This is a genomic window from Pseudoxanthomonas sp. LjRoot206 (assembly GCF_056175725.1).
Genome location: NZ_JBGFFI010000003.1, coordinates 223,711 through 279,554 on the forward strand (window position 1 = coordinate 223,711; position 55,844 = coordinate 279,554).

The following is a 55,844-nucleotide window of genomic DNA, read 5'->3' on the forward strand; positions in this document are numbered from 1 at the left end:
TGCATCGCGTCCTCGGAAATCCCTGCCATGGGTGCCACCAGGTTGATCCGGCATCCTCGCCACGTGGGCGGATGGTAACGGCGAATCCAACGACCTGCACGTCGCTGCCGAGCGTGCCCATCGCCCACGAAAAAGGGGCGGTCGCCCGCCCCTTCTCCTGATGACGCATGGTACGGAAGTCAGCGGACTTCCGCGATCTCCACGCCGTCCAGGCCCTGCGCCAGCGTGCGGGCGTCGCCGCCCTGGGCCAGCTTGATGCGCAGGCGCACCTCGTTCTGGGAGTCGGCGAAGCGCAGCGCGTCCTCGTAGCTGATCTCGCCGGCCTGGTACAGCTCGAACAGGGCCTGGTCGAAGGTCTTCATGCCGAGGTTGGTGGATTCCTTCATCACTTCCTTCAGCTTGTGCACCTCGCCGTCGCGGATGTAGTCCTGCACCAGCGGCGTGCCCAGCAGGATTTCCATCGCCACGCGGCGCGCCTTGCCGTCCGGCGTGGGGATAAGCTGCTGCGCCACCACGCCCTTCAGGTTCAGCGACAGGTCCATCAGCAGCTGCTGGCGGCGGTCTTCCGGGAAGAAGTTGATGATGCGGTCCATCGCCTGGTTGGCGTTGTTGGCGTGCAGCGTGCACAGCACCAGGTGGCCGGTTTCGGCGAAGGCGATGGCATGGTCCATGCCCTCGCGCGTGCGCACCTCGCCGATCATGATCACGTCCGGCGCCTGGCGCAGGGTGTTCTTCAGCGCGGCTTCCCAGCTGTCGGTGTCGATGCCGACCTCGCGCTGGGTGATGATGCAGCCCTCGTGCTTGTGCACGAACTCGATCGGGTCCTCGATCGTGATGATGTGGCCGGTCGAGTTCTGGTTGCGGTAGCCGATCATCGCCGCCAGCGACGTCGACTTGCCGGTGCCGGTGGCGCCGACGAACAGGATGATGCCGCGCTTGGTCATCGCCAGCGTCTTGATGACCGGCGGCAGGTTCAGCTCCTCGATGGTCGGGATGCGCGTCTCGATGCGACGCAGCACCATGCCCACCTGGTTGCGCTGGTAGAAGCAGCTGACGCGGAAGCGGCCCACGCCGGCGACGCCGATGGCGAAGTTGCACTCGTGCGTCTTCTCGAACTCCTCGCGCTGCGCCGGCGTCATCACATTGAGCACCAGGTCGCGCGACTGCTGCGACGTCAGCGGCGTCTGCGTGATCGGCGAGATCTTGCCGTGCACCTTGATGGACGGCGGCATGCCGGACGTGATGAACAGGTCCGACGCCTTCTGGTGCGCCATCAGCTTGAGGAAGGAGGTAAAGTCGATGGTGCTCATGGCGATGCTCCGTAAGACGGAAGAAGCCGCGGGACGGCGGCCGCCGGTGGCGGCGCCGCGCGGCCGTTACTCGAACAACCGCTTTTCCTTGGCGTATTCCTTGGCCTGCTGGCGCGTGATCAGGCTGCGCTTCACCAGGTCCTGCAGGTGCTGGTCCAGGGTCATCATTCCGTAGTTCTGGCCGGTCTGGATGGCCGAGTACATCTGCGCCACCTTGTCCTCGCGGATCAGGTTGCGGATGGCCGGGGTGCCGACCATGATTTCCCAGGCTGCGGTACGGCCGCCGCCGATCTTCTTCAGCAGCGCCTGCGAGATGACTGCGCGCAGCGATTCGGACAGCATCGAGCGGACCATAGGCTTCTCGCCGGCGGGGAACACGTCGATGATGCGGTCGATGGTCTTGGCCGCCGAGCTGGTGTGCAGGGTGGCGAACACCAGGTGGCCGGTTTCCGCGGCGGTCAGCGCCAGGCGGATGGTCTCCAGGTCGCGCAACTCGCCGACGAGGATGTAGTCGGGGTCTTCACGCAGCGCCGAGCGCAGCGCCTCGTTGAAGCCGTGCGTGTCGCGGTGCACTTCGCGCTGGTTGATCAGGCACTTCTGCGAGGTGTGCACGAACTCGATCGGATCCTCGACGCTGAGGATGTGGCCGTATTCGTTCTTGTTGATGTGGTCGATCATCGCCGCCAGCGTGGTCGACTTGCCCGAACCGGTCGGGCCGGTGACCAGGATCAGGCCCTGCGGCTGCTGGATCAGTTCGCGGAACAGCGGCGGGCAGCCGAGGTCTTCCAGCGTCAGCACTTCCGAGGGAATGGTACGGAACACCGCACCGGCGCCGCGGTTCTGGTTGAACGCGTTGACGCGGAAGCGCGCCAGCGACGGGATCTCGAACGAGAAGTCGACCTCGAGGAATTCTTCGAAGTCACGGCGCTGCTTGTCCGACATGATGTCGTAGACGAGCGAGTGCACCTGCTTGTGGTCGAGCGCCGGGATGTTGATGCGGCGCACGTCGCCGTCCACGCGGATCATCGGCGGCAGGCCGGCCGAGAGGTGGAGGTCGGATGCTTTGTTCTTTACCGAAAACGCCAAGAGCTCGGCGATATCCATGACGCTGCTTCCCCAAGTTGCTGCGAACTGGAACCTTGATTCCCCGGAGGGCAGTATAGCGCCCTCGCCGTTCCCGCCAATGGTTGGACCAACATGCTCGCCGACACCCTCAGCGAGACCCTGCAACGCCTTGAAAACGCAGCGAATGCGGCACATCGGCCACCGCCCGTGCTGCTGGCCGTCTCCAAGCTGCAAGCGGCCTCTGCCGTGGCCGAACTGGCCCGTGCCGGGCAGCGCGCCTTCGGCGAGAACTACGTGCAGGAAGCGCAGGGCAAGATCGGGGAACTGGCGGACATGGGCCTGGAATGGCATCTCATCGGCCACCTGCAATCGAACAAGGCCGAGAGCGCCGCGCAGTTGTTCGACTGGGTGCAAACGGTAGACCGTCACAAATTGATCGGCGCTCTGTCACGGTATCGCCCTTCCCATCTGCCACCGTTGAACGTGTTGATCCAGGTGAACATCGACGACGAGACCAGCAAGCATGGCTGCCAACCCGACGAGATCGACGCCCTGGCCGATGCCGTCGCTGCCGAGCCGTCGCTGCGCCTGCGCGGCCTGATGGCGATCCCGGCACCGCACGAAGACCCTGCCATGCGCGCCGCCGCGTTCACCCGCATGCAGGCATTGCAGCAGGCACTGGCCGCACGGCACGCAGGCGTGGACACCTTGTCGATGGGCATGAGCGGCGACTTCGCGCAGGCCATCGCATACGGCGCCACGATGGTCCGTATCGGCACAGCGCTGTTCGGCGCGCGACCGGCAAAGTAGACACCCCCGGAGATAGCCCGATGGACGACGTGCCAGGCCGCATCCACTTCCCCGGCAATCCGTGGCCGGAAGGCCATGCGCTGGCGGAGTTCGCATGGACGGTGCGCGTGATCGACGGCACGGTGTGGTGCGACCTGCACCTGCGCAGCGCGGACTACTACGCCGAGCGCGACATCGAGCTGGACGAGGGTGAAGACGAGGGCCACGACAGCAGCTGGGAAGCGCCCGGCGTCTGGGGCAACTACCACCGCTGCACGCTGTCGTCGACGTTCTGGGACGACGATGGTGGCTTCGCCGTCTGCCCGATCGATACGTTTACGCCCGCCTGGCTGGATGGCCGGACGTTCGAGGTCGACACGATCGCCGGCGGTACGCTGGCCGACACCGAACTGGACGATCTCGCCTTCCATGTCTACCTGCTCGGCCACGACAGCGTGGCCAACCACCGCATCGCCTTCCATCGCGTCGGCGACAGCGACCGCTTCGACATCACCTGGTCGGGCGACATCGCCCTGACCTATGCCGGCGACGACCACCTCGAGCACCGCTTCGAGGCGCGCATCGCCAATGTTCCTTTCCCGATGCTTTCTTCCTGAGGCCTGCCATGTCTCCCTCTTCTTCCCTGCTGACGCATCCACTGGCCTTCATCGGCGGCGGCAACATGGCGCGCAGCCTGATCGGCGGCCTGCTCACGCGCGGCGCCGACCCGTCGCGCATCCGCGTGGCCGAACCCGCCGACGCCCTGCGCGCCGCCCTCGCCGCCGACTTCGGCGTGCAGGTCTTCGCGGAAGCGAAGGAAGCCGCCCACGGTGCCGATACCTGGCTGTTCGCGGTGAAGCCGCAGGTGATGCGGACGGTATGCGAGTCGCTGGCGCCATTGGCGCAGACCCAGCATCCGTTGGCCGTTTCGATCGCCGCCGGCATCACCACCGCGCAGATGCAGCGCTGGCTGGGCGGCGACGTGGCCGTCGTGCGCAGCATGCCGAACACGCCCGCCCTGCTCGGTGCCGGCGTCACCGGCCTGTACGCGAGCGGCGAAGTCGACGATGCCGGTCGGCAGCGCACCGAACTGCTGCTGTCCGCCGCCGGCACCACCGTGTGGATCGACAGCGAGGCGAAGATGGATGCGGTCACCGGCGTGTCCGGCAGCGGCCCGGCCTACGTGTTCCTGCTGGCCGAGGCGATGGAAGACGCAGCGAAAGCCGAGGGCCTGTCCGACGAGGCGGCACGCACGCTGGTGCTGCAGACGGTCCTGGGCGCGGCGCGCATGCTGACCGAAAGCGGCGAGACCCCGGCGGAACTGCGCCGCCGCGTCACCTCGCCGAACGGCACCACCCAGGCCGCCATCGAGACCTTCCAGGCCGGCGGCTTCGAAGCCCTGGTGGCGAACGCCGTGCATGCGGCTACGGTGCGTGGCGGCGAACTGTCGGCGGCGAACGACTGACACGCATCCGACCCCGCCCCTCTTTCGTAACGATTCTCCCCTGCCGGTGATCCTGCCATGAGCCGCCTGCCCCTCCTCCTTGTCATCGCCGTATTGTCCGCCTGCTCCGGGGGCGAAGCGCCGCGCACGGCCGAGTTCGTCCAGGCCACGCCGGCCGAGGCCGACTTCGGCGACCTGCGCGTGCGCTACAACGCCCTACCCACGCTCTCGCTGAGCGAAGCGGTCGCCAGACAGTACGGCGTCCCGCGCGATGCCGGCACTGCGCTGGTGCTGGTCGCGCTGCGCAAGGTCGACGGCGGCGAAGAAGTCGATGCCGACGGCGATGTCGGGGTCACCGCACATGACCTGTCCGGCGCACGGCAGGCCATCACGCTGCGCAAGGTGGATGCCGGCGGCTACCTGGACCACATCGGCACCGCGCGCATCTCGCCGCGCGATTCCTACCGCTTCGAGGTCGTGGTGACGTCGGATGGACGCACGGAAACCGTGAAGTTCCAGCGGAATTTCTGAGGTGTTTGCCTTGGCATGATGTAGGAGCGACGTAAGTCGCGACCGTACGCCATCCACAGCACGAGAACCATGGCCAACCCGGCGATGGCGAACTACTTATCGCAACCGCCGACGTACAGTCCGCGGTCGCGACTTACGTCGCTCCTACAGAAGCGCCAGCCTCACGCCTGCTTTGAGGCCCACGCCTGGATGATCTCCGCGACTGTCTGCACGCCGTCGGTCAGCGCCGCCGGCCCGGGCTGCAGGATCAGTGGCGACTTGATCTCGTGCAGTTCGCCATCGCGCACGGCGGGGATGGCGTCCCAGCCGGGACGCGCGGCGACGCGGTCGGGTCGGAACTTCTTGCCGCACCAGGAACCGAGGATGATGTCGGGCGCGCGGCGCACGACCTCGCTGCCATCGGCGAGGATGCGATGCTTGGCCAGCGATTCCCTGGCCAGCTCCGGGAACACGTCGTCGCCGCCGGCGATGCTGATCAGCTCCGACACCCAGCGGATGCCGGTGATCTGCGGTTCGTCCCACTCCTCGAAGTAGACCGTCGGCCGGCGCGGCAGTTTCGCCGCCTTTGCGCGGACCTCGTCCAGTCCGCACTGGAGCGCATCGGCGTAATCATTGGCGCGCGCGGCGGCGCCCACCAGCGCACCGAGGCGACGCACGTAGTCGACGATGCCGTCCACGCTGCGGTGGTTGCTGATCCACACCTCGACGCCCTGCCGGACGAGTTCGGCGGCGATGTCGGCCTGGATGTCGGAAAAACCGATGGCCAGGTCCGGCTGCAGCTTCAGGATCTCGCCGATCCTGGCGCTGGTGAACGCGCTGACCTTCGGCTTCTCCTTGCGTGCCTGCGGCGGACGTACGGTAAAACCGCTGATGCCGACGATGCGATCCTGCTCGCCCAGCGCGTACAGCGTCTCGGTCGGCTCCTCGGTCAGGCAGACGATGCGGCGCGGCCCGGTGCTCATGCGTCCAGCACCTTGCGGAAGTACACCACGCGCTCGGTCTCCTCGAAGCCACAGGCAGCATGTGCCGCATGGCTGGCCGTGTTGTCGAGCAGGGCATCGGACGCCAGCTCAGTGCAGCCCCGCTCGCACGTCCACGCTTCCACTGCCGCGATCAGCGCGCGGCCGACGCCGCGCCCGCGATGATCGGCATCGACGTACCAGGCCTCCAGGAAGCCGACCGGCGAACCGTCGGTGCCATTGACATAGTCTCGGCGCAGGCTGGCCTCGGCCATGCCGATGGCATGGTCGCTCTCGTCGACGGCGATGAATGCGATACCGCTGCCGACGTCCCATGCCAACGCCTCAGCCCGGAGTTCGCCGGGATCGGCATCGGGCCACAGCGCCGAGCGCATCGCGGACCAGGCATCGATATCGGCGGCGGAGGCCGCCCGCACACGAACGGTCAAGGGAACAGCATCCGCTTGCTCCAGGCGCCTGCGCTATCGCACTCGTAGCGCCAGCGTTCGTGCAGGCGGAACTGCGCGCCGTACCAGAACTCGATCGCCTCCGGCGCCACGCGGTAGCCGCTCCAGCCGTCTGGACGCGGCACGTCGCCGCCGGCGAAGCGCGCCTCCACTTCGGCCATGCGCGTTTCGAACGCCTCGCGCGAATCCAGCGTCTCCGACTGGATGGATGCCCACGCACCGAGCTGGCTCTGGCGCGGACGCGAGGCGAAATAGGCATCGGCCTCGGCATCGCTGACCGGCGTCACGGCGCCCTCGACGCGCACCTGGATGCCGGCCTCGCGCAGGCTGCGCCACAGGAACAGCAGGGCGGCATGCGGGTTGTCGTGCAGTTCGCGGCCCTTCTGGCTGTGCGTATGCGTGTAGAAGACGAACCCCTCTTCGTCGTACGCCTTCAGCAGCACGGTGCGGGCGGAGGGACGCCCGGCCGCCGTGGCGGTCGCGACGGTCATCGCGTTCGGTTCGACTTCGGTGCCTGCGGCCTTCGCTTCGCCAAGCAGCGCGGCGAACGTGGACAGGGCTTCGGCATACAGGTCGGTCATGGCGTCGTCAGGGCTGCGCCCGCGCTCCGGGCATGCGCTATTGTCGCGCGATGACGCACGCAACGCATCCCGATGGTTTTCCCGACGTTCTCGTCGCCGACGCGCTGGCTGCAGCGCTCGCACTTCCGGTCCGAACGCCGGTATTCGCCATCAGCGGCCTGCAGGGAAGCGGCAAATCGACGCTGGCCGCGCAGATCGCCGCGCGGGCGGAAGCCGATGGCCTGCGCGTCGCGGTGCTGTCGCTCGATGATCTGTACCTGACCCGTGCCGAACGCCAGCGCCTGGCCCGCGACGTCCATTTACTGCTCGCCACCCGCGGCCCGCCGGGGACGCACGACGTGGCGCTCGGTTGCCGCGTGCTGGATGCCTTGAAGGCGGGCGAGGACGTCGTCGTGCCGCGCTTCGACAAGCTCGCCGACGACCGCATGGAAGACGCAGCGTGGACGCGTGTGCAGGGCCGCGTCGACCTGGTGCTGTTCGAGGGCTGGTGCGTCGGCGCGACCCCCGAGGAGGACGCCGCACTGGCCACGCCACTGAATGCGCTGGAGCGCGACGAGGATGCGGATGGCCGCTGGCGGCGCCATTGCAACGAGGCGCTGCGCCGCGACTATCCCGCGCTGTGGTCGCGCCTCGATGCGCTGTGGTTCCTGCAACCACCGGGTTTCGGGATCGTGCGCACGTGGCGCTGGCAGCAGGAGCAGGCCATGGTCGCGCGCGATCCCGCGCGCAGCGGCATGGACCGCGCGCAGCTGGACCACTTCATCCAGCACTACGAGCGCACCAGCCGCCACCTGCTGTCGACGCTGCCGGCAACGGCGGACCGGGTGATCCGGCTGGATGAGAACCGCAGGCCTGTCCAGCTCCTGTAGGAGCGACGTCAGTCGCGACCGTATGGTTTCTCATCTGCGAAAAGTACTGGTGCGCAGTCGCTTCTGTCGACGACGATTTCCTGCGCGCTGAAAGCCAGCGGTCGCGACTGACGTCGCTCCTACCGGGGATTCCAGCCTGCGCCTCACTCCACCACGAAGCTGATGCGCAGGTTGACGCGCCACTCCTGCACGTTGCCGCCGTCGTCGGTGACGACCTTGATCTCGTTGACCCAGGCGCCCTTGATGTTCTTCACCGTCTCGGAGGTCTTCTTCAGGCCGACCTTGACGGCATCCTCCATGCTGGTCTTCGACGATGCGTTGACTTCGATGATCTTGGCGACGGACATGGGACGTTCCTCCTCGATGACCCGACGGGGTGCCGGAGCGCCACCGTAGTCCCGCCGGTGTTAAGTCCGCGCCACGCGTGCGGGTGGGCGGTGCTAGCATCTCCCTCATCATGAATCCGGCCCCCAACCTGATCCTGGTCGGCCCCACCGGGGCCGGCAAGACCTCCATCGGCAAGCGCGTGGCCGAGCGCTTCGGGCTGGTATTCGTGGATGCGGACCAGGCCATCGTCGACCGCACCGGCGCCAGCATCGCCACGCTGTTCGAGCACGTCGGCGAAGCCGGTTTCCGCGAACGCGAGAAGGCCATGCTGCACGAACTGCTGGCCGGGCACGGCCAGCTGATCTCGACCGGTGGCGGCGCCGTGCTGGATGCCGGGAATCGGATACAGATGAAACAACGTGGCTACGTGGTCTACCTGCAGGTCAGCGTGGACGCGCAGCTGAAGCGCCTGGGTCGCTGCACCAATCGGCCGCTGCTGCAGCGGCCGGACCGCGAACAGGTGCTGCACGACATGGCGGTGGCGCGCGAACCGCTGTACCGCGAGGTCGCCGACCTCACCCTGGACACCGACGGCCTGACGCCGCCCGAGGCGACCGCCCGCCTGACCCAGCTGCTGGCGCACCGCTGGCAGCCCATCGAAGAGAACGCATGAGCCAGCTCCGCACCGTCGATGTCGGCGGCGAGACCCCCTATTCCATCGCCATCGGCCCCGGCCTGCTGGCCGACGGTGCCGCGCTGGCGCGGCACGTGCGCGGCCGCCACGTGCTGCTGGTCAGCGACTCCATCGTCGCGCCCCTGTACGCCGGCGTCGTGCGCGAGGCCCTGCATGCGGCGAGTCCGGACCTGGCCATCGGCACCTTCATCCTGCCCGCGGGCGAGGAATCGAAGACGCTGGCCCACTTCGGCCACGCCATCGAGGCGCTGGCGACGCTCGGTGCCACCCGCGACGCCTGCGTGATCGCGCTCGGCGGCGGCGTGGTCGGCGACCTGGCCGGCTTCGCGGCGGCATGCTGGATGCGCGGCGTGGATTGCGTGCAGGTGCCGACGACGCTGCTGTCGATGGTGGATTCGTCGGTCGGCGGCAAGACCGCGGTCGACATCCCGCAGGGCAAGAACCTGGTCGGCGCCTTCCATCCGCCGCGTGCGGTGTTCGCCGACACCGGCGCGCTGGCGACGCTGCCGCCGCGCGAACTGCGCGCCGGGCTGGCGGAGGTCATCAAGTACGGGGCGATCCGCGATGCTCGCTTCTTCCAGTGGCTGGAACAGGAGCGCGCGGCGCTGCTGGCGATGGATGGCGAAGCGCTGGCCCTGGCCATCGCCGCCAGCTGCGAGCACAAGGCCGAGATCGTCGAACGCGATCCGCTGGAGAAGGGCGAGCGTGCCCTGTTGAACTTCGGCCACACCTTCGGCCACGCCATCGAGACCGAGCAGGGCTACGGCGGCGTGGGCAACGACAACCTCAACCACGGCGAGGCGGTGGCCGTCGGCATGGTGCTGGCCGCACGCCTGTCGGCCGACCTCGGCATGGCATCCGCCGGCGATGCCGACCGCCTGGAGTCCCTGCTGTTGGCCTACGGCCTGCCGGTCCGCATTCCCGCCGGGCTCGCGCCCGAGGCCCTGCTGGCCCGCATGCGCCTGGACAAGAAGAACCTGGCCGGCCGCCTGCGCCTGGTGCTGTGGCGCGGCCTGGGCCAGGCCGAGGTGGTGCCCGATGTTGACGAGGCCCGCGTGCTGGCCGTGCTGTCCGGCTAAAATGCCGCCATGCGCGTCCTCCTCCAGCAGCGCCCCGATGCGGGCGAAGCCCCCCGCTACGTCCAGCTGACCCTGCAGCCAGACCTGTTCGGCGGCTGGGAGCTGCTGCGCGAAACCGGCCAGATCGGCGGGCGCGCGACGCTGAAGCGCGAGCAGTACCTGCTGCAGGACGAGGCCAACGCCGCGTTCGAGAAAGCCCGCGACGGCCACCTCAAGCGCGGCTTCCAGCTGATGTTCGCCCGCGGCGCCGACGCGCCCAAGTAACCCTTCCCCCGGATCAATGATGACTGCCCTGAAGAACGACCGCTTCCTGCGCGCGCTGCGCCGCGAACCCGTGGACCGCACGCCGGTGTGGCTGATGCGCCAGGCCGGCCGTTACCTGCCGGAGTACCGGGCCACGCGCAAGGAAGCCGGCAGCTTCCTCGGCATGGCGAAGAATCCCGACGTGGCCTGCGAAGTGACGCTGCAGCCGCTGCGCCGTTTCGACCTGGACGCGGCGATCCTGTTCTCCGACATCCTGACCATTCCCGACGCGATGGGCCTGGGCCTGTACTTCGTCGAGGGCGAAGGCCCGAAGTTCGAACGCACCGTGCGCAGCGCCGCCGATGCGGCGAAGCTCGGCGTGCCGGACATGGAGACCGAGCTGCGCTACGTGATGGACGCGGTGCGGGTGATCCGCCGCGAGCTGGACGGCAAGGTGCCGCTGATCGGCTTCTCCGGCAGTCCGTGGACATTGGCCTGCTACATGGTCGAAGGCGGCGGCAGCAAGGACTTCGCCCGCATCAAGGCGATGGCGCTCAACGACCCCGACACGCTGCACCGCCTGCTGTCGGTCAATACCGACGCGGTGATCGCCTACCTCGCCGCGCAGCGCGCGGCCGGCGCGCAGGCGCTGCAGGTGTTCGACACCTGGGGCGGCGTGCTGAGCCCGGCGATGTACCGCGAATTCTCTCTGCCGTACCTGCAGCGCATCGCGCGCGAACTCGACCGCGGCGATGGCACCGAGCGCACGCCGCTGATCCTGTTCGGCAAGGGCACGGCCGCGTACCTGGAAGAGCTGGCCGCGAGCGGCGCCGACGGCGTCGGCGTGGACTGGCTGGTCGAACTGGGCGAGGCCGCACGCCGCACGCAGGGCAAGGTCGCGCTGCAGGGCAACCTGGACCCGGCCACGCTGTACGGCTCGCCCGACGCGATCCGCCGCGAGGTCCGTCGTGCGCTCGACAGCTACCGTGACGGCAACGGCGGTTCGCGCGAAGGCCATGTCTTCAACCTCGGCCACGGCATGTCGCCGGACATGAACCCCGACCACGTCGCCGTGCTGGTGGACGAAGTCCACGCCTACAGCGCACGCTGACGCACCCGTTCCACCCGCCGGAGTGACGCAATGGAATGCCGCCACCTGCTTGCCCCTGCCGCTGCCGGCCTGCTGCTGGTGGCCGGCGCGCGCGTCCGTGCCGAGGAGGCCGGCGCCGCGCGCATCCTGCAGGTCGCCGGCGGCGATTTTCCTGCGCTGGTGATGGTGGTGCCCGGCGAGCACGCCGCGCACGGGCTGGATGCGACCCCCGGCTGCGACCGCATCCGCGCCCGCCGCCTGGACGAACTGGCGCCCGGTTGGCGCACGCGCGTGGCACGCGTCGAACTGGACTGCGAAGACACCCTCGCGGACGACGAACAGCAGACCCTCACGGCGGTGACCGCGCGCGCGGTGCTGCACCCCGACCGCGTGCAGCTCGCCGGCCAGCCGGTGACGGAAGTACGGCTGATGGATTCGCAGCGCTGGGGCGACCACCAGTACGTGCTGGCGGTGCCGTTCGCTGCCGCTGGCGCGGCCGTCCGGCGCTTCGTCGAAGACACCTGCCTGGCGCGGACGCTGACTGACGAAACGCCGTCCACCGCCTGCACCATGCTGGCGGCCGACGACGGTTTCTATCTTCCCAACGCCGATGCCGGCGGCATCTGGATCCATGCCGATCCCGACGACGTGACCCGTACCCTCTATGTCGAAGCCTGGGCGGACTGAACCGATGCGCCTGTTCCATCTTGCTTGCCTTCTCGTTACGGCCTCCGCGGCCCTGGCGCGCGAACCTGACTCGTTTGCAGGCGATTACGGGCACGGGGCGACCCATGACGCCGGCGAGGTCGTGTGGCGCGTGCAGGAGGCAGGCACGGGCTGGCGCCTCACCTCCACCGGCGATGGCGAGGTCGTCGCTGCGCACCGGTTGGGCAAGCAGGGACGCGCCGCGTTCTGGAGCCGCATGGGCTGGCCGGTCGACAGCAGCCACGACGCCAGCTGCCTGACCTGGGGCGAAAAACCGGCGTCGCTGGACGATCTGCTCGCGGACGCGCCGCCCACCCCTGCCCCGCCCGGCGACGACTATGGCCAGGGCGTGCTCTGCCATGTACCCCCGACGGCGCGTGCGCGCATCGACTGGCTGGCCGGCAACGCCAGCGACTGGTTCTACTACGACCCCATGGCCGGCGTGATGGAAACGCGCCGGCTGCGCTGAAGCGCGTCAACCCACGCCGGAACGCGGACTGCGCAGGCGCGGCGTGCTGCCGTCGCTGTCGGCATCGGGCAGGCGATACTCGAAACGGATCTCGCGCATCCCGTCCGGCACCGCGATGTCCATCGCCTCCGCCGACACGCAGCGGCCGCGCAGTACGTTGCGGATCGACTGCGCCTCGCCCTGCAGGCGCGCCGCCTCTTCGGTCCGCGCGATGACGGCGGGTCGCAGGCGGACCGTATCGTCGAAGATCCACATCTCGTCCTCCCGCCCGTCGTTGGTGCTCGCCAGCACATCCGCGGGACGTGCCGCGCCGGCGGGCATCGGAAGGACCTGCAGCACCTGCCGGCAACGCCCGGTGTTGAGCACGCGCACATCCGCAGCGAAGCCGGCGAGGAAGGTCTCCGCCTGTCGCTGCACGTCCTCGTCGGAGACGCCCTCGGCCTCCACGCTGTAGCGCACCTTGATGAAGTACAGGTCGCGCACGGTCATCGCGAGCGCGGAGCGGTAGCGCTTCTCGCGCATCGGCATCTCCATCACGAAGGAGCGCGCCTTCGGCGCCAGGTCGCCGAGCATGCCCTCGCCGGCGACCGGGGCGGTCGCGAACACGCGCGTCTGGCCCAGGCGGACATCGCCGGCGTCGCGCTGCCGCGCGATCTGCACGATCTCGTCCACGCCATGCTGGAACACGCCCTGGAAGGCAGGATCGAACATCGGGCCGGCCGGGTACAGGTACAGGTCCATCCAGCGGTCCGGCCTGCGGGTGTCCTGGTAGCGCACCGACACACCCAGTTCCTGCTGCTCGTAGCGCTTCTCGCCCACCGCCTCCCAGTCGCCCACGCGCAACGGATACAGCGCACGCGAGTCGGTGATGTAGTCGCCCAGCAACGGAGCGCCCGGCACGTCGGCCATCACCGGGCCGGCCGATGCCAGCGCCGCGACGACAAGCAGCCAGCGCGTGATCGTTCTCATGGTGTTTCCTCCGCTGCCGGCGATGCGCCGCGCTCGATCTGTTCCGCGATCACCGCCGCCAGCATGTCGCCGGTGACGGGCTTGCGGACGAAGTCGTCGAATCCCGCCTGCCGCGCCAGCGGCTCGGCTTCGGCATCGGTGCGTGCGGTCAGGGCGATCAATGGCGTGGTCACGCCATGCAGGCGCAGCTGCCGCGCCAGCGCCATGCCGTCGAGGCCCGGCAGGTCGAGGTCGAGGAAGGCGAGGTCGAACACCGTCGTGACCACCTCGGTCAACGCAGCCAGGCCGTGCGGCGCGTGCGTCACCCGGTGGCCGCGTGCGCGCAGCAGGCTTGCCACCACATCGGCGACCATCGCGTCATCTTCCACCAGCAGGATATCCAGCGCCCCGACCGACGGAGGCATGTGCGCGTCGCCGGACGCGGCTTCGTCGTCGGCATGCGCGACCTCCTGCAGCACCGGCAGGTCGACGGAGAACCGCGTGCCCTTGCCCGGTGCGCTGTCGACATCGATGCGTCCACCCATCGCCACGGCCAACTCCTGGCAGATCGCCAGACCCAAGCCACTGCCACCGTAACGCGCCGTCGTCTGGGCGCCTTCGGCCTGTTCGAAGCGACGGAACAACCGGGCCTGCTGCTCCGCGTTGATGCCGGGGCCGGTGTCCCCGACCACCAGCCGCACACCGTGTGGCGACAGCGGCACCGCATGCAGCGAGACATGGCCGGCCTCGGTGAACTTGATCGCGTTGCCCAGCAGGTTGAGCACGATCTGCCGCAACCGCAGCGGATCGCCGCGCACCACGCGTGGCACGCCGGCGGCGATACCGTCGTGGAAGGCGAGCCCATGCTTGCCCGCGACCGGCCCCATGAGCGCGGCGACGTCGGCCAGCAGCGCGTGCAGGTCGAAGTCGACCTGCTGCAGCTCCAGCTTGCCGGCTTCGATCTTCGCCAGGTCCAGCGCGTCGTTGACCAGGCGCAGCAGGTGCGTGCCGGCGCGCTGGATGGCATCCGCGTACCCCTGCTGGCGATCGTCCAACGGCGTGGCCTGCAGCAGTTCGGTCATGCCCAGCACGCCGGTCATCGGCGTGCGGATCTCGTGGCCGAGCGTGGCGAGGAAGCGCGTCTTCGCCAGCGAGGCCTGCTCGGCGACCTCGCGCTTGTGTTCGGCCAGCTGCCATGCGCTGCGACGGCGCACGCGCCGGCGGTACGCCGCGGCGGCGACCAGCAGCAGCACCGCGCCGGCGACGGCGAACAGGGCCAGGCCCCACACGCTGCGCCACCACGGTGGCAGCACGTGCACCGGCACGACCAGCTCGTGGGACGCGTTGCCGGCGGTATCGAAGGCCTGCACGCGCAGTTCGTAGCGTCCGGGCGTGAGTGCGGAGAACACGCGCTCGCCGCTGGCGCCCTGGTCCACCCAGCCGCTGTCGAAGCCATCGAGCAGCGAGCGGTAACGGTTGCCCATTGGATTCTCGTAGCTCAGCAGGCGGGTGCCGACCAGCAGTTCGTGGTCGTCGGGCTGCAGCACCAGCGGCTGGTCGATGCGCAGCGGCAGCACGTCGTCGCCACGGCTCACCTGCAGGATGTCCAGCACCAGGTTCGGCGTCACCGGCTTCGGGTCCGGCAGATGCGTGTCGAGCAGCGCGACCGAGCCATCCGCCGCCGTGGTCGCCAGCAGGCCGTCCGCCGTCATCAGCAGGCCGCGATCGTTGAGCTCCTGGCTCAGCAGGCCTTCGCGCACGCCGAAGTTGCGCAGCAGCGCACGCGAGCCGCGCAGATTGGGATCGATGCGGAACAGGCCGCGGCGCGTGCCCAACCACACGCGGCGCTGCGGATCCACCGCCAGGCCGGTCGACTCGACCGCCGGCAATCCTTCCGCGGCGCCGATGCGCCGCTCGCGCACCCACCGCGCACCGTCGCGCCGCCAGGCTTCGACGCCGGACATCCGGTGCAGCCACAGGCGGTCGGCATGCTCGAAGGCGAAGGCGTAGACGCGCTCCCCCCCAATGGCGCCTACCGCGACGAAGCGCGCCGCCGTCGCATCCCACACCATCATGCCGGCCGCGCCGCCCAACCAGACACGGCCATCGGGGGCGACCGCGACGCCTTCGATGTCGGGCAGGCCGCTGCCGTCTTCCTTCTTCACGATCGTGCGCAGCACGCGCCCGCTGCCCAGTTCGCGCTGTTGCACGCTGCCCATCTGCGACACCAGCCACAGGCTGTCGTCGGGCGCTTCGACCAGCCAATCGATCGAGGTGTTGTCGGGCACCGCGTCGTCGCCGTCCTGCATCCATTGCCTCAGTGCACCGGTGCGTGGATCGATCCGGATCAGCCCGCTGCGGTGGCCGATCCAGAGCTGGCCATGGCGATCCTGCCGGGTCGAGGTGAGCCGCAGTTCACCGAGCAGCGCCGCGTGGTGCGGCAACGGCACGACATCGCCACCGCGTGTGTCCAGCCGCTCCACCTTGCCGGCGCTGCTGGCCAGCCAGATACCATCGGCGCCCGCCTGCGACAGGCCACGGTAGAGGCCGCCACCCAGGCCCTGCGCCGACGAGAACGCCGCGATGCGGCGCCAGTCGGACCGCAGGTAGGCCAGCCCGCGCGTCGGTACCGGCACCCACAGGCCGCCATCGGGCAGCGCGAGCACGGTCTGCAGCACGCGGCCGATGCCGACGTTCTGCGCGTCGTAGTTGACCGGCGCGGGCGCGCGATCGCCTTCGGTGCGCCACAGGCCGCCCTGGCTGGCCAGCCAGTATTCGCCCTGGCCATCGCTGGTCATCGCGATCAGCGCATTCGGGCGCGCGAACATCGGCGACCACGGCGGCGACACCCAGCGACCGTCCGGCGACCAGCGATGCACGCCATCAGACGCCCCGACCCACACCGCTTCACGATCGGCAGTGACCGAATAGATGATCAGGCCGTCACCCGCCGGCAGCGCCAGGCGGCGCAACTGACCGCCTTCGTAACGGGCGAGCCCGCCCATGGTGCCGACCCACAGCGCGCCCCTGGCGTCGAACGCCAGCGACAGCACGTTGTCGGATGGCAGGCCGTCCTGTCCTTCCGCGGCGGCGGCGAAGCGGGTGATGCGCCCGTCCGCGGCCAGCCGGTGCAGGCCGCCGCCGAACGTGCCGAACCACACCTCGTCGCCGCGGCTGGTGATCGCGAACACATCGTCGCTGCCCATCTCCGGGTGCTGCGCCTGACGGTAGTGGCGGAAGCCGCTGCGGTCGGCCCCCATCACGCTCAGGCCTCCGTTCTCGGTGGCGACCCAGATGCGGTCGCGCGCATCGATGTGCAGCGCCTGCACGACGTTGCCGGACAGCGAGGCAGGATCGGCGGGGTCGTGTCGCCACACCTTGAAGTTGACGCCGTCGTAGCGCGCCAGGCCGTCCCAGGTCGCGATCCACAGGTGGCCGGCGCGGTCGCGCGCCAGCGCGGGAATGGTCGTGGAAGGCAGGCCATCGCCGGCACCGAGAAGGCGGAAGCGCGGGATCTCGGGCACCGTCGCGTGCGCGGGCGCGCTCAGCAGGCAGAACAGCCACAACCACCACGCGCGCATCGCCATGCCTGTCCGCCCCTCGTTCCCTGATCGACCCCGTCCGGCATCGTCGCAACGGACCGTTGCACGCGCAAGCGGGGTATCTTCATGGACCGGCCCCTAGAATCCGTCCCCATGCCCGGACCGACTGCCCACCGCCTGCTGATGCGCAGCCTCTGCCTGCTGGCGCTGCTCTCTGCGCCCGCATTCGCACGCGACCGGATCGCCGAGTACCGGCTGGATCCGGTGCATACACGGGTGATGTTCGCGATCTCGCACGCCGGCTTCTCCAACGCGCTCGGCACGGTCTCCGGCAGCACCGGCACGCTGGCGTTCGATCCCGACGACTGGACGCGCGCGCACGTCGATGTGCGCGTGCCGATCGCGCGCGCCGATCTGGGCGATGCCGACTGGAACAAGGCCACGCTGGCGAAGTCGCTGCTGGACGCTGAAGCACACCCGGAAGCGCGCTTCGTCTCCACGAGGGTGGAGCCGGTCGACACGACGCATGCGCGCGTGGTCGGCGACCTCAGCCTGCGCGGGGTGACGCGCGAAGTCGTTCTCGACGTGACGCTCAACGCCGCCAAGCGCCATCCGATGCCGCCGTTCCGCCGCACCGTCGGTTTTTCCGCCACCACGAAGCTCAGCCGCGCCGACTTCGGCATCACCGCGTGGAAATCGGTCATCGGCGACGAGGTCGAACTGCGCATCGAGGCCGAGGCCACCTACGACGGCAAGGCCGACGACGACACGACGCCTGCCAGCCCCACGCCTTCCCCTCTTCCGCCGGAGCCGACGCCATGAGCCTGAAGAACACCGACGAGCGCTGGGGCGCCGTCAGCCAGCTGTTCCATTGGGTCATCGTGGTGCTGATCCTGGTGATGGCCTACCTCGGCCTGACCATGGGCGACCTGCCCAACGGCCCGCGCAAGATCAATATCTACGCGCTACACAAGTCGATCGGCCTGACCATCCTCGGCCTGGTGGCCTTGCGCGTGTTGTGGCGCCTGTACGCCGGTGCGCCATCGCCCGTGGCCGGCACGCCGACCTGGCAACAGCGCATCGCCTCGGTGACGCATGTGCTGCTGTACGCGCTGCTGTTCGCCATCCCGCTGTCGGGCTGGGTGCTGAACTCGTCGGCGGGCTACCCGCTGCAGTGGTTCAAGCTGGTCAACCTGCCCGCCATCACCGGCCGCAACGAAGGCGTGCACGACGCCGCCGAGGGCGCGCACGAACTGCTGTTCTGGGTACTGGTGGTGCTGGTCCTCGCGCATGCCGGCGCGGCGCTGTACCACCACCTGTTCCAGGGCGACGCCACCCTGCGCCGCATGCTGCCGGGCCGCCGCACGGCCGTCGCCGCGCCGGTCGCGCCATCGCCCCTACCACCTTCCCCCGCCCCACAGGATTCCGTCGATGAAAAACCCTGACCGCATGCGCCTGGCGCTCGCCTCCCTGCTGTTCGCCGTCGCCGGCCAGGCCGCCGCCGCCGCCGATTACGTGCAGGCACCGGGCTCCACGCTCGTGTTCGCCAGCAACTACCAGGGCGAAACTTTCACCGGCAAGTTCGGCGGTTTCACCACCACGCTGAGCTTCGACCCCGCGAATCTCGCCACCGGCAAGCTCGACGTCGCCATCCAGTTGGCCGGCACGCAGACCGGCAACGGCGACCGCGACGGCACCCTGGTGTCCGCCGACTTCTTCAACGTCGCCAAGTTCGCGCAGGCGCGCTACACGGCGACCAAATTCCGTTCGCTGGGCGGCAACCAGTACGCGGCCGACGGCACGCTGTCGCTGCGCGGCGTCAGCAAGCCGGTCACGCTGACCTTCACCTGGACGCCGGGCGCGCAGCCCGTGCTCGCCGGCAAGGCGACGGTGAAGCGCCTGGACTTCGGCGTGGGTGGCGGCGACTGGGCCGACACGTCGACGATTCCGAACGACGTGGCGATCAGCACCAAGGTCGTGTTGAAACCGGCCAAGTAACCCGGGATGCGCGGGCGACGGCTGCTGCTCCGCTTCGGTGTCGCTGGCCTGCTGCTGTGCGCGGCCGGTGCCGCCGGCCTGTGGTGGCTGGGCGGCACGCTGGTCGCGCCGCGTCCCGCGGTGGTCGGTCCGCCTCCCACGGATCTCCACGTGCGCGAAGTGAGGATCGCGGTCCCGCAGGCCACACCGGTCGCGGGCTGGTGGATCGCAGGTAAGCCCGGCCGCGCCAGCGTGCTGCTGTTGCATGGCATCCGCTCCGACCGTCGCGCGATGCTGGGGCGCGCCAGGCTGTTGTCGCAACATGGATACGCGGTGCTGCTGGTCGACCTCCCGGCGCATGGTGAAAGTCCGGGGGATACGATCACGCTGGGATGGCGCGAAGCCGCGGCGGTGACGGCCGCGCGCGACTGGATGCAGCGGGAGCGTCCCGGCGAGAAGCGCGCCGTGATCGGCGTGTCGCTGGGCGGTGCGTCGGTGCTGCTGGGACCGCAGCCCAGTGGTTTCGATGCCGTGGTGCTGGAAGCCGTGTATTCGGATGCGCGCCAGGCCATCCGCAACCGCATCGCGATGCGGCTGGGCGACACCGCCGCCACGCTCTCGCCGCTGCTGGCGATGCAGGCCGGGCTGCGGCTTGGCATTCCCGTCCGGGAACTCTCGCCCATCGACCGCATCGCAGGTCTCGGTGCGCCGGTGCTGGTGGTCGCGGGCGGACAGGACCGGCATACGCTGCCGACCGAATCGCGCGCGATGTACGAGCGCGCACGCGCGCCGAAATCATTCTGGTTGCTGCCGGATGCCGCCCACGTGGACTTCCTCGCGCATGATCCCGACGGGTATGCCGACCATGTGATCGGCTTCCTGGACCGGCAGCTGGACGATCCCGCGCGTTGCCCCGGTCAGCGTGAGGACGCGACGCGCGCAGGCTCGCAGGAAGGTGCTCCTGCCGCCTGCGAGGGTATCGAAAGGCGCCCCAGTCCATAGCCGAGGGCGCCGAGGACGTCGCCCTCGCGATGGTCTTCATGGCATGACAGGCAGGCCGGGCGCGCGCGGATCGCACCCATTGCGCGTTCGCCGCGCGGCGTGGCCCGCACGATCAGTTCCGTGCCCGCCTCCAGCGCCGCCAGCGCTTCCCGCTCCCACGCCTGCAAGCTACGCGTGGAAGCGGGTGGCGCACGCAGGCCGGAATCGTCGTCCGGGTGCTGGAAGCCCATGAAGCTGGCGGCGTGGACCACCGGCGGGTCGTGTCGGGCGACACCGACCAATTCCACCTCGACCACGCAGCGCCCGTGCCCGTCCACGGCCTCGAACCTGGCGTCGCGCATGCGCGCCATCATCGGCGTGACGCGCATCCTGCCGAAGCCCCGGCTGTCCACGAAGGCATCGACGAACTCAGTGTGCATCCGGCGCAGTGCAGAATCGTCGTCGTGGACACCACCGGCGGTCGCGAGCGGCGCACAGGCGCCTGCGACCACGAGCGTCAGCCACCCTCCGCGTATCGATGCCATGGGAACCCCGCGCCTGGAGGGGCCCAGCCTAGCGCGGCCGTCCCGTGGACTGGCGCGCCGTCGTGCGTCCGTTCCGTCGGCGGACAGGTTACCGGTGCAGGAACGCCGCTACCGCACCGGCATCGAAGGGCCAATCCAGTTCCGCACCGCTGTCGCTGCGATGCAGCACCGGGACGCGGATGCCGTAACGCGCTTCCAGGTCTTCGTCGTCATCGATGAAAACGCTTTCGAACTCGGGAATGCGCGCTTGCGCAAGGATGTCGAGCGCGAGGTCGCACAGGTGGCAGTCGTCGCGCTGGTAGAGGATCAGGGGCATCGCGGTTGAGGCATGAAGGGGATGGTGCGTCTACCTGCTTAGAATAGCGGCCTTTCCGAAGTGGTTTGCAGCATGGCAGTCAGTACGTTCGACCTGTTCAAGATCGGCATCGGTCCCAGCTCCTCGCACACGGTGGGTCCGATGCGGGCGGCGGCGCGCTTCGTGGGCCGCTGGCTGGTCGATGCGGATCGCCTGCGGGACGTGGTGCGCATCCGTGCCGAGGTGTTCGGCTCGCTGGCCCTGACCGGCCGCGGCCACGGCACCGACAAGGCCGTGCTGATGGGCCTGGAAGGCCACTACCCCAACGAGATCGACCCGGACCTCATCCCGCCGGCGCTGGAGCGCATCCGCAAGGACAAGCGCATCCTGCTCGGCGGCACGCACGCGATCGCCTTCGACGAGAAGCGCGACCTGCTGATGAACAAGCGGCAGAAGCTGCCCTACCACACCAACGGCATGCGCTTCACCGCCTATGACGCCAACGACGAGGTCATCGCCACCCGCGACTACTACTCCGTCGGCGGCGGCTTCGTGGTCAACCAGGACGATGCGGCCTCGGACCGCATCGTGGCCGACGAGACCCCGCTGCCTTACCCGTTCAAGAGCGGCGACGAGCTGCTGGCCCAGTGCCAGCGCAGCGGCCTGAGCATCGCGGCGCTGATGTTCGAGAACGAGAAGGCCTGGCGCAGCGAAGACGAGATCCGCGACGGGCTGCGGGCGATCTGGAACGCGATGCAGTCGTGCATGGCCCGCGGCATCCGCGAGGAAGGCACCCTGCCGGGTGGCCTGCACGTCTCGCGCCGCGCGCCGACGCTGCACCGCGAGCTGGCCAGCAAGCCGGAAGCGGCCATGCGCGACCCGCTGACGGTGCTGGACTGGGTCAACCTCTACGCGCTGGCGGTGAACGAGGAGAACGCGGCCGGCGGCCGCGTGGTCACCGCGCCCACCAATGGCGCGGCCGGGATCATCCCGGCGGTGCTGCACTACTACGACCGGTTCTGCCCGGGCAACAGCGAGCAGCGGGTGTTCGACTTCCTGCTGACGGCGGCGGCCATCGGCATCCTCTACAAGGAGAACGCCAGCATCAGCGGCGCCGAGGTGGGTTGCCAGGGCGAAGTGGGCGTGGCCTGCTCGATGGCGGCCGGCGGCTTGGTCGCGGCGCTGGGCGGCAGCCCGAGCCAGGTGGAGAACGCGGCCGAGATCGGCATGGAGCACAACCTGGGCCTGACCTGCGACCCGATCGGCGGGCTGGTGCAGATCCCGTGCATCGAGCGCAATGCGATGGGCGCGGTGAAGGCGATCAACGCCAGCCGCATGGCGATGCGCGGCGACGGCAAGCACAAGGTCTCGCTCGACAAGGTGATCAAGACCATGCGCGACACCGGTCGCGACATGCAGGACAAGTACAAGGAAACCAGCCGCGGCGGACTGGCCGTCAACGTCATCGAGTGTTGAGCCAGTGGGCCAACTCAATCGCTCACGGGCATCACTTCGGTTCTTCGGCGAAGATCTCGTCCCAGAAGAGATCACGGCGCTGCTCGGCGCCACACCGACCGAGTCATGCCGCAAAGGCGATGACATCAGTCGCAGAGCCGGTGCCGTGCGCATCGCCAAGACGGGAAGCTGGAGATTTCACGCGACGGAACGCGCCCCCGGAGATTTGGATGCCCAGGTCTCCGAGATTCTGGATCAGCTCACTCCAGACCTTGGCGTTTGGGCATCGCTGTCTCGTTACGAGCCCGACCTGTTCTGCGGCATCTTCATGGCGAGTTCGAACGATGGTTTACCGCTTTCGGCGAAAGCATTGCTGGCGCTTGGGGAGCGGGGCATCGCACTCGATCTGGACATCTACGATTCGAGTGATTGATCCAGCGTGGCGCGGGTAGGCGAAGTGCAATGGTGGGCGTGGCAAGCCGGCTGAATCCCGGACGCGGCCTTTGGTCTTAGCAGGGCTACTCATTGGTTTGAGTCCGACGACGGCCGCGCTGCTGACCTCGTCACAGGCAACCATGTCTTGCGCGCAGGCGGCGTCCGCACGGTTGTCGCGCAGGGCCGCATCCTTGCCGACGGTCTATCCGCGTAGCCCAGGTAAGCGAAGCGCACTTGGGGGTCCGACATGTCGATGCATTCCCCGGGTGCGGCTCAGGCCCTGCCTTGGCTACTGCCTGGGGGACAGCTTGTCGAAGCACTCCCCCATCCGTTCAGTTTTCCGCGCCCTTTAGACGCCCGCGTGCGCGCCGATACGGTATAGGTAAACAGACTTACCGGAGACGAACCCTGTCCGACCTGACGGACAAGACCCGCTGCGGCCGGCCGTCATGGCGGCGCCGACTGGCGGCCTGGTGCCTGCCCCTGCTGGGCGGGATGGCGGCGCTTTGCCCGAGCGCGCACGCGCTGGACCCCTCCAAGTCCTTCCATCACTACGTCCGCAACCACTGGAGCCTGGAACAGGGCCTGCCCCAGCTCAGCGTGCTCGCCATCGCCCAGGACGAGCCGGGCTACCTCTGGTTCGGCACCCAGGCCGGCCTGAGTCGCTTCGACGGCGTGCGCTTCACCAACTTCGACCTCGACAACACCCCGGAACTGCCGAGCACCTGGATCCAGGCCCTGCATACCGACCGCGAAGGCCGCCTGTGGATCGGCACCCCGCAGGGACTGGCAGTCCGTGACGGCAACCGCATGAAGACGCTGTCGCTCGCCCCGGGCGAAGCCGCCGGGGTCGTCGACGTCCGCGCATTGACGCGCGACCTGCGCGGACGCCTGCTGGTCGCCACGCATCAGGGCGTGATGGTGGTCGTGGCCGACCGCCTGCAGACGCTGCATCCGATCGGCGACGGCGGGGCGATGGCGCTGCACGTCGACGACAAGGGCACGCTGTGGGCCGGTGGCCGCGGCAGCGTGCATGTCTTCGACGGCGCCGGCGAGCGCGTGCTGCCACTGCCGGCCGGTGCCGCGCTCGCCACGGTCACCGCATTGGCCCCCCACGACGGACGCCTGTGGGCGGGCAGCGACGCCGGTCTTTTCGTGCTCGACGGCCAACAGTGGCAACGCAACCGCGACGTGGCCCCCGCCAGTGGCGGCGTACAGGCCCTGCACGAAGACCGCGACGGCATCCTCTGGGCGAGCACCCGCGACACGGTCTACAGGTTGCAGAAGGGCCGCCTGCTGGAGCGGATCGCCGGGGACGGACCGTTGGCGGAGATCCGCGCCTTCTACGAAGACCGCGAGTCGAACCTGTGGCTGGGCAGCAACAACGAAGGCGTCAGCCGCGCCTGGAACGGCTGGACCCGGCGCTACAGCCGTGCCGAGGGACTGCAGCAACCGTTGCTGTGGTCCATCGCGCAGGCGCCGGACGGTCGCGCCTGGGTCGGCAGCGACGATGGCGTCAGCGTGTTGGAGAACGGCCGTTTCCGCACCGTGGTCGCGGGCCGCGACCTGCCCAACCCGGCCGCCTACAGCCTGCTACCAGAGACCTCGCAGACCTGGATCGGCACGCGCGACGGCGCCGCGCTGTACCGCGATGGCCGCGTACAACGCCCGCGCATGCTGGCGGCGCTGGATGCCGCGCAGGTGAACGGCATCATCCGCGACCGCCAGGGGCGGCTGTGGTTCGCCACCAGCGCCGGCCTGTACCGCTGGCGGGAAAGCGAAGACCGCCTTCACCACTACGGCGAGCGCGCCGGCCTGCGCGACGTGCGCGTGCGCGTGCTGATGGAGACGCGCGACGGACGACTGCTGGTGGGCACGCAGAGCGGCCTGTACGAATTCGTCGACGAACGCCTGGTCCCGGTGCCGCTGACCGGCACCGGCCTGGATGCGCCGCACATCGTGTCGCTGCACGAACTCGCCGGCGGCCAATGGCTGGCCGGGGCGCTGTCGGAAGAACTGATGCTGCTGTTCGACGGTCAGCGCTGGACGCGCCTGGACAAGGCGCGCGGCGTACCGGCGAATGCGCCGTTCTTCTTCGCCGAGGACGGCAGCGGCTTCCTGTGGGCGGCTGGCCTGCGCGGCATCTATCGGGTGCCCGTGTCCGACCTGCTCGATGCCGCCGACGATCCTGCGTTCCGGGTGACGGCGCGCACGCTGCTCAACGAGCGCGGCGACCGGCACGGCGGACAGAAGGGCGACTGCTGCAACGGCGCCGGCAACAGCCGCGGCTTCATGGCCGACAACGCGCTGTGGCTGCCGACCCGCGACGGTGTGGTGGTGATGGCGACCGACCAGTCGCTGGCCAACGACTACCTGCCGGAATCGGTGATCGAGCGCGTGCAGGTGCAGGGCCAGTGGCGGCCGGCGGAACGCGCGACCGAATGGACGCTGCCCAGCGCTGCGCGCGACCTGCGCTTCGAGTTCACCACGCTCAGCTTCCAGGCCTCGGACCACATCGACATCCGCTACCGGCTGAAAGGCTACGACGACGACTGGAAGCTGCTGGACGATCCCCACCAGCGCAGCGCGACCTATACCAACCTGCCGGCGGGGCGCTATGTGTTCGAGGTGCTCGGCACCAACAACAGCGGTGTGTCAGGGCGCACCGCCGCGACGCAGGCATTCGCGATCGCGCCGTACTTCTACGAAAGCCCGTGGTTCTACGTGCTGCTGGCGTTCGCGCTGGGCATCCTGGTGCTGCTGTCGAACCGGTGGGTGCTGCGCCGGCACCACAACCGCCGCGTCGCGCTGGAACGGCTGGTGGAGCAGCGCACGCGCGACCTGCAGCAGGCCAACCGGCAGCTGGAGGCGATCAGCCTGACCGACCCGCTGACCGGCCTGCACAACCGCCGCTACCTGACCCGCCAGCTGCCGGCCGACATCGCCTACTACCAGCGCATGCCCGGGTTCGCCGCCGGCGTGGACGTGCTGGCCTTCGCCCTGCTCGACATCGACCACTTCAAGTCGATCAACGACGGCCATGGCCACCAGGCCGGCGACCACGTGCTGCAGACCGTCGCGCACCGCCTGCGCACGCTGTCGCGCGACGGCGACTACGTCATCCGCTGGGGCGGCGAGGAATTCCTGATGGTGTTCCGGCCGATGCCGCGCCACGAGCTGCACGCGCTGGGACGGCGCATCTGCACGGCGATCGCGGCGGAGCCGGTCGACGTCGCCGGCGCGCAGCTGCAGGTGACCGCATCGCTGGGACTGATCGGCTATCCGCCCTTCCCCGGCGCACCCGACCTGCTGGGGTGGGAACAGCTGGTCTCGCTCGCGGACCGCGCGCTCTACGAAGTGAAGGCGCATGGCCGCAATGGCTGGGCGTTGTACGAGGCGACGCCACTGCCGCTGCCTGTCGTCGATCCCGACCAGGTACGACGCGATCCCGGCGAACTGGTGCGCAGCGGGCATCTGGCGCTGCGGGGTCCGCATCATCCGGCCACGACGTCGTCGCCATCCGCGCCACAGCATTGACGTCCACGCTACGCATCCGCGCTACGCTGACCCGCCCCGTCGCAGAGACCGCTGCATGAAGAATCCACGATCGATGCCGGCCGCGCTCGCCGTCCTGCTCGCCTCCAGCACCATCGCGCAGGCGGAACCGCTGCCCACCTACGGCGCTCGCCTGGAAGGCTTCGACTACCCGCATCCGGTGAAGACCTTCGCCTTCGATTCGCAAGCGCAACCGCTGGACATGGCCTACCTCGACATCGCGCCGGCGACGCCCAACGGCCGCACCGTCGTGCTGCTGCATGGCAAGAACTTCTGCGCCGCCACGTGGGAATCCGCGATCGCGGCGCTGGCCGGCGCCGGCTACCGCGTCGTCGTGCCGGACCAGATCGGCTTCTGCAAGTCGAGCAAACCGCAGCGCTACCAGTATTCTTTCGGCCAGCTCGCCGCCAATACGCATGCGCTGCTCGCCTCGCTCGGCATCGAGCGCGCGACGATCGTCGGCCATTCCATGGGCGGCATGCTGGCGACGCGCTATGCGCTGCAGTATCCGGCGGCGCTCGAACACCTGGTGCTGGTGAATCCGATCGGACTGGAGGACTGGAAGGCCGAAGGCGTGCCGTGGCGCAGTATCGACGCCTGGAACGCGCGCGAACAGAAGACCTCGTTCGACAGCATCCGCGACTACCAGCGCACGGTGTACTACGGCGGCGAATGGAAGCCGGACTACGAGCGCTGGGTGAGGATGCTCGGTGGCATGTACGCCGGCGAAGGACGCGAGGCGGTGGCGTGGAGCCAGGCGTTGACCTCGGACATGGTGTTCAACCAGCCGGTGGTCTACGAACTGCCGAAGATCGCCGTGCCGACCACGCTGTTCATCGGCCAGAAGGATCGCACCGCCATCGGCAAGGATCTCGCGCCGCCGGACGTCGCGAAGCGACTCGGCGACTATCCGGTGCTGGGCAAGCGTGCGACGGCGGCGATCCCGGGCGCGACGCTGGTGGAGTTCGCCGAGCTCGGCCACTCGCCGCAGGTCGAGGATCCCGCGCGCTTCAATGCCGCCCTGCTCGACGCACTGCGCTGAAGCGGCGGATGGCGGGCGCTACGCGCGCCCGCTGATCGCCAGCACGTCGTCCAGCAGTGCGGCCGCGGTCACGTCCGCGCCGGCGCCCGGTCCCTGGATGACGAGCGGCTGTTCCGGGTAGCGGTCGCTGTAGATCGCCACGCGGTTGTCGGTGCCGCCACCGCCGCATAGCGGATGATCCAGCGGCAACGCCTGCAGTCCCACGCTGGCGCGCTCCTGGTCGAAGCGGCCGAGGAAGCGCAGGCGCGCGCCGTTGCGGTAGGCATCCTTGAAGCGCGCCGCCAGCGGCGCATCCAGTTGCGTGAGCGCCGCATCGAGCGCGGGCAGCGGCAATGCAGCGAGTTCCTCCGGCACCAGCGAATCCACGCGCACATCGTCGGCCTGCAACGGCAGGCCGGCGGCACGCGCCAGGATCAGCAGCTTGCGGCGCACGTCCTCGCCGGACAGGTCCAGGCGTGGATCCGGCTCGGTGTAGCCGGCCTGGCGCGCCTGGCGGACGAAGCCGGAAAAGGCGCGCATGCCGTCGTAGTGATTGAACAGCCAGGCCAGCGAGCCGGACAGCACGCCCTCGACGCGATGGATGCGGTCGCCGCCTGCCACCAGGGCGCGCAGGCTGCGCAGCAGCGGCAGGCCGGCACCGACGGTGGCGGCATCGCCGTAGCCCGCACCGGATTCCGCACGCGCATGGCCGATCGCCTGTGCCCGCGGCAACGCACCGCCGATGCCGAGCTTGTTGGCCGTCACCACGTGCACGCCGCGCGACAGCCATTCCACGTGCCAGTCTGCCACGCTGTCGCTTGCGGTCGCGTCGACCACGATGTCGCCCGCGCGCAGCGCCTCGCCTTCCGCCCACGGCGGCACGTCGCCGTCCGACGGTGGTGCCTGATTGGCGTCGGCCAGCGCCTGTTGCGCTGCGTGCCCGCAGGCGTACAGCGCACGCGAGTTGGCCAGCCATGCCAGCACCGGCACCTGCAGGCCCAGCGCTTGCAGGCGCTGGTGGCGGGCGACGAACGCACTGCCCACCACGCCGGTACCGAGCAACGCCAGCTTCGGCGCGGTGCGCGGCGCAGCCGCGAGCCGGACGACAGTGCTCATGCGTCGGCGAGTTTGCGTTTGGATTCGGCCGCCACGGCCTCGGCGCGCGCCAGCGCGGCGGTGATGTCGGCCAGCAGGTCGTCGGTCGCCTCGATGCCGACCGACAGGCGCAGCAGGCCGTCGGAGATACCGGCCTTGGCGCGCGCTTCCGGCGTCATCGCGGCATGCGTCATGGTGGCCGGATGCGCGACCAGGCTTTCCACGCCGCCCAGCGATTCGGCCAGGGTGAAATAGCGCAGGCCTTCGACGAAGGCACGCACCGCGTCTTCACCGCCGTCCAGTTCGACGCTCAGCATGGCGCCGAAGCCCTTCTGCTGGCGTGCCGCGACCGCATGGCCGGGATGCGAGGCCAGCCCGGGGAAGTAGACCTTCGACACCACGGGGTGCGCGTCGAGCAGCGCCGCGATGGCGGTGGCGTTCTCCTGGTGCGCGCGCAGGCGCGCGTCCAGCGTGCGCAGGCCGCGCAGGGTCAGGAAGCTGTCGAACGGCGAACCGGTCAGGCCCAGCGCGTTCGCCCACCACACCAGCTGCTGGTGGGTGTCGGCATCGCGCGCGATCACCGCACCACCGACCACGTCGCTGTGGCCGTTGATGTACTTGGTGGTGGAATGCAGCACCACGTCGGCACCGAACGCGATCGGCGTCTGCAGCGCGGGCGACAGGAAGGTGTTGTCCACCACCGTGCGCGCACCGGCCTTGTGCGCGGCATCGATGACGAAACGCAGGTCGGTGATGCGCAGCAGCGGGTTGGACGGCGTTTCGATCAGCACCAGCTTCGGCGACTGCGCCAGCGCATCGGCCAGCGAGCGCGGATCGGTCAGGTCGGCGGTGATCAGCTCGAAGTGGCCCTTCTTCGCCAGCGCGTTGAACAGGCGCCAGCTGCCGCCGTACGCGTCGTGCGGCACGACCAGCCGGTCGCCCGGCTCCAGCAGCGCATTCAGCACCAGGGTGATGGCGCCCATGCCGGTGGCGGTGATGACTGCGCCGGCACCGCCTTCCAGTTCCGCCAGCGCGTCGGCCAGCAGGTCGCGCGTCGGGTTGCCGCTGCGGGTGTAGTCGTACTCGCGCTTCTGCGCGAAGCCGGCGAAGCTGAAGTTGGACGACAGCACGATCGGCGGCGTCACCGCGCCGTAGGCGGTGTCGCGGTCGATGCCGGCGCGCACGGCGGCGGTGGCGGGGCTACAGCGGGCGTCGTTGTCGGCGGTGGTCGAGATGCTCATGCGTTGTCTCCGGCGGCGCGCAGGGCCGAGGCGAGGATGGAATCGATGCGGTCGGTTTCTTTCAGGAAGGCGTCGTGGCCGTAGGGCGAGCGCAGCACGCGCAACTGGCCCAGCGTGGCGAGGCCTTCGACCAGCGAAACGGAATCGGACAGCGGCACCAGGCGGTCGCCTTCCACCGCGACCACCAGCGTGGGCACGCGGACATCGGCGGGATCGACGCGGTGCAGGTCGATGGATTCGGACAGGCGCACGTAGGCGGTGACCGGCGTGCGCGCGACGTACTGCGCGCCGGCGGCGTCCAGATAGTCCTCCGCGGCGACGCGCACGCGGCCGTTGACGATTTCCGGTGCGCTGTCGAAGCGCTCGCCGAATTCTTCCGGCGTGCGGTAGCTGAGCATGGCGAACTGGCGCGCCAGCGACAGGCCCTGCGCATCGGCGCACTGCAACTGGCCCAGCGTGACCGCACGGCGCTGCAGCGCGCGCCAGGCGGCGGCATAGGGATGCGCGCGATGGGCGCCGCTGACCGCGACCAGCTTCTTCAGCCGCTCGGCATGGCGCACGGCGAACTGCAGGCCGACCAGCGCGCCGTAGGAATAGCCGACGAAGGCGTCCAGCCGCGCAATGCCCAGCGCCGACAGCAGCTTGGCGATGGCGTCGGCCTGGTCGGCGGTGTCGATGGGCGCATCGAGGCGGCCGTCGGCACCGATGAAATCGAAGGCGAGCAACTGGCGCTGCGACGGATCGAGCGCCCGGTCCGCGCCGACCAGGTCGTTCAGCCAGCCGCTCTCGGCGAACACGTCGCTCGCGGCCAGGTGGCGGTGCGCGGAGATGCCGCCGGCGACGAAGACGACGGGCGCGCCCACCGGTCCCTGCAGCTCGTAGCGCAGCGTTACCGCGCGGGCGCCGGCGTGGCGCATCGCCAGCTCGACCACCAGTTCGCCGCGCAGTGCGCGCGGACCGTCGTCCTGGGTGGACGACAACGGGAAACCGTCGATCGACGACGGTTCGGGCAGGCGGTTCAGGGCGGGACTGGCGTAACTCATGGCGGCATCCGATGGGCATGGTCCCTTGCGGGACGGGACTGCACCACCGAGCTTCGCGGAGCTCGCGTTCGCCGTGCGAGGGCACGGTACGAACCATCTTCCGGCAGACGCTGAGGTCCCCGCAGGATTTGGCACCACCACGGCGCTTGCGCGTCGCTGGCTGCCCCGGCTTCTTCGGGCCTGTCCCTCTGCCGGTCTCGATGGTGAGGCTACTCTGCCCACGCGGAATCCGGATGTCAATCGCTTTATTCGGATGAAGCGATGAAGTTTGACGCTCGTCTCCCTGCCGGCGGGTGCGGCGATGCCGCATAATTCATGACATGACCCGGAATCACCTTCTGGGCGGTCTCTGCGCGGCCCTGCTGGCCGCCTGTTCCACCGCCCCCCTGCATACCTCCACGCCCCCTGCCCCGCCGCCGAAGACGGCAGCCGACGCCGTCATCGCGGAAACCTGGCTGTCCGAACCAGTGCCCGGCGACGAACTGGACTCGCTGGTCGCCTGGCCGACCGAAGAGGGCCAGGTCTGGCTGATCGCCACCGCCAAGGCCTCGCACTACCTGGCCATCTACGACGCCGACAGCGGCCAGCGGCTGCGCACGGTCGGCGCCCCCGGCAGCGCGGTCGGCCAGTTCAACCGCCCCAACGGCATCGCCGTGTTCGGCGACCTGCTGTTCGTGGCCGAGCGCGACAACCACCGCGTGCAGGCGTTCCGGTTGCCGGAGTTCGCGCCGCTGGGCGCGTTCGGTGCCGAGGTGCTGCGCTCCCCGTATGGCTTGTGGGTGCACGAGACCGCGCCGGGCGAGTTGGAGCTGTTCGTCACCGACAGCTTCATGGCCGACTTCCGCACCATGACCCTGCCGCCTATGGCGGAACTTAACGGACGGGTGAAGCGTTTCAAGGTCCATGTCGCCGCGGGCGGCAAGGTGCAGGCGACGCTGCTGGGCCAGTTCGGCGACACCAACGAAGCGGGCGCGCTGCGCATGGTCGAATCCATCGCCGGCGATCCGGCGCACGGACGCCTGCTGATCGCCGAGGAAGACCGACGCGTGGGCTCCACGCTGCGCGACTATAGGCTGGCGACCGGCACCTACAACGGCCGCAGCCTGCCCACGTTCGACGCCGATGCCGAGGGCATCGCGCTGTGGTCGTGCAGCGCCGACAGCGGCTACTGGGTGGCGGTCGACCAGCTGACGCCGACCCGCTTCCGCCTGTTCGATCGCGCCACGCTGGCGCCGGCCGGCGTGTTTTCGGGCAAGGCGACCTCCAACACAGACGGCGAGACGGTCTACGCCATCCCGACCCGGCGCTTCCCCGCCGGTGCACTGTTCGCGCTGCACAACGACGTGTCGCTGGCCGCGTTCGACCTGCGCGACATCGCCCGCGCGCTCGACCTGCAAGGCGACTGCCCGCGGTGAAGGCGCGCGTGCTGGCCCTGGCCTGCGGCATCGCCGTGCTGGTCGGCAGTGTCGGCGATGCGGATGGCGCCCGCCTGTACCGCTGGAAGGACAAGCAGGGCTATACGCAGTACGGCGACCAGCCGCCGCCGGCGGACCAGCTGGCCGGCAGCGACGTGGACGTCATGCGCTTCCGCAACCCGCCGAGCGCGCTGGTTCGCCTGCGGCTGGAGAAACAAGGCCTGCGCTACCAGGCCTGGGCCGACAACCTGATGCACGGACCGGTCGAAGTGCAGCTCGGCTTCCGCCGCCAGCGCGACGTGCGCAGCGCGCCCGCCCTGCCCGCCCGCGCGGTGGTGCCGGCACGCAGCAGCGTGCTGGTGGCCAACATCAGCGTGACCGACCCGCTGCGCGGCGGCGACTTCGAACTGACCCTCGATGGCATGCCGGGCGATCCGGCCAGCAAGCCGCAGGACTACGAGTACCGCCTGCCGTTCGACTACGGACGCGTTCGCGTGGACCAGGGCCCGGGCGGCCGCTTCAGCCACAGCGATGTGCAGAACCTGCACGCGGTCGACTTCGCCGTGCCCGAGGGCACGCGGATCGTCGCCGCACGCGAGGGGCTGGTGATGCAGGTGGAGTCGGATTTCGACAAGGCCGGGCTCAATCGCGAGAAGTACGGCGGCCGCGCCAACTTCATCCGCATCCTGCACAGCGACGGCAGCATGGCGCTGTACGCGCACCTGAAGGCCGAGGGCGTGCAGGTCCGCGTCGGCCAGTACGTCACCAAGGGCCAGTACATCGGCCTGTCCGGCAACACCGGCTTCTCGACCGCGCCGCACCTGCATTTCGTGGTCCAGGCCAACCGGGGCATGCGTCTGGAATCGGTGCCGTTCCGCATGTTCGGTCCGTTGGGGCAGCTGCAGTTCCCCTCCGGCCGCTGAGACGGCGGACCCGCCGCGGCCGGTATAATCGCCACCTTCCCGCTCCTTCAGCGCCCGCCCGGGCGCCAGTCCCATGTCCAATCCGACCAGCGCCGTGGCCGATGAAGCCTCGCGCCGCCGCACCTTCGCCATCATTTCCCACCCCGACGCCGGCAAGACCACGCTGACGGAAAAGCTGCTGCTGTTCGGCGGCGCGATCCAGATGGCCGGCTCGGTGAAGGGCCGCAAGGCCGCGCGCCACGCGACCTCGGACTGGATGGCGCTGGAAAAGGAGCGCGGCATCTCGGTCACCTCGTCGGTGATGCAGTTCCCGTACGAAGGCAAGATCGTCAACCTGCTCGACACCCCCGGCCACGCCGACTTCGGCGAGGACACCTACCGCGTGCTCACCGCGGTGGACAGCGCGCTGATGGTCATCGACGTGGCCAAGGGCGTGGAAGAGCGCACCATCAAGCTGATGGAAGTCTGCCGCCTGCGCGACACGCCCATCATGACCTTCATCAACAAGCTGGACCGCGAGGGCAAGGACCCGATCGAGCTGCTGGACGAGGTCGAGAGCGTGCTCGGCATCCAGTGCGCCCCGGTGACCTGGCCGATCGGCATGGGCCAGCGCCTGAAGGGCGTGGTCCACCTGCTCACCGGCGAAGTGCACCTGTACGAGCCGGGCCGCAACTTCACCCGCCAGGACTCCACGATCTTCGCCTCGCTGGACGATCCGCAGCTGGAAGCCCGCATCGGCAGCGAGATGCTGTCCGGGCTGCGCGACGAACTGGAATTGGTGCAGGGCGCCAGCCATCCGTTCGACAAGCAGGCGTACCTGGATGGCAAGCAGACGCCGGTGTTCTTCGGCTCGGGCGTCAACAACTTCGGCGTGCAGCCGCTGCTGGACTTCTTCGTCGAGCATGCGCCGTCGCCGCAGGCGCGCGAGACCACCGGCCGCGAGGTGCAGCCGGACGAGAACAGGCTGACCGGCTTCGTCTTCAAGATCCAGGCCAACATGGACCCGCAGCACCGCGACCGCGTGGCGTTCATGCGCGTGTGCTCGGGCCGCTTCGAAGCCGGCATGAAGACCTTCCACGTGCGCAGCGGCAAGGAGATGAAGCTGGCGAACGCGCTGACCTTCATGGCCAGCGACCGCGAGATCGCCGCTGAAGCCTTCCCCGGCGACGTGATCGGCATCCACAACCACGGCACCATCTCCATCGGCGACACCTTCACCGAGGGCGAGGCGCTGTCGTTCACCGGCATCCCCAACTTCGCGCCGGAGCTGTTCCGCCGCGCCCGCCTGCGCGATCCGCTCAAGCTGAAGCAGCTGCAGAAGGGCCTTGCGCAGCTGTCCGAGGAAGGCGCCACCCAGTTCTTCCGCCCGCTGATGAGCAACGACCTGATCCTCGGCGCGGTCGGCGTGCTGCAGTTCGACGTGGTGGCCTACCGCCTGAAGGACGAGTACGGCGTGGACGCCTCGTTCGAGAACGTCAGCGTGGCCACGGCGCGCTGGATCCGCTGCGACAACGCCAGGAAGCTGGAAGAGTTCCGTGACAAGAACGCGATGAACCTGGCGCTGGACGCGGCCGGCGAGCTGGTCTACCTGGCGCCGACGCGGGTCAACCTGCAGCTGGCGCAGGAGCGCGCGCCGGACGTGCAGTTCCTCGCCACGCGCGAGCATGCGCACAGCGTCGACCTGGGCTGAACAGGCATCCGTCGACCGGACATCGATCCGGCGACGGCCGTCCCATGCATCCCGTGCTGCATTGCGGTAACGTGGCGCCATGAGTGAGCCGACGTCCTTTGAAGCCCTGCGCGCCCGCAAGCGCGCCGACCACCTGATCGACCTGCGCGACGAACTCGCCAGTGCACTGACGCACGGCCTGGGCGCGGTACTCGCGCTCGCCGGCGGCGCGGTGCTGATCACGCTGGCAGCGATCCATGGCGACGGCTGGCAGCTCGGCGCGTCCATCGTCTTCGGCGTCACCCTGCTGCTGCTCTACACCGCCTCGACCCTGTACCACGCCATCCAGCATCCGGTGGCGAAGGGACGGCTGAAAGTATTCGACCACTGCGCGATCTACCTGCTGATCGCCGGCACCTACACCCCGTTCACCCTGATCGGCCTGCGCGGGCCGTGGGGCTGGGGCCTGTTCATCGCCATCTGGACGATCGCCATCGCCGGCGTGATCTTCAAACTGTTCTATACCGGCCGCTTCAAGCTGCTGTCGACGATCCTCTACATCGCGATGGGCTGGCTGGTGGTCGTGGCGATCAAGCCACTGCTGACCTCGGTCGATCCGTGGACGCTGGGCTGGCTGCTGGCAGGCGGGCTGTTCTACACGCTGGGCACCTTCTTCTACCACCGCGAGTCGATCCGCTACTCGCACGCGATCTGGCACCTGTTCGTCATCGGCGGCAGCGTCTGCCACTTCGTCGCCGTCACCCAGCAGGTGCTGCTGCCTCGCATGGCGTGAATCGCGCATCGACGTTCGTGTCCCGCACATGAACCTCTGATCTGCGTTTCGCGGTACGTGAACACGCGTTCCCCAACGATGGGGCCATGAACGCCGCGCCTGCCCCACGTCGCCGCTTCGCCTTGCGTCCGCTGTCGCGCACCGGCGCTGTCGTGCTCGGCGTGCTGGCGGCGCTGATCGTGGTGATCGCGATTCTGTTCGAATGGAACTGGTTGCGCCGGCCGATCGAATGGGTCGTGGAGCGGCAGACCGGGCGCAGCTTCCATATCGCCGGCAACCTCGACGTCGACCTGGGGCGCGTGACGACCGCGCGCGCCGACGCGCTGACCTTCGGCAACGCCGCGTGGTCCAAGGTGCCGACGATGGCGGCCGCCGACCGTGCCGAAGTGAGCGTGGACGTGTTCCCGCTGGTCTTCAAGCGCGAGACGCGCATCCCACGCATCCAGCTGACCCGCCCGCAACTGCGGCTGGAGACCGGGCCCGACGGTGCCGGCAACTGGGTGTTCGGCGACAGCAGCGGCGACAGCCGGATGACCTTCCGCGATCTGTGGATCGATGACGGCCGCCTGCTGTTCCTCGACCCGAAGACGAAGACCGAGGTCGACATCGCGCTGGACAGCGCGACGTCGACCACGCCGGATGAGCCCGCGGCCGTCAACGTAGACGGCAAGGGCCGCTGGGCCGGCAACCGCTTCACGCTGGCCGGCCAGGTGGCGTCGCCGCTCGCGCTGCGCGACACCGACAAGCCTTATCGCATCGACCTGCGCGCCAGCGCCGGGCCCACCCGTGCGCATGCGCGCGGCACCTTGCTCGATCCGTTCCGCCTGCGCGATTTCGACCTGCGGCTGATGCTCGCCGGCCAGAATCTGGAAGACCTGTTTCCGCTGATCGGCGTCGCCACGCCGCCGACCCCGCCCTACAAGCTCGATGGTCGCTTCACCCGCGATGGCAACACCTGGCATTACGACGATTTCGCCGGCGTGGTCGGCGACAGCGACCTGGGTGGCTCGGCGGCCCTGACGGTGGGCCGCGAACGTCCCCTGCTGAAAGCGAACCTGGTGTCGAAGCGACTGGACTTCGACGACCTGGCCGGCTTCGTCGGCGCGCCGCCGCAGACCGGTGGCAACGAAGCCAGTAATCCCGAGCAGCGTGCCGAAGCGGCTGCGTTGGCCGCCGATGCGCGCCTGCTGCCGGATACGCCCTACGACCTGACCAAGCTGCGCGCGATGGACGCCGACGTGCGCTGGAAGGCGCACCGCATCAATGCGCCCAGCCTGCCCATCGACGACATGGATGCGCACCTGCTGCTGGACGCCGGCCTGCTGCGCCTGGAGCCGTTGAACTTCGGCGTCGCGCAGGGCGACATCCGCTCGCAGATCCGCATGGACGCGCGCAGCGACACCATCCGCACCGACGCGAAGATCGCCATCCGCCGGCTGGATCTCGGCGAGCTGTTCCCGCAGGCGGAACTGACGAAGAGTGCGATCGGCCGCATCGGAGGCGACATGACGCTCGCCGGCACCGGCAATTCGATCGCCGGCATCCTCGGCACGGCGGACGGCGACATGGCCGTCGGCATGGGCCGCGGCCAGATCAGCAACCTGCTGATGGAACTCGCCGGCCTGGATATCGCCGAGGCGTTGAAGTTCCTGATCACGAAGGACAAGACCGTGCCCGTGCGCTGCGCCTTCGGCGACTTCGCAGTGAAGGACGGCGTGATGCAGACGCGCACCTTGGCCTTCGACACCGCCGACACCATCATCGTCGGCAAGGGCCAGATCAGCCTGAAGGACGAGACGCTGGACCTGGAGATGCGGCCGCGCCCCAAGGATCGCAGCATCCTGGCGCTGCGATCGCCGCTGGTCGTCGGCGGCACGTTCAAGGATCCCTCGTTCCGTCCTGACTTCAAGCGGCTTGGCCTGCGCGGCGCCGTGGCCGTCGCGCTGGGCAGCATCACCCCGCCCGCGGCACTGCTGGCGACGATCGAGGTCGGCCCGGGCGAAGACAGCGCCTGTGGCGGCCAGTACGCGAAGTGATGTTCAGCTGGCGATGTAGCGCTGCAGCTGATCCAGTTCCACCCGCTGGTCTTCGATCACTGCCTTGACCAGATCGCCGATCGAGATGACGCCGACGACGGCATCGCCATCCGCGACCGGCAGGTGGCGGATACGGTGCTCGGTGACCACCTGCATGCAATGGTCGACGCTGTCGTCCGGCCGCACGGTCACCACCTTCGAGGTCATGATGTCGCGTACCGGCGTGTTGGACGACGAGCGCCCCTGCAGCACGACCTTGCGGGCGTAGTCCCGCTCGGACACGATGCCGCACAACCGCGGCCCCTGCATGGCGAGCACCGCGCCGACGCCCTTCTCGGCCATCAGCCTGATGGCATCGAGCACGGAAGCGTCGGGGGATACCGCGAAGACGTCAGGGGTCTTGGCCCCCAGCAACTGACGAACCGTGCGCATGGCGAACTCCTGGGTGGGGAGCGGGTCGATCTGGTGCGGCCAAGGATACTCCTGCCGAGGCGGGTTGCCATGCGTCCACCAGGTACAGCGGCCGTTGCTTGGATTCCTCGTACAGGCGGCCGAGATACTCGCCGATCAGGCCCAGCGCCATCAGCTGCACGCCCCCGAGGAACAGGATCACCGTCATCATCGTCGGCCAGCCGGCGACCGGATCGCCGAACAGGAACGCCTTGCCCACGATGTAGAGCGCGAAGGCGAAGGCGAGCAGCGCGGTCAGCACGCCCAGGTAGGTCGCCACGCGCAACGGCGCGGTGGAGAAGCTGGTGATGCCCTCCAGCGCGAAGTTCCACAGCTTCCAGAAGCCGAAACTGCTGCTGCCCGCCACGCGCGCCTCGCGGTGGTAGGGCAGCGCCTTCTGGTTGAAACCCACCCAGCCGAACAGGCCCTTCATGAAGCGATGACGCTCGCGCAGTTCTCGCAGCGCCGCCAGCGCGCGCGGCGACAGCAGACGGAAGTCGCCGGTGTCGGCCGGGATAGGCGTCTTCGACAGCCGCCCGATCACCCGGTAGAAGGCGTGCGCGGTGGCGCGCTTGAGCCAGCCCTCGCCATCGCGCTCGATGCGCGTGCCATGGACGTTGTCGTGGCCTGCCTGCCACTCGCGTACGAAATCGCCGATCAGTTCCGGCGGATCCTGCCCGTCCGCATCCAGGATCAGCGCCGCGCCCGTATCGACGCGGTCCAGGCCCGCCGTCAGCGCGGCTTCCTTGCCGAAATTGCGCGACAGCCGCAGCACCGACACGCGCGGATCCTCCGCCGCCAGCGCGCGCATCACCGCCCACGTGGCGTCACGACTGCCGTCATCGACGTACAGCACGCGACCCTGCACGCCGTCCAGCGCGTCCAGGGCTCCCATCACGCGCGGATGCAACAGCGGCAATGCCTGCGCTTCGTTGTAGGCGGCCACCACCACGGTGACCTGCCAGGCATTCTCTTGGTTCATTGCAGCGCCTCGAGATACGCGGCGCCACCGATCTGCCGGACCTGCCGCTGGATGCTCGCGGCGCGGCGTTGCACGTAGGGTCCCGGGCGGTGGGCGCTGTAGCGGCGCGGTGACGGCAGCACCGCGGCCAGGCGCGCGCTTTCGCCGGGCGTCAGGCGCGCCGCGTCCTTGCCCCAGTAGCGCCGTGCCGCGGCCTGGCCGCCGTATACGCCGTCGCCGAACTCGGCGACGTTGGCGTAGACCTCCAGGATGCGCTGCTTCGGCCACAGCGTCTCGATCAGCACGGTGTACCACGCTTCCAGACCTTTGCGCGCCCAGCGCGTCAGCCGGTTGCTGCCCTGCCAGAGGAACACGTTCTTCGCGACCTGCTGGCTGATGGTGCTGGCACCGCGGATGCGGGTCACCGGCCGACCGCGCTTCTCGGCACGTTCGACCATCTTGCGGTTGTGCACGCGCGCCTTCTCGATCGCCGCCAGGTCGAAGCCGTGGTGGCTGGCGAAGTTCTGGTCCTCCGCCGCGACCATCGACAGCGGCAGGCTGGGCGCCATGCGGTCCAGGTCGCGCCAGTCGTAGGACAGGCGGAACCCGAAGTCGCCCTGCCCCCAGGCCTCGAACATCCGCGCCGCCATGAACGCGGTAAATGGCGGATCGACGAAGCGCAGCACCGCCACCTGCAGGATGCTGGCGGCCGCGAACAGGAAGGGCAGCGCGAGCAGCCAGCGGAACCAGCGGCGCCGACGCGGCGCATTTTCGCTCGACGCTGCGCTCATCGGGCCAGCCGGATCTTGAGGATGGTGTTGATTGCCCCCATCGTGGCGTTTCCCCTTCGAACATGTGGTCGCCGGCATTATGCCGAGACGTCCACCCGCCCCGCATTCCCCCTGCACGGATTCCCATGACCACCGACGCTTCCACCGATGCCCTGACCCGCTTCCTGCTGCCCGCCGCCGGCGTCCGTGGCGTCGCCGTGCGGCTGGACGACACCTGGCGGACGGTGGCCGGACGTGCCGACTACCCAGCGTCCGCGCGCGAACTGCTGGGCGAGGCCAGCGCGGCCGCCGTGCTGTTCACCGGCCATACCAAGGTCGACGGGCGCCTGTCGATCCAGTTGCGCAGCCAGGGCAGCCTGCGCAGCCTGTTCGCCGAATGCACCGCGGCGGGCACCGTGCGCGGCATCGCGCAGGTGACCGAGGGCGAGGACGCGCCACGCGACCTGCGCGACCTGGGCGATGACGCCCTGCTGGCGATCACCATCGAGAACACGGGCCTGGACCCGCGAGAACCGCAGCGCTACCAGAGCCTGGTCGGCCTGCAGGCCAGCCGCCTGGCCGAGGCGTTCGAGGATTACTTCCGCCAGTCGGAGCAGCTGCCCACGCGCCTGCTGCTGTCTGCGGACGGCGACCGGGCCTGCGGCCTGATGCTGCAGAAGCTGCCCGGCGACGAAGGCGACGACGATGGCTGGAACCGCGCCGGCGCCCTGTTCGACACCTTGGGCGAGGCGGAGCTGCTGGCCACCGCCGTCCCGGACCTCCTGCACCGCCTCTTCCACGAGGAATCGCTGCAAATCCTGACCCAGCGCCCAATTCGCTTCGGCTGTTCTTGTTCGCGCGAACGGGTCGAGAGCATGCTGCAATCGTTGGGAGAGGAGGAAGCGACGGCCGCGCTGGCCGACGGGGTGGCCGAAGTGCGTTGCGAGTTCTGTGGGCAGGAGTATCGGTTCTCCCCTGTGCAGATCGCGGAACTTTTCAGCCAGCCCAGGGTCGACGTGGAAGCGCCCACCCGGCTGCAGTGATCCGGCGGTCAGTTGGCCGCCTCGGGGACTTGTTAAAGAAACATAAACGGCATAGCATCGGTTCCCCTTCGGGAGGGGAACTCCGGGTCGACCCAGGAGTCTGAAGCGAGCCATGAACCTGCGTAGCCTTTCACTGTCGCTTGCCCTGTTGCTCGCCTCCGGCGTGGCAACGGACGCGCATGCGCAGAAGGCCACGCGCAAGCCGGCTTCGGACCCCCGTCCCACCGCCCTGCCGATCTGGAACAACGACGGCAAGGTCGAGGCGGTCCTGCTGCTCGAACCCACCGGCCAGGCCGAAGCCGGCGCCCGCTGGCGCCTGGGCCGCAACTCGCTGACGACCGCCTTCGGGCTGGAGAGCGGCGACGAACTGGGCCTGGTCTGCAATCGCAAGGCCGGCGTGGTCGGCAACATTGGCAACCTGGCCAGTCACTGCATGCTGGCGACGCTGGGCGACGACGATGACGCCACGGCAAGCCAGCGCGTCAGCGCGTCCGCTGTCCTCAGCCGTCCTGGTGGCAAGCTCGGTCTCTCCGCCGGTACCGGTCGCGACACTCTGCCCGCCTGGCTGTCGTCCGGCCGCGGCACGGGTCGCGTCGAACAGAACGACCTGACCGTATTCGGCCAGAAGAACATCGGTCGCGAAGGTTTCGTATCGATCGGCGGCGCAGTGGCGAAGGCGACCATCGTGCCCGCCTCCGACCTGCCGGCGCTTGCCGACCGCTGGAACAGCCGCAGCCTGTCCGTCGGCGGTGGCTACGGCCCGTTCAGCGCGAACATCATCGGGCGCGTCATCGATGTGCCCGGCCAGCCCGGCAAGTTCGAAGGCCTCGGCCTGGGCCTGACCTGGCGCACGCCGTGGAGCGGACAGCTCACGGTAGGCGCCGAGAATGTCATCACCCGCGGCAAGAATCCCTTCTCGTTGACCAACGAGAACGCCGACGAAGGCACCGTGCCTTACGTCCGCTACGAGCAAGACCTCTAACTCCCCCCGTTCGATTGCATACGGCGCCGTGCTGTCGCAGTGCGGCAAATGCGTGTGCGCGGCGTTCGAATCTCCTCGATTGATCCTGCGGATGTCGGTGCCGACGGGTGCTTCGCGCGTGCCCGACATCACAGTTACGTAACTCGACTTACATCTATTTGCCTTCAGTCTTCACGCGGGTTTAATTCTTGTTAAAAGCCGACTAGTATCCGGTCACCCCCTCGTTTCGTGGTCGCCCTTTTTGACCGCCTCGAGGGACACCTTGGTATACCCCCCTTATTGGGAGAGAGAGAGAATGAACTGCAAAACCACGAAGCTCCGTGACGCGATCTCGTTCGCGCTCGCGGTCGGCGCAGTGTCGGCGGTGGGCACCGGTGCGGTGTTCGCGCAAGACGCTGGCCAGACCGAAACCACCACCTTGGACCGCATCGAAGTCACCGGCTCGCGCATCCGCCAGGTCGACGTCGAGAATGCCGCTCCCGTGCTGACGATCAGCCGCGCGGACATCGAAAAGCAGGGCTTCCAGTCGGTCGCCGACATCCTGCAGAACATCTCCGCCGTCGGCGCACCCGCCATCAGCCGCGCCCAGCCGCTGTCGGCCGGCGAGAACGTCGGTGGCCAGTTCATCAGCATGCGCAACCTGGGCGCCACGCGCACCCTGATCCTCGTCAACGGCAAGCGCCTGGGCATCAGCACCAGCGGCCTGCAGGACATCTCGCTGATCCCGACCGCCGCGGTCGAGCGCATCGAAGTGCTGAAGGACGGCGCCTCGTCGATCTACGGTTCCGACGCCATCGCCGGCGTGGTCAACATCATCACCCGTTCCAACTTCGAAGGCGCCACCGCACAGGCCTACTACGGTCAGTACGGCGAGGGCGACGGCGAAACCACCCGTGCCGACTTCGTGATGGGCTTCACCGGTGACCGCGGCTCGCTGACGGCGGCCGTCGAGTACCGCAAGGAAGAGGACGTGATGTCCGCCGACCGCGAGTACTCCGCGTACCCGCAGGGCCAATGGCATCCCACCCGCGGCTGGACCACCGTCAGCCAGTGGGGCGTGATCAATCTGCCCGCCGCGCTGGGCGGCAACCGCGTGCTCAACACGGGCGCGGACTGGCGCAACATCAACAACTACCATGCGCTGAACACCAACACCGGCACCACCGCTGCCGACCCGAACGGTTCGACGGTCGACAAGAGCAACACCAACCTGCAGACGCACCTGCGTACGCCGCTGGAAAGCCGCTCGCTGTTCGTCGATGGCGTGTTCGACATCAATGATTCGCTGCGCTTCCGCGGCAACATGATGTACAGCCAGCGCGACGCCGAGCGCCAGGTCGCGGGCTATCCGTTCCAGAGCACCTCGTTCGCCGGCACCACGATGGCGGTGAACAGCTACTACAACCCGCTGGGCACGTTCCACGGAGCCGCTACGCCGACCACCGTGAACTATTCCCGCCGCACTTGGGAAATCCCGCGCGTCGATCGCCCGACCACCACCAACTGGCGCTTCTCGGGTGGCCTGGAAGGCAGCTTCGACGTCGGCGATCGCATCTTCGACTGGGACGTCGGCTACCTGTACAACAACAACAAGGTCACCCAGGAAAACTACGGCAACCTGAACGTCGCGCGCGTCGGCCAGGCCGTCGGTCCGTCGTTCCTGAATGCCCAGGGCGTCGTGCAGTGCGGTACCGCTGCCGCCCCGATCCCGCTCGCCAACTGCGTGCCGTGGAATCCCTTCATCCCGTTCGGTCGCGTGGGTGATGGCGGTCTGACCGGCAACCAGGCGCTGATCGACTTCCTGTTCCAGACGCTGAACTCGTCGGGCGAGACCGAAACCGAAGTGTTCACCGCCAACCTGGCCGGCTCGCTGTTCGCCCTGCCGGGCGGCGACCTGGGCTTCGCGGTCGGCGTGGAAAGCCGCAAGGAATCGGGCGAGTTCATCCCCGACGCCATGGCGGTCACCGGCAACTCGACCACCCTGTCCGCCGGCCCGACCGATGGCAGCTACAAGGTCGACGAAATCTACGCCGAGTTGGCGATCCCGCTGCTGGCCGACCTGCCGGGTGCGCAGGAGCTGAGCTTCAGCATCGCCACGCGTTACTCGGACTACGACACCTTCGGCGACACGCTGAACAGCAAGTTCGGCTTCAAGTGGAAGCCGATCGATTCGCTGCTGTTCCGCGGCACCTATGCCGAGGGCTTCCGCGCGCCGACGATCGCCGACCTGTACGGTGGCGGTTCGCAGACGTTCTCGTTCTTCACCGATCCCTGCGATACCAACTTCGGCAGCTCGCGCAGCAACGCCACCACCCGCGCCAACTGCGTCGCCGCCATGGGCGCACTGGCCAATACGTACCGCCAGCTGGGCCAGGGCCTGACCCCGGTCGGCTCGGGCAACGCCCAGACGCCGGTCGCGTTCTTCTCCGGCTCCAACGAGAACCTGATCCCGGAAACCTCGGAATCGAAGACGTTCGGCGTGGTGTGGAGCCCGGGCTTCCTGGAAGGCCTGAACGTGAGCCTCGACTGGTGGAACATCCGCATCGAAGACACGATCGTGGCCGACAGCCCGACCCAGATGTTGAACGACTGCTACATCCTGGGCGTGGCCGCGCGCTGCGCGGACTTCACGCGTGACGCGACGCTGGGCTATGTCAACAGCCTGACGTTCACCAGCATCAACGCTGGCTTCCGCGAAACGGAAGGCTTCGATCTGGACCTGAGCTACCGTCTGGCGACGGAAGGTTTCGGTACCTTCAACCTGACCTGGCAGACCACCTACACCAGCAAGGATGAAATCAAGACCGACACCAGCCCGACCACGCTGCCGCAGCAGCTGGTGGGTTACGCCACCTCGCCGGGCTTCCTGGGCACGCATCGCATCCGCTCCAACGCGAACGTGACCTGGAACATGGGCAGCTTCGGTGCCACCTGGGGTGCGCGTTACTACTCGTCGCAGAAGGAAACCTGCTTGTCCGCCGCGCTGTTCCCGGACGAGTGCACGGATCCGGCGTTCGTCGCCGCCAATGCGGCACAGACGCGTGCGATCAACCAGATGGGCTCGGTCACGTTCAACGACCTCGAGTTCCGCTGGAGCGCGCCGTGGAATGCGACCATCTCGATCGGTGCCAACAACGTGTTTGATCGCCAGGGTCCGCAGTTCTACAGCCAGCCCAGCGCCAACGTGTCCTACCACGGTCAGTACGACATCGGCCGCTTCATGTACATGAAGTACCAGCAGAAGTTCTGATCGCAGTCGATGCGATGACGTACAGCACGGCCCCGAAAGGGGCCGTGTTTTTTTGTTTTTGACGGCAATGGCCGAACGAGGCCGTGAACCGCCTGCGCCGCAACGCGCGCGGCTGCGGGAAGCCCGATTACCGGATGGAGTGGCACACGCCTGCGACCTTAGGCATAGGCGTCGGGGGCCGACACGGCCTTGCACCACGCCGGGGCATCCGCCTGTTCAGGTTGGCGCCTCTTGCACCCAGGGGGGACTTTGCCTGTCCGGGCCTCGGGTTTTGCCGCATTTTGGCCGCTTAACAACACTTTAATTCTTCCCGGGGGCCGACTATGATCGGGCCACCCTCGCTATTTGGCCGCCGCCACTTGGCCGGCCGGCGGGGATTCCCTAGGGCTTAAACAACGTCACCCGGAGAGAGAATGAACCACAAGACCACCAAGCTGCGCGAAGCCATCGGCTTTGCCCTGGCAGTGGGTGCGACCAGCGCCGCCGGTACCGGCCTCGCGTTCGCGCAGGAGTCCAACGAAGGCGCCAAGACCCTGGATGCGATCCAGGTGACCGGCTCCCGCGTGGCCCGCGTCGAAACCGAAACCGCCAGCCCCGTCGTCGTGATCGACCGCGCCGCCATCGAACAGACCGGCAAGCTGACCCTGGGCGACCTGATCCAGGAAATGCCGGCCATGTCGGGCGCCCCCACCAACCCGCAGGTCAACAACGGCGGCGGTGACGGTGCATCCACCATCGACCTGCGTGGTCTGGGTTCGGCCCGCACCCTGCTGCTGGTGAACGGCCGCCGCGTCGTCAACGCCGACGTCAACTCCATCCCGGCCTCGGCCGTGGAGCGCATCGAAATCCTGACCAGCGGTGCGTCCGCCGTGTACGGTTCGGACGCGGTCGCGGGCGTGGTCAACTTCATCCTGCGCCGCGACTTCGACGGCATGACCGCCTCGGTCGACTTCGGTATCACCCCGGGTCACCAGGACGGCCAGCGCAGCGGCGGTTCGCTGACGTTCGGCCAGGTGGGCGACAAGGGCAACATCATCGCCGGCCTGAGCTACAACAAGTTCGACGGCATCTCGTCCGCCGACCGCGACTTCTCCAAGGACGCCACGTATCTGTACTCCGGCTACGTCACCGTCTTCGGTTCCAGCCGCAACCCGAACGGCCGCATCTACTTCCCGGCCGGCAGCGCGCTGGCGACGCAGTACGGCTGCTCGTCGGTCACCCTGACCCCCGGCACCACTGGCGCCGCCACGGGCGACTACCGCTGCTACAACGGTGCGCGCGACTCGTACAACTACCAGGCGACCAACCTGATCATGACGCCGCAGGAGCGCACCAACGCGTTCTTCCTGGCGAACTACCAGATCACGGACAACCTCAACGCGTTCGCCGAGGTGTACCACAACAAGACCTCGTCCAACTTCGCGATCGCGGCCCTGCCGTTCGACGCCAACAGCGACGGCGTGGTGATCTCGGCCGACAACTTCTACAACCCGTTCGACCAGAACTTCGGTCCGGCGGCTGACGGCAGCGTCAACCAGTTCCTGACCCGCTGGACCTCGCTGGGCCAGCGCCGTTCGTACTACGACACCACCACCTCGCAGGTCGTCGCCGGCCTGGAAGGCTTCGTGGGCGAAAGCTGGAAGTGGGACGCCGCGTTCAACTACGGCCACTACTTCAGCGAGAACACCAGCTACGGCTACGTGGACTACGCCAGCCTGACCGACGCCCTCGGCCCGTCGTTCCGCGACACCGACGGCGTGGTGAAGTGCGGTGCACCGGGTGCGGTCATCGCCGGTTGTACGCCGCTGAACATCTTCAACATCTTCGACCCGCAGTCGGTCGCGACGATGCAGGCCGCGGAAGCCCGTCCGGTCTACTCGACCATGTACCAGACGCGCAGCTTCGAAGCCAACGCCTCGGGCGAACTGTTCAGCCTGCCGGCCGGTGCCGTGCAGCTGGCGTTCGGCGGCGCGTGGCGCGAGGAATACCAGCGCAGTGAAGTCGACTACATCGCGATCGCCGACGATACCGGCCGCTGCATGATCTCGCAGGAAGCCTGCTCCTCGCCGGTCGGCGGCAAGTACGACGTGACGGAAGTCTACGGCGAACTGTACGTGCCGATCCTGGCCGACCTGCCGTTCGCGCACCTGCTGTCGGTGACGCTGGGTAGCCGCTACTCCGACTACTCGACCTTCGGCGACACCACCAACAGCAAGCTGCAGGTGGAATGGCGTCCGATCGAGAACCTGCTGTTCCGCGGCACGGTGGCGGAAGTCTTCCGCGCGCCGACCATCGGCAACCTGTACGACGGTCCGCAGGGCAACGCCCCGCAGCTGAACGACAAGTGCGAAGGCTATGGTGCGACCGGCACGCCGCGCACGCACGAAAACGCGTGCGGTGCGGGCGCGGGTGCGACCGCCATCCCGGGCACCGGCATCGCGCCGGCCCCGACCAGCCAGTCCAACGGCGTGTGGTCCGGTGCCGTCGCCGCCGGTTTCGACCTCAAGCCGGAATCGGGCAAGTCGTTCTCGTGGGGCGTCGTGTACGACCCGTCGTTCGCGCCCGGCCTGTCGGTCAGCCTGGACTACTGGCGCCTGTACCTGGACGACACGATCACCCGCGCCGACGCGCAGACCGTGGTCGACACCTGCTACAACGATGACAGCCACCCGTTCTGCGAATTCATCAACCGTCGCAGCGATGGCCAGGTGGACTTCATCCGCGAGCCGATCGTCAACTTGGGCCGCCTGGACACGCAGGGCTACGACCTGGCCGTGCGCTACCGCCTGCCCGACACCGCGTGGGGCAGCTGGCTGTTCGGCCTGGACGCGACCTACATCGATCGCTACGACAACGACGTCAACCCGCTCAGCGAAGAAGATCCGGTCAAGCACATCGCCGGCACCTACAACCCGTCGTACGGCATGTACGCCCGTGCCCGCGGCCGTCTGTTCGTCAACTGGAACAAGGGCGACCTGGGCCTGAGCTGGCGCGCGCGTTATGTCAGCGGCTTCGACATCGGCAGCAACGACCTGCGCCAGGGCACCAGTGCGGACGCGGGTTGCAACCCGGCCAACGCGCCGGAGTTCTGCTACGCCCGTCGCTTCGACGACTACCTGGTGCACAGCTTCAGCGCCGCGTACTCGCTGCCGTGGTTCAACTCGAAGGTCGAGGTCGGCCTGGACAACGCGTTCGACAAGCAGCCGCAGACCCTGTTCCAGAACAACGTGCTGAACGCCAACACCGACGTGCAGACCTTCGATACGGTCGGCCGTTACCTGTGGGCGCGCTACACGATGAACTTCTAAGCAGCATGCGGTAACGCAGTACCCTGGGCCGCGCGGCTTACGCCGCGCGGCCTTTTTGTTGCCACGCTAGAATCCGACGATGAATCCACCCCTGATCCAGCAAGCCGTCATGCTGCTGCAGAGCGGCCGTTTCGAGGACGCCGCGAGCCTGTGCAGGCAGGCGCTGAACGCCTCGCCCGGCGACGAGAGTTTCGCCACGCTGCTCGCGATGAGCCTGCAGAACCTGGGCCGCGACCACGAGGCCGCGCCGGTGTACCGCCAGCTGGCCCTCGCCCATCCGCAGGTGGCGGGCCACTGGGCCAACCTCGGGCTGGTTCTGCGCCGCCTGGGCGAGTACGCGGACGCCGACGACGCCTATCGCCGCGCACTGGCGCTGGAGCCGCGCAACACCGGCTTCCTGGTCGACTACGGCCTGCTGCTGATGGACATGGGCCGCATCGCCGAAGCGCGGCATCGCTTCCTCGACGCCGTGGAGCTGGAACCCGATGTCCCCGAAGCCCGCATCTACGCCTCGCTGGCGTGCTTCGAATGCGGCGATGCGCAACGCGCAGCGGCGCTGATTCCCGCCGCTAGCGCATGGCAAGGCCTGCCGCCGCACCTGCGCGAAGAGCTCGCCACGGCACTGATGCAGGTAGGCCGTACCGACGAAGCCGAGGCCCTGCTGCTGGCGCCCGGCATGCAACAGGCCGCGTCCGGCATCATCCGCCTGGCCCAGCTGAGCGAGCGCACCAACCGGATCGCGCAGGCCGAGGCCTTGCTGGTGCAGGCGCGCGCCGCACTGACCGTCGCGGGCCGCCAGGAACAGATCGACCTACTGCACCTGGAATCCTCGCTGGCCATGCGCCGCAAGGACTACGACGCCGCGCACCAGGCCGCCAGCGCCATCATCGCGCTGCAGCCCCACGTGCAGGCGGAAGCCAATGCGCACTTCACCCTGGCCACCATCGCCGACAAGCGCAAGGATCCGGCCACGGCGATGGAGCACCTGGCGCGCGCGCACGCGATCCATTTCCGCCTCGCGGAAGACGTGGTGCCGGAGATCGCCCACTCCGATGCCGAACCGCTGAAGGTCTCCAGCAAATGGCTGGCGGACGACGAAGGCGGTTTCCGTAGCGACCCGCATGCGCCCGACGAAAAGGCGTCGCCGGTGTTCATCGTCGGCTTCCCGCGCTCGGGCACCACCATGCTGGAACAGATGCTGGATGCGCACCCCGGTTACGCCTCGATGGACGAGCGCGCGACGCTGCAGCGCTGCATCGAGCACATGGAAAAGCGCGGCCTCGCGTATCCGCACGGGTTGGACCGGATGGAGGCGGCGACCGCGGACGATCTGCGCGCGGTCTATTGGACCGAGGTCGCGAAAGTCATCAGCCTCGCGCCCGGGCAGCAACTGGTCGACAAGAATCCGCTCAACATGCTGCGCCTGCCGATGATCGTGCGGCTGTTCCCCAACGCGAAGATCATCCTGGCGCTGCGCCATCCCTGCGACGTGCTGCTGAGCTGCTACATGCAGAACTTCCGCTCGCCCGCCTTCATGGTGCTGTGCTCCAGCCTGGAGCGGCTGGCCAAGAGCTACGTCAATGCGATGCGCTTCTGGATCCACCACCAGGCGCTGCTGGCGCCGGACACGCTGATCCTCCGCTACGAGGAGACCGTCGGCGACTTCCCCGCCCAGGTCGACCGCATCGGCGCGTTCCTCGACATCGCCGACCGCGACTTCCTGGCGCAGTTCAGCCAGCATGCTGCGCGCAAGGGCTACATCAGCACGCCCAGCTATTCGCAGGTCGTCGAACCGGTGAACGCGCGCGCGGTCGGGCGCTGGCATCCGTACGCGCCGTGGTTGCGCACCGCCCTGCCCCTCCTGCAGCCGGTGGCCGACCACTGGGGCTACGACCTCACGGTGGAATGACCCGATGCACGCCCTGGCCGACTACATCCGCACCTACGACGACGCCTTGCCTGCCGCGTTCTGTCGCCAGCTGATCGACGGCTTCGAGGCGTCGCCGCAGTTCCAGGTGCCCAACGGACGCGGCTACCGCGCCGCGCTGGAGGAGAGCCGCTGGACCGAGATGAACCTGTCCCGGCTCGGCGACGACGCGTTCCTCGGCTTCTTCATGACCCGCATCGAGGAAGCGCTGGCGCGCTACAACGCCGACGTGCCGCTCAGCCTGCCCATCCCGATGCGCCCGCGCATCGACCGGCTGACGATGAAGAAGTACCGCGCCAACTCGGGCGACCGCTTCCAGCCGCACTTCGACGCCGTCGATGCCGTCGCGGGGCGCTACATGGTGTTCCTGTGGTACCTCAACGACGTCGCAGAAGGCGGCGGCACGCGCTTCATGGACCTCGGCACCGAGGTGCAGCCGCGCGCCGGGCGCTTGCTGATGTTCCCGCCGTACTGGATGTTCCAGCACGTCGGCACGCCGACGATCTCCGGCGACAAGTACATCCTGTCGACCTACCTGCTGTTCGACGCGACCGGCGGCCCGGAAAGCGCCCACCGCTGAGCAGGACGTCGTATCAGGCCACGCCCGCGCGCGTGTTGAAGTCGCCGATCGTCTCCACCAGCTGCTTCAGCGCCTGCACCTCCACCTCGCGCAGGCGGGGATGCCAGGTGTCGAGGATCATCACTACGCGCAGCCGGTCGCTGCGGTTCCAGGCTGCGTGCAGGAAGGTGTCGTCGAACGTCACGCAGCGGCCTTCCGTCCATGCGTGCTCCACGCCGCCCACGTCCAGCGCACAATCCGGCGGCACGATCAGCGGCAGGTGGGTGACGACGCGGCTGTTGGTCACGCCATGGTGCGGCTTGATCACCGTGCCGGGCGACAGCAGCGAGAACAGCACCTCCGGCGCGTGGCCCTCGATGCGCGTCAGCGGCACCTGCGCCAGCGCCGCAGCCGTCGCGGGGCAGGCCGCCAGGTGGTCGGCGAACACCTCGCCATGGCGGTAGAAGAAGTACGCATCCCACGCCGCGGTGTCCAGGTCGCGCGGATTCTCGAGGAAATCGCCCTTGCGCGCGCCGCCGCTGAAGTCGAGGAACGGCTGCAGTCCCGCGCGCGCCGACAGCACCCGCTCCAGTTCACCACGGATCGCCCCGGCGGACTGCTCGAGCACGGCATACCAGGGAAACAGCGCGCGATCGAAATACGGCTCCGGCTGCAGGTCGGGCACATGGAAGAACGTGGGCTGCTGGCGTGGATCCGGGCTGCCCGACGGCCGCAGCCCCAGGTAGCCCTCCAGCGCATGCGCGACGCGCTGCAGCGCCTCGGCGCCGTGCTGCTGGATGAGCGGGGTGATCGCGTTGAAGAACAGCGCCTGCCGGCCGGCATCGATGATCGCCATCGCCTGCCGCACGCGGTCGCGCAGGTCGGGCGCGGTGGTCTGGTCGTTGAGCCAGCGCCCCTTCGCCTGCGCGGTGGTGACCGCGCGGAAGAAGTGCACCAGCGCATCGTCGGTCCGGTCCAGCGCCTGCAGCGCTTCGGCGAGTTGCAGGCGGGCGATGAACGAGTCCGGCGCGCAGGCCACGCCACGTTCGAGGGCGTCGACCGCGCCTGCCGTGTCGCCCAGATGGAGGCGGCAGGCGCCGAGGCGCATCCAGGCTTCGCCGGTATCCGGCGCGGCGGCGGTGAGCGTTTCGAGTTGCGTGATGGCCTCGGCGAACCGTTGCAGCGCCATCAGCGCCTGCGCAACGACCAGCTGGAGTCCGGTGTCGCCGGCATGCCTGGCCAGCCCCTGTTCCGCATCCGCCAGCGCCTGCTCCGCGTTGCCGGTCTCCAGATGATGGCGCGCCTGCTGGACATGGAATGCGGCGCTGGTCATGCGGCGGAGCCTCGGTCGGGATCATCGGGTAACGCGTCGATGATACGGGACATCGCGGCGCCGCCGATGCGCTTACTCCAGCCGCACTTCCGCGCTGCCCGAGAACGTCTCCACGCTCACCCGGCCGCTGCCGCTGCCGTAGGTGGTGGAGAAGGTGGCACCGGGACCGCGGCGCTTCTCGATGGTCACGCCGGTGGCCTTGAGGCTGCCGCTGAAGCTCTCGCCGCTGACCTGCGCGGACACGTCCCTGGGCAGGCGCAGCAGCAGGCTGCCGCTGACGGACTCCATGCTGATCTCGCCGGCCGGGGCCAGTGCGGTGGTGACGGTGGCGCTGCCGCTGACGGTGCTGGCGCTGAGGTCGCGCACGCGCTCGCCGTTGACGACCACTTCGATGCGGCCGGAGACGGTTTCCGCATCGATGTTGCCATTCAGGCGGCCGCGCAGCACGATGGACCCGCTGACCGTGCTGACGTCCACGTCCTCGCTGTTGAGCGTCAGGTTGGCGCTGCCGCTGACCGTTTCGATGTCCGCCTTGCGCGGTGCGGCCGCCGCGACGACGCTGCCGCTGACGCTGCTGATCGAGAGCTCACCGGAGGCCACGCCGCTGACATCCACGTTGGCGGCCACGGACTCGATGTCCAGGTCCGCGCGCACCGGCACCATCACCACCAGATTGGTCGGGCCGGCGCGGTTGCCGCCCCAGTTGCTCTTGGGGTAGCGCACCTCGATGTCGAGCTGCTCGCGCGAGCCGTCGATGTCGAGGCGCTCCACGCCCTTGCCCAGCGTCCCGGTGATCTGGACTTCATTGCGTTCCCAGCCGCGCACTTCGATGCGGCCGCTGACGTTGCTGATGTCGACGCGGCCGCGCGCATCCAGCGGGCGCGTCTCGTTGATGGCGGTCTGCGCCAGGGCGGAGGGGGCCAGCAGTGCAGTGGCCAGCAGCAGCGAGAAGGACGATGTACGCATGGGGAAACTCCTCAGGTCATGACCGCGCGCTGGGTCAATGCCAGGCGTCGGGCGTAGGTGCGGCGCAGTTGTTCCAGCAGGAAGCGCGCCTGGGGATCGGTGGCGATGGCGTGGCGGATCTCGGCGGCGCTCTGGTCCAGCGCATGCAGCGCCGGGGCGTAGTCGGGCGAGGCCTTGGCCTGCGCATCCATCTGCGCCAGGGCGCCGGTGTAGTCGCGCGTCATCGCGGCGGCTTCGCGCTGGATCAGCGCATCGCCTTCGGGCGCACGCTGCAGCTGCCAGGTCACCGTGACGGCCAGCAGCACGGACGCGGCCAGGGCGAACGGCGCCACGCGGCGATGGCGCAGCTCCGTGGCGACCGCCGGTGCGGGCGCCGCCGCCAGCTTCGCGGCGATGTCCGGCCACAGGTCGCGCGACGGCGGCACGTCCTGGCGCAGGGCACGCAACTGCCAGCGCAGTGCGTCGTCGGACAACGGAGTGGGATCGTTGGGGGTCATGCGTGTGCTCCTAGACGCTCGCGCAGCAGGTGCCGCGCGCGGTGCAACTGGGCTTTCGAACTGCCGACCGCCATGCCCAGTTCGGCGGCGATCTCTTCATGCTTCCAGCCTTCCACGTCGTACAGGACCAGTACGGCGCGGGCGCGGGGCGGCAGCGTGGCCACCGCGCGTTCCAGGTCCATCGACAGGGCGGTGCCCTGCCCTGCGCTGTCGGCCAGGCCCAGCCCGTCCAGCGCGTCCTCGTCATCGTCGAAGCGCGGTCCGTTGCGGCGGCCGCGCAGTTCCATCAGCGCGGTGTTCACCGCGAGGCGGTGCAACCAGGTACTGAAGGCGCTTTCGAAGCGGAACGCCGGCAACGCCTGCCAGGCCCGCACGAACGCCTCCTGCGTCAGGTCCTCCGCCCGTACGCCGTGGTGGCCCACCAGGCGCTGGATGACGCCATGGATGCGGCTCGCGTGGCGCCGGTACAGCGCCTCGAAGGCCCGCATGTCGCCACCGGCGGCCGAACGCGCCAGGGCGGTGTCCTGGGCGGCGGTGTCCTCGGGGGCGAGGCTGTCGGAGAAAGGGTCGATCACGGCATTCAGCATACTGACTAGGATGCGGGGAGGTGCGCAGGGGTTTAGAGGCGCCGGACTTTTTTCTCGGGCGTGGCCTCATTCCGCAGCAATGATGCGAGCCGCGCACGGACAGAGCCCCTCTCCCACCGGGAGAGGGGTTGGGGTGAGGGTCGGCGACGTCCACCGATCCTGCACGTACGGGCACCCGCAACATCCGCGCTGCGCTCCTTGCAAGAGCACGGCGGCCCGCAAACCCCACTCCCTTGGCCCTCTCCCCAACCCCTCTCCCGCAGGGAGAGGGGCTCGCAGCGCTCTCGACCGCTCAAAGAAAAAGCCCCGCGGCATCCGGGGTGGACGCGGCGGGGCTTGCGCAGGAAAGGAATGCGCGAGGCGGGGAATCAGTGCGCCAGGCGAGCGGCGATGCGCTGCTGTTCGTCCTTCAGCGCCTGCGGGGTGCGGGCGCCGAATTCCTCCAGGTAGTCGCCGATGCTGGCGAACTCGGCCTGCCAGCCGGCGCGGTCGAAGCCGAACAGCAGCTCGTGCGCCTCATCGCTCAGCGCCACACCGTCCAGGTTGAGGTCCTCGGCCCGCGGCAGGTGACCGATCGGGGTCTCCACCGCGTCGGCCTTGCCTTCGACGCGCTGGATCATCCACTCCAGCACGCGCAGGTTCTCGCCGAAGCCCGGCCACAGGAACGTGCCGTTGCCGCCCTTGCGGAACCAGTTCACGTGGAAGATTTTCGGCAGCTTCGCGTTGGCGCCATCGAACGAGAGCCAGTGCGCGAAGTAGTCGGCGAAGTTGTAGCCGCAGAACGGCTTCATCGCCATCGGGTCGCGGCGCATCACGCCGACCGCGCCGGTAGCGGCGGCGGTGGTTTCCGAGCCCATCGCCGCGCCGACCAGCACGCCGTGCGTCCAGTCGCGCGCTTCGAACACCAGCGGCACCAGCGAGGCGCGGCGGCCGCCGAACACGATGGCGCTGATCGGCACGCCCTGCGGGTCTTCCGCGCGCGGCGAGTAGCTGGGACACTGTCTGGCCGACACGGTGAAGCGCGAGTTCGGATGCGCGGCCGGGCCGTTGGCGGCGTCGTACGGACGGCCCTGCCAGTCCAGTGCCGGCGTGCGCGAATCCAGGCCTTCCCACCACGGCTCCTGCTCGTCGGTCACGGCGACGTTGGTGAAGATGGTGTGGTGGCTGATGGTGGCCAGCGCGTTGGGGTTGGAACTGTCCGAGGTGCCCGGCGCCACGCCGAAGAAGCCGGCTTCCGGGTTGATCGCGTACAGACGGCCGTCGGCGCCCGGGCGCATCCAGCAGATGTCGTCGCCGACGGTCCACACCTTCCAGCCGGCCTGGCGATAGCCTTCCGGCGGAATCAGCATGGCCAGGTTGGTCTTGCCGCAGGCCGACGGGAACGCGGCGGCGATGTAGTGCGTCTCGCCCTGCGGGTTCTCGATGCCGACGATCAGCATGTGCTCGGCCAGCCAGCCTTCACTGCGCGCCTGGTGCGAGGCGATGCGCAGTGCGTGGCACTTCTTGCCCAGCAGCGCATTGCCGCCGTAACCGGAGCCGAAGCTCTTGATGGTCAGCTCGTCGGGGAAATGCATGATGAAGCGGCGGTCGGGGTCCAGCTCGCCGGTGGAGTGCAGGCCA

52 protein-coding genes and 1 riboswitch (2 of these 53 only partly in view) are annotated in these 55,844 nt (G+C 68.7%); of the genes, 30 read left to right on the forward strand and 22 right to left on the reverse strand.

The window, feature by feature from the left end:
• The 3 genes from AC04MD_RS10300 to AC04MD_RS10310 all read right to left on the reverse strand — a co-directional run.
• Positions 1 to 29: the beginning of a DUF6869 domain-containing protein gene (locus AC04MD_RS10300; RefSeq protein WP_475497188.1), read on the reverse strand. The gene continues 418 nt to the left of window position 1, outside the view; only the first 29 of its 447 coding nucleotides appear in the window; its start codon is at positions 27 to 29; the stop codon falls past the left edge of the window.
• Between the two features lie 150 nt (positions 30 to 179).
• The gene (locus AC04MD_RS10305) at positions 180 to 1,310 is read right to left on the reverse strand and encodes a PilT/PilU family type 4a pilus ATPase (protein ID WP_055936448.1); all 1,131 of its coding nucleotides are present in this window, start codon (positions 1,308 to 1,310) and stop codon (positions 180 to 182) included.
• A gap of 66 nt (positions 1,311 to 1,376) precedes the next feature.
• Complete coding sequence (locus AC04MD_RS10310) at positions 1,377 to 2,414, reverse strand: type IV pilus twitching motility protein PilT (RefSeq protein ID WP_192311293.1); 1,038 nt, start codon at positions 2,412 to 2,414, stop codon at positions 1,377 to 1,379.
• Between the two features lie 93 nt (positions 2,415 to 2,507).
• On the opposite strand from AC04MD_RS10310, the gene AC04MD_RS10315 reads away from it, so the two are divergent.
• Genes AC04MD_RS10315 through AC04MD_RS10330 form a run of 4 tightly spaced genes read left to right on the forward strand, consistent with a single transcriptional unit; the run spans position 2,508 to position 5,139 of the window.
• A complete protein-coding gene (locus AC04MD_RS10315) occupies positions 2,508 to 3,185 on the forward strand; it encodes a YggS family pyridoxal phosphate-dependent enzyme (RefSeq protein ID WP_475497189.1) in 678 nt (225 codons plus the stop codon).
• A gap of 20 nt (positions 3,186 to 3,205) precedes the next feature.
• Positions 3,206 to 3,781, forward strand: coding sequence for a hypothetical protein (locus tag AC04MD_RS10320; RefSeq protein WP_475497190.1), 576 nt, complete (start codon positions 3,206 to 3,208; stop codon positions 3,779 to 3,781).
• Between the two features lie 8 nt (positions 3,782 to 3,789).
• Positions 3,790 to 4,629 (forward strand): pyrroline-5-carboxylate reductase, encoded by an 840-nt coding sequence (proC, locus tag AC04MD_RS10325; protein ID WP_475497191.1) that lies wholly within the window; start codon positions 3,790 to 3,792, stop codon positions 4,627 to 4,629.
• Between the two features lie 57 nt (positions 4,630 to 4,686).
• The gene (locus AC04MD_RS10330; RefSeq protein WP_475497192.1) at positions 4,687 to 5,139 is read left to right on the forward strand and encodes a DUF4426 domain-containing protein; all 453 of its coding nucleotides are present in this window, start codon (positions 4,687 to 4,689) and stop codon (positions 5,137 to 5,139) included.
• A gap of 161 nt (positions 5,140 to 5,300) precedes the next feature.
• On the opposite strand, the gene AC04MD_RS10335 is transcribed toward AC04MD_RS10330, so the two are convergent.
• Genes AC04MD_RS10335 through pdxH form a run of 3 tightly spaced genes read right to left on the reverse strand, consistent with a single transcriptional unit; the run spans position 5,301 to position 7,146 of the window.
• Complete coding sequence (locus AC04MD_RS10335) at positions 5,301 to 6,101, reverse strand: cobalamin-binding protein (RefSeq protein ID WP_475497193.1); 801 nt, start codon at positions 6,099 to 6,101, stop codon at positions 5,301 to 5,303.
• A complete protein-coding gene (aac(6'), locus tag AC04MD_RS10340) occupies positions 6,098 to 6,547 on the reverse strand; it encodes an aminoglycoside 6'-N-acetyltransferase (RefSeq protein WP_475497194.1) in 450 nt (149 codons plus the stop codon). The genes AC04MD_RS10335 and aac(6') overlap by 4 nt, the downstream gene beginning before the upstream one ends.
• Entirely contained in the window at positions 6,544 to 7,146 is a 603-nt protein-coding gene (pdxH, locus tag AC04MD_RS10345) for a pyridoxamine 5'-phosphate oxidase (protein ID WP_475497195.1), read from the reverse strand. Before pdxH ends, aac(6') begins: the two co-directional genes overlap by 4 nt.
• A 32-nt stretch (positions 7,147 to 7,178) precedes the next feature.
• On the opposite strand from pdxH, the gene AC04MD_RS10350 reads away from it, so the two are divergent.
• The gene (locus AC04MD_RS10350) at positions 7,179 to 8,015 is read left to right on the forward strand and encodes a kinase (protein ID WP_475497196.1); all 837 of its coding nucleotides are present in this window, start codon (positions 7,179 to 7,181) and stop codon (positions 8,013 to 8,015) included.
• Positions 8,016 to 8,158: 143 nt separating this feature from the next.
• Here AC04MD_RS10350 and AC04MD_RS10355 read toward each other — a convergent pair whose 3' ends face one another.
• A complete protein-coding gene (locus AC04MD_RS10355) occupies positions 8,159 to 8,362 on the reverse strand; it encodes a dodecin family protein (RefSeq protein WP_162339152.1) in 204 nt (67 codons plus the stop codon).
• 110 nt (positions 8,363 to 8,472) lie between these two features.
• Between AC04MD_RS10355 and AC04MD_RS10360 the strand changes: the two genes are divergently transcribed.
• The 6 genes from AC04MD_RS10360 to AC04MD_RS10385 are packed head-to-tail and all read left to right on the forward strand — an operon-like array spanning position 8,473 to position 12,622.
• Complete coding sequence (locus tag AC04MD_RS10360; RefSeq protein ID WP_475497197.1) at positions 8,473 to 9,015, forward strand: shikimate kinase; 543 nt, start codon at positions 8,473 to 8,475, stop codon at positions 9,013 to 9,015.
• Positions 9,012 to 10,115, forward strand: a complete 1,104-nt coding sequence (aroB, locus tag AC04MD_RS10365; protein WP_475497198.1) for a 3-dehydroquinate synthase — start codon at positions 9,012 to 9,014, stop codon at positions 10,113 to 10,115. The genes AC04MD_RS10360 and aroB overlap by 4 nt, the downstream gene beginning before the upstream one ends.
• Before the next feature lie 9 nt (positions 10,116 to 10,124).
• The gene (locus AC04MD_RS10370) at positions 10,125 to 10,379 is read left to right on the forward strand and encodes a WGR domain-containing protein (RefSeq protein ID WP_475497199.1); all 255 of its coding nucleotides are present in this window, start codon (positions 10,125 to 10,127) and stop codon (positions 10,377 to 10,379) included.
• Positions 10,380 to 10,398: 19 nt separating this feature from the next.
• Positions 10,399 to 11,469: a uroporphyrinogen decarboxylase gene (gene hemE, locus AC04MD_RS10375; protein ID WP_475497200.1), complete on the forward strand. Its 1,071-nt coding sequence runs from the start codon at positions 10,399 to 10,401 to the stop codon at positions 11,467 to 11,469.
• 30 nt (positions 11,470 to 11,499) lie between these two features.
• A complete protein-coding gene (locus AC04MD_RS10380; RefSeq protein ID WP_475497201.1) occupies positions 11,500 to 12,135 on the forward strand; it encodes a hypothetical protein in 636 nt (211 codons plus the stop codon).
• Between the two features lie 4 nt (positions 12,136 to 12,139).
• Positions 12,140 to 12,622, forward strand: a complete 483-nt coding sequence (locus AC04MD_RS10385) for a hypothetical protein (RefSeq protein ID WP_475497202.1) — start codon at positions 12,140 to 12,142, stop codon at positions 12,620 to 12,622.
• 6 nt (positions 12,623 to 12,628) lie between these two features.
• On the opposite strand, the gene AC04MD_RS10390 is transcribed toward AC04MD_RS10385, so the two are convergent.
• A complete protein-coding gene (locus AC04MD_RS10390) occupies positions 12,629 to 13,591 on the reverse strand; it encodes a hypothetical protein (protein WP_475497203.1) in 963 nt (320 codons plus the stop codon).
• Positions 13,588 to 17,157, reverse strand: a complete 3,570-nt coding sequence (locus AC04MD_RS10395; protein ID WP_475497204.1) for an ATP-binding protein — start codon at positions 17,155 to 17,157, stop codon at positions 13,588 to 13,590. The genes AC04MD_RS10390 and AC04MD_RS10395 overlap by 4 nt, the downstream gene beginning before the upstream one ends.
• Before the next feature lie 108 nt (positions 17,158 to 17,265).
• On the opposite strand from AC04MD_RS10395, the gene AC04MD_RS10400 reads away from it, so the two are divergent.
• From AC04MD_RS10400 to AC04MD_RS10415, 4 genes are read left to right on the forward strand one after another with little or no spacing between them, the layout of a single operon-like run.
• Positions 17,266 to 17,934, forward strand: coding sequence for a YceI family protein (locus AC04MD_RS10400; RefSeq protein WP_475497205.1), 669 nt, complete (start codon positions 17,266 to 17,268; stop codon positions 17,932 to 17,934).
• On the forward strand, positions 17,931 to 18,557 hold the full coding sequence (locus tag AC04MD_RS10405; RefSeq protein WP_475497206.1) for a cytochrome b: 627 nt from the start codon (positions 17,931 to 17,933) through the stop codon (positions 18,555 to 18,557). The genes AC04MD_RS10400 and AC04MD_RS10405 overlap by 4 nt, the downstream gene beginning before the upstream one ends.
• A 4-nt stretch (positions 18,558 to 18,561) precedes the next feature.
• Positions 18,562 to 19,110, forward strand: a complete 549-nt coding sequence (locus tag AC04MD_RS10410) for a YceI family protein (protein ID WP_475497680.1) — start codon at positions 18,562 to 18,564, stop codon at positions 19,108 to 19,110.
• A gap of 6 nt (positions 19,111 to 19,116) precedes the next feature.
• Positions 19,117 to 20,091: an alpha/beta hydrolase gene (locus AC04MD_RS10415; RefSeq protein ID WP_475497207.1), complete on the forward strand. Its 975-nt coding sequence runs from the start codon at positions 19,117 to 19,119 to the stop codon at positions 20,089 to 20,091.
• Here AC04MD_RS10415 and AC04MD_RS10420 read toward each other — a convergent pair.
• Both AC04MD_RS10420 and AC04MD_RS10425 read right to left on the reverse strand, forming a co-directional pair.
• A complete protein-coding gene (locus AC04MD_RS10420; protein ID WP_475497208.1) occupies positions 20,007 to 20,615 on the reverse strand; it encodes a hypothetical protein in 609 nt (202 codons plus the stop codon). The genes AC04MD_RS10415 and AC04MD_RS10420 overlap by 85 nt on opposite strands.
• 88 nt (positions 20,616 to 20,703) lie before the next feature.
• On the reverse strand, positions 20,704 to 20,931 hold the full coding sequence (locus AC04MD_RS10425) for a glutaredoxin family protein (protein ID WP_475497209.1): 228 nt from the start codon (positions 20,929 to 20,931) through the stop codon (positions 20,704 to 20,706).
• 72 nt (positions 20,932 to 21,003) lie between these two features.
• Between AC04MD_RS10425 and AC04MD_RS10430 the strand changes: the two genes are divergently transcribed.
• The 4 genes from AC04MD_RS10430 to AC04MD_RS10445 all read left to right on the forward strand — a co-directional run bounded on the left by AC04MD_RS10430 (position 21,004) and on the right by AC04MD_RS10445 (position 27,397).
• Positions 21,004 to 22,386 carry an L-serine ammonia-lyase gene (locus AC04MD_RS10430; protein WP_475497210.1) on the forward strand — a complete coding sequence of 461 codons (1,383 nt, stop codon included), beginning with the start codon at positions 21,004 to 21,006 and terminating at the stop codon, positions 22,384 to 22,386.
• 4 nt (positions 22,387 to 22,390) lie between these two features.
• Entirely contained in the window at positions 22,391 to 22,798 is a 408-nt protein-coding gene (locus tag AC04MD_RS10435; RefSeq protein WP_475497211.1) for a DUF4279 domain-containing protein, read from the forward strand.
• A gap of 497 nt (positions 22,799 to 23,295) precedes the next feature.
• A complete protein-coding gene (locus tag AC04MD_RS10440) occupies positions 23,296 to 26,337 on the forward strand; it encodes a two-component regulator propeller domain-containing protein (protein ID WP_475497212.1) in 3,042 nt (1,013 codons plus the stop codon).
• Positions 26,338 to 26,392: 55 nt separating this feature from the next.
• Positions 26,393 to 27,397, forward strand: a complete 1,005-nt coding sequence (locus AC04MD_RS10445) for an alpha/beta fold hydrolase (RefSeq protein ID WP_475497213.1) — start codon at positions 26,393 to 26,395, stop codon at positions 27,395 to 27,397.
• 18 nt (positions 27,398 to 27,415) lie between these two features.
• Here the strand turns inward: AC04MD_RS10445 and AC04MD_RS10450 are convergent, their stop codons facing one another.
• From AC04MD_RS10450 to metX, 3 genes are read right to left on the reverse strand one after another with little or no spacing between them, the layout of a single operon-like run.
• Positions 27,416 to 28,492, reverse strand: a complete 1,077-nt coding sequence (locus AC04MD_RS10450; protein ID WP_475497214.1) for a homoserine dehydrogenase family protein — start codon at positions 28,490 to 28,492, stop codon at positions 27,416 to 27,418.
• Positions 28,489 to 29,712, reverse strand: coding sequence for an O-succinylhomoserine (thiol)-lyase (locus AC04MD_RS10455; RefSeq protein ID WP_475497215.1), 1,224 nt, complete (start codon positions 29,710 to 29,712; stop codon positions 28,489 to 28,491). The genes AC04MD_RS10450 and AC04MD_RS10455 overlap by 4 nt, the downstream gene beginning before the upstream one ends.
• A complete protein-coding gene (gene metX / locus AC04MD_RS10460; RefSeq protein ID WP_475497216.1) occupies positions 29,709 to 30,755 on the reverse strand; it encodes a homoserine O-succinyltransferase MetX in 1,047 nt (348 codons plus the stop codon). Before metX ends, AC04MD_RS10455 begins: the two co-directional genes overlap by 4 nt.
• 90 nt (positions 30,756 to 30,845) lie before the next feature.
• Positions 30,846 to 30,962: riboswitch (SAM riboswitch) on the reverse strand.
• 113 nt (positions 30,963 to 31,075) lie between these two features.
• Between metX and AC04MD_RS10465 the strand changes: the two genes are divergently transcribed.
• From AC04MD_RS10465 to AC04MD_RS10485, 5 genes are all read left to right on the forward strand, one after another.
• Entirely contained in the window at positions 31,076 to 32,170 is a 1,095-nt protein-coding gene (locus tag AC04MD_RS10465) for a phytase (protein WP_475497217.1), read from the forward strand.
• Positions 32,171 to 32,178: 8 nt separating this feature from the next.
• Positions 32,179 to 33,093, forward strand: coding sequence for a peptidoglycan DD-metalloendopeptidase family protein (locus AC04MD_RS10470; protein WP_475497218.1), 915 nt, complete (start codon positions 32,179 to 32,181; stop codon positions 33,091 to 33,093).
• A 73-nt stretch (positions 33,094 to 33,166) separates the two neighbouring features.
• Positions 33,167 to 34,783 carry a peptide chain release factor 3 gene (locus AC04MD_RS10475; protein ID WP_475497219.1) on the forward strand — a complete coding sequence of 539 codons (1,617 nt, stop codon included), beginning with the start codon at positions 33,167 to 33,169 and terminating at the stop codon, positions 34,781 to 34,783.
• Positions 34,784 to 34,862: 79 nt separating this feature from the next.
• Positions 34,863 to 35,555, forward strand: a complete 693-nt coding sequence (trhA, locus tag AC04MD_RS10480; protein WP_475497220.1) for a PAQR family membrane homeostasis protein TrhA — start codon at positions 34,863 to 34,865, stop codon at positions 35,553 to 35,555.
• 86 nt (positions 35,556 to 35,641) lie between these two features.
• Entirely contained in the window at positions 35,642 to 37,591 is a 1,950-nt protein-coding gene (locus AC04MD_RS10485; RefSeq protein WP_475497221.1) for an AsmA family protein, read from the forward strand.
• Positions 37,592 to 37,594: 3 nt separating this feature from the next.
• Here the strand turns inward: AC04MD_RS10485 and AC04MD_RS10490 are convergent, their stop codons facing one another.
• The 3 genes from AC04MD_RS10490 to mtgA are packed head-to-tail and all read right to left on the reverse strand — an operon-like array spanning position 37,595 to position 39,793.
• Positions 37,595 to 38,023: a CBS domain-containing protein gene (locus tag AC04MD_RS10490; RefSeq protein ID WP_475497222.1), complete on the reverse strand. Its 429-nt coding sequence runs from the start codon at positions 38,021 to 38,023 to the stop codon at positions 37,595 to 37,597.
• Positions 37,983 to 39,023: a glycosyltransferase family 2 protein gene (locus AC04MD_RS10495; protein WP_475497223.1), complete on the reverse strand. Its 1,041-nt coding sequence runs from the start codon at positions 39,021 to 39,023 to the stop codon at positions 37,983 to 37,985. Before AC04MD_RS10495 ends, AC04MD_RS10490 begins: the two co-directional genes overlap by 41 nt.
• On the reverse strand, positions 39,020 to 39,793 hold the full coding sequence (gene mtgA / locus AC04MD_RS10500) for a monofunctional biosynthetic peptidoglycan transglycosylase (RefSeq protein ID WP_475497224.1): 774 nt from the start codon (positions 39,791 to 39,793) through the stop codon (positions 39,020 to 39,022). The genes AC04MD_RS10495 and mtgA overlap by 4 nt, the downstream gene beginning before the upstream one ends.
• Positions 39,794 to 39,918: 125 nt before the next feature.
• On the opposite strand from mtgA, the gene hslO reads away from it, so the two are divergent.
• The 6 genes from hslO (at position 39,919) to AC04MD_RS10530 (ending at position 50,862) form a co-directional block, all read left to right on the forward strand.
• Positions 39,919 to 40,815: an Hsp33 family molecular chaperone HslO gene (hslO, locus tag AC04MD_RS10505; RefSeq protein WP_475497225.1), complete on the forward strand. Its 897-nt coding sequence runs from the start codon at positions 39,919 to 39,921 to the stop codon at positions 40,813 to 40,815.
• A gap of 148 nt (positions 40,816 to 40,963) precedes the next feature.
• Positions 40,964 to 41,797 carry an XOO1806 family protein gene (locus AC04MD_RS10510; protein WP_475497681.1) on the forward strand — a complete coding sequence of 278 codons (834 nt, stop codon included), beginning with the start codon at positions 40,964 to 40,966 and terminating at the stop codon, positions 41,795 to 41,797.
• A gap of 295 nt (positions 41,798 to 42,092) precedes the next feature.
• A complete protein-coding gene (locus tag AC04MD_RS10515; protein ID WP_475497226.1) occupies positions 42,093 to 45,047 on the forward strand; it encodes a TonB-dependent receptor domain-containing protein in 2,955 nt (984 codons plus the stop codon).
• Positions 45,048 to 45,460: 413 nt separating this feature from the next.
• Positions 45,461 to 48,355, forward strand: coding sequence for a TonB-dependent receptor plug domain-containing protein (locus AC04MD_RS10520; RefSeq protein ID WP_475497227.1), 2,895 nt, complete (start codon positions 45,461 to 45,463; stop codon positions 48,353 to 48,355).
• Between the two features lie 79 nt (positions 48,356 to 48,434).
• Positions 48,435 to 50,264 (forward strand): tetratricopeptide repeat-containing sulfotransferase family protein, encoded by a 1,830-nt coding sequence (locus tag AC04MD_RS10525; RefSeq protein ID WP_475497228.1) that lies wholly within the window; start codon positions 48,435 to 48,437, stop codon positions 50,262 to 50,264.
• A gap of 4 nt (positions 50,265 to 50,268) precedes the next feature.
• Entirely contained in the window at positions 50,269 to 50,862 is a 594-nt protein-coding gene (locus AC04MD_RS10530) for a 2OG-Fe(II) oxygenase (RefSeq protein ID WP_475497229.1), read from the forward strand.
• Positions 50,863 to 50,875: 13 nt separating this feature from the next.
• Here the strand turns inward: AC04MD_RS10530 and AC04MD_RS10535 are convergent, their stop codons facing one another.
• From AC04MD_RS10535 to AC04MD_RS10555, 5 genes are all read right to left on the reverse strand, one after another.
• Positions 50,876 to 52,174 (reverse strand): aspartyl/asparaginyl beta-hydroxylase domain-containing protein, encoded by a 1,299-nt coding sequence (locus tag AC04MD_RS10535; protein WP_475497230.1) that lies wholly within the window; start codon positions 52,172 to 52,174, stop codon positions 50,876 to 50,878.
• A gap of 72 nt (positions 52,175 to 52,246) precedes the next feature.
• On the reverse strand, positions 52,247 to 53,140 hold the full coding sequence (locus AC04MD_RS10540; RefSeq protein WP_475497231.1) for a DUF4097 family beta strand repeat-containing protein: 894 nt from the start codon (positions 53,138 to 53,140) through the stop codon (positions 52,247 to 52,249).
• An 11-nt stretch (positions 53,141 to 53,151) separates the two neighbouring features.
• On the reverse strand, positions 53,152 to 53,637 hold the full coding sequence (locus tag AC04MD_RS10545; protein WP_475497232.1) for a hypothetical protein: 486 nt from the start codon (positions 53,635 to 53,637) through the stop codon (positions 53,152 to 53,154).
• A complete protein-coding gene (locus tag AC04MD_RS10550) occupies positions 53,634 to 54,212 on the reverse strand; it encodes an RNA polymerase sigma factor (protein WP_475497233.1) in 579 nt (192 codons plus the stop codon). Before AC04MD_RS10550 ends, AC04MD_RS10545 begins: the two co-directional genes overlap by 4 nt.
• A 380-nt stretch (positions 54,213 to 54,592) precedes the next feature.
• Positions 54,593 to 55,844 carry the 3' portion of a phosphoenolpyruvate carboxykinase (GTP) gene (locus tag AC04MD_RS10555; protein ID WP_475497234.1) on the reverse strand. It continues 539 nt past the right edge of the window, so 1,252 of the gene's 1,791 nt are visible here — the last part of the coding sequence; its start codon lies beyond the right edge, outside the window; its stop codon occupies positions 54,593 to 54,595.

Bases quoted from the DNA above. Each gene is read 5' to 3' on its own strand.
- AC04MD_RS10305 (WP_055936448.1), bottom strand. From the start codon at position 1,310: ATGAGCACCATCGACTTTACCTCCTTCCTCAAGCTGATGGCGCACCAG.
- AC04MD_RS10310 (WP_192311293.1), bottom strand. From the start codon at position 2,414: ATGGATATCGCCGAGCTCTTGGCGTTTTCGGTAAAGAACAAAGCATCC.
- AC04MD_RS10315 (WP_475497189.1), top strand. From the start codon at position 2,508: ATGCTCGCCGACACCCTCAGCGAGACCCTGCAACGCCTTGAAAACGCA.
- AC04MD_RS10320 (WP_475497190.1), top strand. From the start codon at position 3,206: ATGGACGACGTGCCAGGCCGCATCCACTTCCCCGGCAATCCGTGGCCG.
- proC (WP_475497191.1), top strand. From the start codon at position 3,790: ATGTCTCCCTCTTCTTCCCTGCTGACGCATCCACTGGCCTTCATCGGC.
- AC04MD_RS10330 (WP_475497192.1), top strand. From the start codon at position 4,687: ATGAGCCGCCTGCCCCTCCTCCTTGTCATCGCCGTATTGTCCGCCTGC.
- AC04MD_RS10335 (WP_475497193.1), bottom strand. From the start codon at position 6,101: ATGAGCACCGGGCCGCGCCGCATCGTCTGCCTGACCGAGGAGCCGACC.
- pdxH (WP_475497195.1), bottom strand. From the start codon at position 7,146: ATGACCGACCTGTATGCCGAAGCCCTGTCCACGTTCGCCGCGCTGCTT.
- AC04MD_RS10350 (WP_475497196.1), top strand. From the start codon at position 7,179: ATGCGCTATTGTCGCGCGATGACGCACGCAACGCATCCCGATGGTTTT.
- AC04MD_RS10355 (WP_162339152.1), bottom strand. From the start codon at position 8,362: ATGTCCGTCGCCAAGATCATCGAAGTCAACGCATCGTCGAAGACCAGC.
- AC04MD_RS10360 (WP_475497197.1), top strand. From the start codon at position 8,473: ATGAATCCGGCCCCCAACCTGATCCTGGTCGGCCCCACCGGGGCCGGC.
- aroB (WP_475497198.1), top strand. From the start codon at position 9,012: ATGAGCCAGCTCCGCACCGTCGATGTCGGCGGCGAGACCCCCTATTCC.
- AC04MD_RS10370 (WP_475497199.1), top strand. From the start codon at position 10,125: ATGCGCGTCCTCCTCCAGCAGCGCCCCGATGCGGGCGAAGCCCCCCGC.
- hemE (WP_475497200.1), top strand. From the start codon at position 10,399: ATGACTGCCCTGAAGAACGACCGCTTCCTGCGCGCGCTGCGCCGCGAA.
- AC04MD_RS10380 (WP_475497201.1), top strand. From the start codon at position 11,500: ATGGAATGCCGCCACCTGCTTGCCCCTGCCGCTGCCGGCCTGCTGCTG.
- AC04MD_RS10385 (WP_475497202.1), top strand. From the start codon at position 12,140: ATGCGCCTGTTCCATCTTGCTTGCCTTCTCGTTACGGCCTCCGCGGCC.
- AC04MD_RS10390 (WP_475497203.1), bottom strand. From the start codon at position 13,591: ATGAGAACGATCACGCGCTGGCTGCTTGTCGTCGCGGCGCTGGCATCG.
- AC04MD_RS10395 (WP_475497204.1), bottom strand. From the start codon at position 17,157: ATGGCGATGCGCGCGTGGTGGTTGTGGCTGTTCTGCCTGCTGAGCGCG.
- AC04MD_RS10400 (WP_475497205.1), top strand. From the start codon at position 17,266: ATGCCCGGACCGACTGCCCACCGCCTGCTGATGCGCAGCCTCTGCCTG.
- AC04MD_RS10405 (WP_475497206.1), top strand. From the start codon at position 17,931: ATGAGCCTGAAGAACACCGACGAGCGCTGGGGCGCCGTCAGCCAGCTG.
- AC04MD_RS10410 (WP_475497680.1), top strand. From the start codon at position 18,562: ATGCGCCTGGCGCTCGCCTCCCTGCTGTTCGCCGTCGCCGGCCAGGCC.
- AC04MD_RS10415 (WP_475497207.1), top strand. From the start codon at position 19,117: ATGCGCGGGCGACGGCTGCTGCTCCGCTTCGGTGTCGCTGGCCTGCTG.
- AC04MD_RS10420 (WP_475497208.1), bottom strand. From the start codon at position 20,615: ATGGCATCGATACGCGGAGGGTGGCTGACGCTCGTGGTCGCAGGCGCC.
- AC04MD_RS10425 (WP_475497209.1), bottom strand. From the start codon at position 20,931: ATGCCCCTGATCCTCTACCAGCGCGACGACTGCCACCTGTGCGACCTC.
- AC04MD_RS10430 (WP_475497210.1), top strand. From the start codon at position 21,004: ATGGCAGTCAGTACGTTCGACCTGTTCAAGATCGGCATCGGTCCCAGC.
- AC04MD_RS10440 (WP_475497212.1), top strand. From the start codon at position 23,296: ATGGCGGCGCTTTGCCCGAGCGCGCACGCGCTGGACCCCTCCAAGTCC.
- AC04MD_RS10445 (WP_475497213.1), top strand. From the start codon at position 26,393: ATGAAGAATCCACGATCGATGCCGGCCGCGCTCGCCGTCCTGCTCGCC.
- AC04MD_RS10450 (WP_475497214.1), bottom strand. From the start codon at position 28,492: ATGAGCACTGTCGTCCGGCTCGCGGCTGCGCCGCGCACCGCGCCGAAG.
- AC04MD_RS10455 (WP_475497215.1), bottom strand. From the start codon at position 29,712: ATGAGCATCTCGACCACCGCCGACAACGACGCCCGCTGTAGCCCCGCC.
- metX (WP_475497216.1), bottom strand. From the start codon at position 30,755: ATGAGTTACGCCAGTCCCGCCCTGAACCGCCTGCCCGAACCGTCGTCG.
- AC04MD_RS10465 (WP_475497217.1), top strand. From the start codon at position 31,076: ATGACCCGGAATCACCTTCTGGGCGGTCTCTGCGCGGCCCTGCTGGCC.
- AC04MD_RS10475 (WP_475497219.1), top strand. From the start codon at position 33,167: ATGTCCAATCCGACCAGCGCCGTGGCCGATGAAGCCTCGCGCCGCCGC.
- trhA (WP_475497220.1), top strand. From the start codon at position 34,863: ATGAGTGAGCCGACGTCCTTTGAAGCCCTGCGCGCCCGCAAGCGCGCC.
- AC04MD_RS10485 (WP_475497221.1), top strand. From the start codon at position 35,642: ATGAACGCCGCGCCTGCCCCACGTCGCCGCTTCGCCTTGCGTCCGCTG.
- AC04MD_RS10490 (WP_475497222.1), bottom strand. From the start codon at position 38,023: ATGCGCACGGTTCGTCAGTTGCTGGGGGCCAAGACCCCTGACGTCTTC.
- AC04MD_RS10495 (WP_475497223.1), bottom strand. From the start codon at position 39,023: ATGAACCAAGAGAATGCCTGGCAGGTCACCGTGGTGGTGGCCGCCTAC.
- mtgA (WP_475497224.1), bottom strand. From the start codon at position 39,793: ATGAGCGCAGCGTCGAGCGAAAATGCGCCGCGTCGGCGCCGCTGGTTC.
- hslO (WP_475497225.1), top strand. From the start codon at position 39,919: ATGACCACCGACGCTTCCACCGATGCCCTGACCCGCTTCCTGCTGCCC.
- AC04MD_RS10515 (WP_475497226.1), top strand. From the start codon at position 42,093: ATGAACTGCAAAACCACGAAGCTCCGTGACGCGATCTCGTTCGCGCTC.
- AC04MD_RS10520 (WP_475497227.1), top strand. From the start codon at position 45,461: ATGAACCACAAGACCACCAAGCTGCGCGAAGCCATCGGCTTTGCCCTG.
- AC04MD_RS10525 (WP_475497228.1), top strand. From the start codon at position 48,435: ATGAATCCACCCCTGATCCAGCAAGCCGTCATGCTGCTGCAGAGCGGC.
- AC04MD_RS10530 (WP_475497229.1), top strand. From the start codon at position 50,269: ATGCACGCCCTGGCCGACTACATCCGCACCTACGACGACGCCTTGCCT.
- AC04MD_RS10535 (WP_475497230.1), bottom strand. From the start codon at position 52,174: ATGACCAGCGCCGCATTCCATGTCCAGCAGGCGCGCCATCATCTGGAG.
- AC04MD_RS10540 (WP_475497231.1), bottom strand. From the start codon at position 53,140: ATGCGTACATCGTCCTTCTCGCTGCTGCTGGCCACTGCACTGCTGGCC.
- AC04MD_RS10545 (WP_475497232.1), bottom strand. From the start codon at position 53,637: ATGACCCCCAACGATCCCACTCCGTTGTCCGACGACGCACTGCGCTGG.